Origin of the sequence: Kineobactrum sediminis, assembly GCF_002868715.1 — a bacterium.
Taxonomy (GTDB): Bacteria; Pseudomonadota; Gammaproteobacteria; order Pseudomonadales; family Halieaceae; genus Kineobactrum; species Kineobactrum sediminis.
In genome coordinates this window covers 688,454-745,848 of record NZ_PKLZ01000001.1, presented here as the reverse complement: position 1 = coordinate 745,848, position 57,395 = coordinate 688,454, and the positions used below count along the sequence as shown (strand labels likewise).

General features: G+C 58.9%; 52 protein-coding genes (2 of these 52 running past the window's edge). 30 read left to right on the top strand and 22 right to left on the bottom strand.

Going from position 1 to position 57,395, the window contains the following annotated elements:
• Window positions 1-320, top strand: the end of a protein-coding gene (locus CWI75_RS03335; protein ID WP_101520020.1) for a cytochrome c oxidase subunit 3. Its footprint begins 655 nt before the window's first position; 320 of the gene's 975 nt are visible here — the last part of the coding sequence; its start codon lies beyond the left edge, outside the window; its stop codon occupies window positions 318-320.
• Here the strand turns inward: CWI75_RS03335 and CWI75_RS03330 are convergent.
• Window positions 317-580, bottom strand: coding sequence for a DUF2909 domain-containing protein (locus tag CWI75_RS03330; RefSeq protein ID WP_338152685.1), 264 nt, complete (start codon window positions 578-580; stop codon window positions 317-319). The genes CWI75_RS03335 and CWI75_RS03330 overlap by 4 nt on opposite strands.
• Before the next feature lie 96 nt (window positions 581-676).
• On the opposite strand from CWI75_RS03330, the gene CWI75_RS03325 reads away from it, so the two are divergent.
• From CWI75_RS03325 to polA, 5 genes are read left to right on the top strand one after another with little or no spacing between them, the layout of a single operon-like run.
• Window positions 677-1,426, top strand: coding sequence for an SURF1 family protein (locus tag CWI75_RS03325; RefSeq protein WP_101520018.1), 750 nt, complete (start codon window positions 677-679; stop codon window positions 1,424-1,426).
• The gene (locus CWI75_RS03320; RefSeq protein ID WP_101520017.1) at window positions 1,427-2,086 is read left to right on the top strand and encodes a hypothetical protein; all 660 of its coding nucleotides are present in this window, start codon (window positions 1,427-1,429) and stop codon (window positions 2,084-2,086) included.
• Between the two features lie 8 nt (window positions 2,087-2,094).
• Window positions 2,095-2,991 (top strand): heme o synthase, encoded by an 897-nt coding sequence (gene cyoE / locus CWI75_RS03315; RefSeq protein ID WP_101520016.1) that lies wholly within the window; start codon window positions 2,095-2,097, stop codon window positions 2,989-2,991.
• Between the two features lie 13 nt (window positions 2,992-3,004).
• Window positions 3,005-3,667 carry an SCO family protein gene (locus tag CWI75_RS03310; protein ID WP_101520015.1) on the top strand — a complete coding sequence of 221 codons (663 nt, stop codon included), beginning with the start codon at window positions 3,005-3,007 and terminating at the stop codon, window positions 3,665-3,667.
• A gap of 15 nt (window positions 3,668-3,682) precedes the next feature.
• Window positions 3,683-6,403, top strand: coding sequence for a DNA polymerase I (polA, locus tag CWI75_RS03305; protein ID WP_101520014.1), 2,721 nt, complete (start codon window positions 3,683-3,685; stop codon window positions 6,401-6,403).
• Window positions 6,404-6,616: 213 nt separating this feature from the next.
• Here the strand turns inward: polA and CWI75_RS03300 are convergent, their stop codons facing one another.
• Window positions 6,617-7,987 (bottom strand): sigma-54-dependent transcriptional regulator, encoded by a 1,371-nt coding sequence (locus CWI75_RS03300; protein WP_101520013.1) that lies wholly within the window; start codon window positions 7,985-7,987, stop codon window positions 6,617-6,619.
• On the bottom strand, window positions 7,984-9,471 hold the full coding sequence (locus CWI75_RS03295) for an ATP-binding protein (RefSeq protein WP_162299974.1): 1,488 nt from the start codon (window positions 9,469-9,471) through the stop codon (window positions 7,984-7,986). Before CWI75_RS03295 ends, CWI75_RS03300 begins: the two co-directional genes overlap by 4 nt.
• A gap of 205 nt (window positions 9,472-9,676) precedes the next feature.
• Between CWI75_RS03295 and CWI75_RS18370 the strand changes: the two genes are divergently transcribed.
• Entirely contained in the window at window positions 9,677-10,081 is a 405-nt protein-coding gene (locus CWI75_RS18370; RefSeq protein WP_162299973.1) for a DUF4168 domain-containing protein, read from the top strand.
• 57 nt (window positions 10,082-10,138) lie between these two features.
• Here CWI75_RS18370 and yihA read toward each other — a convergent pair whose 3' ends face one another.
• A complete protein-coding gene (gene yihA / locus CWI75_RS03285) occupies window positions 10,139-10,813 on the bottom strand; it encodes a ribosome biogenesis GTP-binding protein YihA/YsxC (RefSeq protein WP_101520011.1) in 675 nt (224 codons plus the stop codon).
• 120 nt (window positions 10,814-10,933) lie between these two features.
• On the opposite strand from yihA, the gene CWI75_RS03280 reads away from it, so the two are divergent.
• From CWI75_RS03280 to CWI75_RS03265, 4 genes are all read left to right on the top strand, one after another.
• On the top strand, window positions 10,934-11,227 hold the full coding sequence (locus CWI75_RS03280; protein WP_101520010.1) for a c-type cytochrome: 294 nt from the start codon (window positions 10,934-10,936) through the stop codon (window positions 11,225-11,227).
• Window positions 11,228-11,268: 41 nt separating this feature from the next.
• Entirely contained in the window at window positions 11,269-11,904 is a 636-nt protein-coding gene (locus CWI75_RS03275) for a c-type cytochrome (RefSeq protein WP_101520009.1), read from the top strand.
• A 110-nt stretch (window positions 11,905-12,014) separates the two neighbouring features.
• Window positions 12,015-12,656, top strand: coding sequence for a thiol:disulfide interchange protein DsbA/DsbL (locus tag CWI75_RS03270; protein ID WP_101520008.1), 642 nt, complete (start codon window positions 12,015-12,017; stop codon window positions 12,654-12,656).
• 36 nt (window positions 12,657-12,692) lie between these two features.
• The gene (locus tag CWI75_RS03265; protein WP_101520007.1) at window positions 12,693-14,234 is read left to right on the top strand and encodes a sensor domain-containing diguanylate cyclase; all 1,542 of its coding nucleotides are present in this window, start codon (window positions 12,693-12,695) and stop codon (window positions 14,232-14,234) included.
• Window positions 14,235-14,267: 33 nt separating this feature from the next.
• Here CWI75_RS03265 and CWI75_RS03260 read toward each other — a convergent pair whose 3' ends face one another.
• Window positions 14,268-14,888, bottom strand: coding sequence for an NADPH-dependent FMN reductase (locus tag CWI75_RS03260; protein WP_101520006.1), 621 nt, complete (start codon window positions 14,886-14,888; stop codon window positions 14,268-14,270).
• 28 nt (window positions 14,889-14,916) lie between these two features.
• Window positions 14,917-15,924: a cysteine synthase A gene (locus CWI75_RS03255; RefSeq protein ID WP_101520005.1), complete on the bottom strand. Its 1,008-nt coding sequence runs from the start codon at window positions 15,922-15,924 to the stop codon at window positions 14,917-14,919.
• Window positions 15,925-16,097: 173 nt separating this feature from the next.
• Between CWI75_RS03255 and CWI75_RS03250 the strand changes: the two genes are divergently transcribed.
• Window positions 16,098-17,156 (top strand): GGDEF domain-containing protein, encoded by a 1,059-nt coding sequence (locus CWI75_RS03250; RefSeq protein WP_101520004.1) that lies wholly within the window; start codon window positions 16,098-16,100, stop codon window positions 17,154-17,156.
• On the opposite strand, the gene CWI75_RS03245 is transcribed toward CWI75_RS03250, so the two are convergent.
• From CWI75_RS03245 to CWI75_RS03235, 3 genes are all read right to left on the bottom strand, one after another.
• The gene (locus CWI75_RS03245; protein WP_101520003.1) at window positions 17,138-18,343 is read right to left on the bottom strand and encodes a multidrug effflux MFS transporter; all 1,206 of its coding nucleotides are present in this window, start codon (window positions 18,341-18,343) and stop codon (window positions 17,138-17,140) included. The two genes, CWI75_RS03250 and CWI75_RS03245, sit on opposite strands and share 19 nt — an antisense overlap.
• 72 nt (window positions 18,344-18,415) lie before the next feature.
• Window positions 18,416-19,195 (bottom strand): SDR family NAD(P)-dependent oxidoreductase, encoded by a 780-nt coding sequence (locus tag CWI75_RS03240; RefSeq protein WP_101520002.1) that lies wholly within the window; start codon window positions 19,193-19,195, stop codon window positions 18,416-18,418.
• A 118-nt stretch (window positions 19,196-19,313) separates the two neighbouring features.
• On the bottom strand, window positions 19,314-19,802 hold the full coding sequence (locus tag CWI75_RS03235) for an Lrp/AsnC family transcriptional regulator (RefSeq protein ID WP_101520001.1): 489 nt from the start codon (window positions 19,800-19,802) through the stop codon (window positions 19,314-19,316).
• Between the two features lie 303 nt (window positions 19,803-20,105).
• On the opposite strand from CWI75_RS03235, the gene leuA reads away from it, so the two are divergent.
• Window positions 20,106-21,779 (top strand): 2-isopropylmalate synthase, encoded by a 1,674-nt coding sequence (leuA, locus tag CWI75_RS03230; protein ID WP_101520000.1) that lies wholly within the window; start codon window positions 20,106-20,108, stop codon window positions 21,777-21,779.
• Window positions 21,780-21,803: 24 nt separating this feature from the next.
• On the opposite strand, the gene CWI75_RS03225 is transcribed toward leuA, so the two are convergent.
• Window positions 21,804-23,150, bottom strand: a complete 1,347-nt coding sequence (locus CWI75_RS03225; RefSeq protein ID WP_101519999.1) for an alanine/glycine:cation symporter family protein — start codon at window positions 23,148-23,150, stop codon at window positions 21,804-21,806.
• 63 nt (window positions 23,151-23,213) lie between these two features.
• On the opposite strand from CWI75_RS03225, the gene CWI75_RS03220 reads away from it, so the two are divergent.
• The 3 genes from CWI75_RS03220 to CWI75_RS03210 are packed head-to-tail and all read left to right on the top strand — an operon-like array spanning window position 23,214 to window position 25,791.
• Window positions 23,214-23,909, top strand: coding sequence for a Frag1/DRAM/Sfk1 family protein (locus CWI75_RS03220; RefSeq protein ID WP_101519998.1), 696 nt, complete (start codon window positions 23,214-23,216; stop codon window positions 23,907-23,909).
• 32 nt (window positions 23,910-23,941) lie between these two features.
• Complete coding sequence (locus tag CWI75_RS03215; protein ID WP_101519997.1) at window positions 23,942-24,892, top strand: pyridoxal-phosphate dependent enzyme; 951 nt, start codon at window positions 23,942-23,944, stop codon at window positions 24,890-24,892.
• Between the two features lie 5 nt (window positions 24,893-24,897).
• Window positions 24,898-25,791 carry a DUF6279 family lipoprotein gene (locus CWI75_RS03210; RefSeq protein ID WP_101519996.1) on the top strand — a complete coding sequence of 298 codons (894 nt, stop codon included), beginning with the start codon at window positions 24,898-24,900 and terminating at the stop codon, window positions 25,789-25,791.
• Window positions 25,792-25,803: 12 nt separating this feature from the next.
• Here the strand turns inward: CWI75_RS03210 and ilvD are convergent, their stop codons facing one another.
• The 5 genes from ilvD to CWI75_RS03185 form a co-directional block, all read right to left on the bottom strand.
• Window positions 25,804-27,648, bottom strand: coding sequence for a dihydroxy-acid dehydratase (ilvD, locus tag CWI75_RS03205; protein ID WP_101519995.1), 1,845 nt, complete (start codon window positions 27,646-27,648; stop codon window positions 25,804-25,806).
• A 167-nt stretch (window positions 27,649-27,815) separates the two neighbouring features.
• Window positions 27,816-29,120 carry an amino-acid N-acetyltransferase gene (gene argA, locus CWI75_RS03200; RefSeq protein ID WP_101519994.1) on the bottom strand — a complete coding sequence of 435 codons (1,305 nt, stop codon included), beginning with the start codon at window positions 29,118-29,120 and terminating at the stop codon, window positions 27,816-27,818.
• A gap of 92 nt (window positions 29,121-29,212) precedes the next feature.
• Window positions 29,213-30,364, bottom strand: a complete 1,152-nt coding sequence (gene argE, locus CWI75_RS03195; protein ID WP_101519993.1) for an acetylornithine deacetylase — start codon at window positions 30,362-30,364, stop codon at window positions 29,213-29,215.
• Window positions 30,365-30,460: 96 nt separating this feature from the next.
• Window positions 30,461-31,738 (bottom strand): inorganic phosphate transporter, encoded by a 1,278-nt coding sequence (locus CWI75_RS03190; RefSeq protein WP_101519992.1) that lies wholly within the window; start codon window positions 31,736-31,738, stop codon window positions 30,461-30,463.
• Window positions 31,739-31,747: 9 nt separating this feature from the next.
• Window positions 31,748-32,431 carry a TIGR00153 family protein gene (locus CWI75_RS03185; protein WP_101519991.1) on the bottom strand — a complete coding sequence of 228 codons (684 nt, stop codon included), beginning with the start codon at window positions 32,429-32,431 and terminating at the stop codon, window positions 31,748-31,750.
• Window positions 32,432-32,568: 137 nt separating this feature from the next.
• Between CWI75_RS03185 and tfpB the strand changes: the two genes are divergently transcribed.
• The 5 genes from tfpB (at window position 32,569) to CWI75_RS03160 (ending at window position 41,046) form a co-directional block, all read left to right on the top strand.
• Window positions 32,569-34,347: a type IV pilus assembly ATPase TfpB gene (gene tfpB, locus CWI75_RS03180; RefSeq protein ID WP_101519990.1), complete on the top strand. Its 1,779-nt coding sequence runs from the start codon at window positions 32,569-32,571 to the stop codon at window positions 34,345-34,347.
• 59 nt (window positions 34,348-34,406) lie between these two features.
• A complete protein-coding gene (gene glnE, locus CWI75_RS03175; RefSeq protein WP_241521058.1) occupies window positions 34,407-37,244 on the top strand; it encodes a bifunctional [glutamate--ammonia ligase]-adenylyl-L-tyrosine phosphorylase/[glutamate--ammonia-ligase] adenylyltransferase in 2,838 nt (945 codons plus the stop codon).
• A gap of 32 nt (window positions 37,245-37,276) precedes the next feature.
• Window positions 37,277-38,203: a branched-chain amino acid transaminase gene (locus tag CWI75_RS03170; RefSeq protein WP_101520114.1), complete on the top strand. Its 927-nt coding sequence runs from the start codon at window positions 37,277-37,279 to the stop codon at window positions 38,201-38,203.
• 37 nt (window positions 38,204-38,240) lie between these two features.
• Window positions 38,241-39,110, top strand: a complete 870-nt coding sequence (locus CWI75_RS03165) for an alpha/beta hydrolase (RefSeq protein ID WP_241521057.1) — start codon at window positions 38,241-38,243, stop codon at window positions 39,108-39,110.
• 76 nt (window positions 39,111-39,186) lie between these two features.
• Window positions 39,187-41,046 (top strand): cation:proton antiporter, encoded by a 1,860-nt coding sequence (locus CWI75_RS03160; RefSeq protein ID WP_101519987.1) that lies wholly within the window; start codon window positions 39,187-39,189, stop codon window positions 41,044-41,046.
• Window positions 41,047-41,135: 89 nt separating this feature from the next.
• On the opposite strand, the gene CWI75_RS03155 is transcribed toward CWI75_RS03160, so the two are convergent.
• Both CWI75_RS03155 and CWI75_RS03150 read right to left on the bottom strand, forming a co-directional pair.
• Entirely contained in the window at window positions 41,136-43,046 is a 1,911-nt protein-coding gene (locus CWI75_RS03155; protein WP_101519986.1) for a DUF885 domain-containing protein, read from the bottom strand.
• Window positions 43,047-43,144: 98 nt separating this feature from the next.
• On the bottom strand, window positions 43,145-44,305 hold the full coding sequence (locus CWI75_RS03150) for a mechanosensitive ion channel family protein (RefSeq protein ID WP_101519985.1): 1,161 nt from the start codon (window positions 44,303-44,305) through the stop codon (window positions 43,145-43,147).
• A gap of 182 nt (window positions 44,306-44,487) precedes the next feature.
• Between CWI75_RS03150 and rfbD the strand changes: the two genes are divergently transcribed.
• Together rfbD and rfbB are read left to right on the top strand one after the other, a co-directional pair.
• Entirely contained in the window at window positions 44,488-45,369 is an 882-nt protein-coding gene (gene rfbD / locus CWI75_RS03145; RefSeq protein ID WP_241521056.1) for a dTDP-4-dehydrorhamnose reductase, read from the top strand.
• Window positions 45,362-46,429 (top strand): dTDP-glucose 4,6-dehydratase, encoded by a 1,068-nt coding sequence (gene rfbB / locus CWI75_RS03140; RefSeq protein WP_101519984.1) that lies wholly within the window; start codon window positions 45,362-45,364, stop codon window positions 46,427-46,429. The genes rfbD and rfbB overlap by 8 nt, the downstream gene beginning before the upstream one ends.
• A gap of 10 nt (window positions 46,430-46,439) precedes the next feature.
• Here the strand turns inward: rfbB and CWI75_RS03135 are convergent, their stop codons facing one another.
• Window positions 46,440-47,216: an SDR family NAD(P)-dependent oxidoreductase gene (locus tag CWI75_RS03135; RefSeq protein WP_101519983.1), complete on the bottom strand. Its 777-nt coding sequence runs from the start codon at window positions 47,214-47,216 to the stop codon at window positions 46,440-46,442.
• Between the two features lie 141 nt (window positions 47,217-47,357).
• Here CWI75_RS03135 and CWI75_RS03130 point away from each other — a divergent pair, with 141 nt between their 5' ends.
• Window positions 47,358-48,839, top strand: coding sequence for a DNA recombination protein RmuC (locus tag CWI75_RS03130; protein WP_101519982.1), 1,482 nt, complete (start codon window positions 47,358-47,360; stop codon window positions 48,837-48,839).
• A 3-nt stretch (window positions 48,840-48,842) separates the two neighbouring features.
• On the opposite strand, the gene rfbC is transcribed toward CWI75_RS03130, so the two are convergent.
• The gene (rfbC, locus tag CWI75_RS03125; protein WP_101519981.1) at window positions 48,843-49,391 is read right to left on the bottom strand and encodes a dTDP-4-dehydrorhamnose 3,5-epimerase; all 549 of its coding nucleotides are present in this window, start codon (window positions 49,389-49,391) and stop codon (window positions 48,843-48,845) included.
• A complete protein-coding gene (gene rfbA, locus CWI75_RS03120; protein ID WP_101519980.1) occupies window positions 49,381-50,283 on the bottom strand; it encodes a glucose-1-phosphate thymidylyltransferase RfbA in 903 nt (300 codons plus the stop codon). The genes rfbC and rfbA overlap by 11 nt, the downstream gene beginning before the upstream one ends.
• A 306-nt stretch (window positions 50,284-50,589) precedes the next feature.
• On the opposite strand from rfbA, the gene CWI75_RS03115 reads away from it, so the two are divergent.
• From CWI75_RS03115 to CWI75_RS03105, 3 genes are read left to right on the top strand one after another with little or no spacing between them, the layout of a single operon-like run.
• A complete protein-coding gene (locus CWI75_RS03115) occupies window positions 50,590-51,816 on the top strand; it encodes a glycosyltransferase family 4 protein (protein ID WP_241521055.1) in 1,227 nt (408 codons plus the stop codon).
• Window positions 51,803-52,519, top strand: a complete 717-nt coding sequence (locus CWI75_RS03110) for a class I SAM-dependent methyltransferase (protein WP_101519978.1) — start codon at window positions 51,803-51,805, stop codon at window positions 52,517-52,519. The genes CWI75_RS03115 and CWI75_RS03110 overlap by 14 nt, the downstream gene beginning before the upstream one ends.
• A complete protein-coding gene (locus CWI75_RS03105) occupies window positions 52,516-53,589 on the top strand; it encodes a prenyltransferase/squalene oxidase repeat-containing protein (RefSeq protein WP_101519977.1) in 1,074 nt (357 codons plus the stop codon). Before CWI75_RS03110 ends, CWI75_RS03105 begins: the two co-directional genes overlap by 4 nt.
• Window positions 53,590-53,611: 22 nt before the next feature.
• On the opposite strand, the gene CWI75_RS03100 is transcribed toward CWI75_RS03105, so the two are convergent.
• Together CWI75_RS03100 and CWI75_RS03095 are read right to left on the bottom strand one after the other, a co-directional pair.
• The gene (locus CWI75_RS03100) at window positions 53,612-54,229 is read right to left on the bottom strand and encodes a class I SAM-dependent methyltransferase (RefSeq protein ID WP_101519976.1); all 618 of its coding nucleotides are present in this window, start codon (window positions 54,227-54,229) and stop codon (window positions 53,612-53,614) included.
• A gap of 43 nt (window positions 54,230-54,272) precedes the next feature.
• Window positions 54,273-55,703: a TolC family outer membrane protein gene (locus tag CWI75_RS03095; protein ID WP_101519975.1), complete on the bottom strand. Its 1,431-nt coding sequence runs from the start codon at window positions 55,701-55,703 to the stop codon at window positions 54,273-54,275.
• Window positions 55,704-55,852: 149 nt separating this feature from the next.
• Between CWI75_RS03095 and CWI75_RS03090 the strand changes: the two genes are divergently transcribed.
• From CWI75_RS03090 to parE, 3 genes are all read left to right on the top strand, one after another.
• On the top strand, window positions 55,853-56,371 hold the full coding sequence (locus tag CWI75_RS03090; protein ID WP_241521054.1) for a DUF1249 domain-containing protein: 519 nt from the start codon (window positions 55,853-55,855) through the stop codon (window positions 56,369-56,371).
• A gap of 21 nt (window positions 56,372-56,392) precedes the next feature.
• Window positions 56,393-57,232, top strand: a complete 840-nt coding sequence (gene cpdA, locus CWI75_RS03085; protein ID WP_101519974.1) for a 3',5'-cyclic-AMP phosphodiesterase — start codon at window positions 56,393-56,395, stop codon at window positions 57,230-57,232.
• A 74-nt stretch (window positions 57,233-57,306) separates the two neighbouring features.
• Window positions 57,307-57,395 carry the 5' end (the start) of a DNA topoisomerase IV subunit B gene (gene parE, locus CWI75_RS03080; RefSeq protein WP_101519973.1) on the top strand. Its footprint extends 1,804 nt past the window's final position, so the window shows 89 of its 1,893 coding nt (coding positions 1-89); its start codon is at window positions 57,307-57,309; its stop codon lies beyond the right edge, outside the window.

Below are 57,395 nucleotides of genomic sequence, written 5' to 3'. Positions count from 1 at the left end.
TCAACCTCTGGCTCGGCATCTCTGTTGTGCTGGGGATGCTGTTTGTCGGGCTGCAGATCCTTGAGTATTACGAGGCGTATGCGCATTACGGGCTAACCCTCAACTCAGGCATTTACGGCTCAACCTTCTTCATGTTGACGGGGTTTCACGGCTTTCACGTGGTGATGGGGATGACCATGCTGCTGATCCAGTGGTTGCGCTCCGTCAAGGGCGGGCATTTCACTGCGGACGACCATTTCGGCTTTGAAGCTTCCAGCTGGTACTGGCACTTTGTTGATGTGGTGTGGGTGTTCCTGTTCCTGTTTGTTTATATTCTTTAAGGGCCTTCGTCTGCAGGGGCCTCGTCCTGGGATGCCTGTGGCCGCGGGCCGGCATCCCAGGGGTTGCGATGGCCCAGCTGGCCGCTGGCAATACCATAGACGATCAGCCCGGCGAGGGTGATCGCTATGCCAATGCGCACCCCGAGCGAATGGAAGGTCCTGCGCTGGTTTTTATCTCCCTGATCCACCATCAGAAAGTAAAAACCGCTTCCCAGGCTGGCAATCAGGGCCAGCATCATGACTACAATCGCGATTTTCAACAATGTTCTGCTCCTTTTCTCTATTGACACAGTATAAACCAGTCAGGCGCATGGCAGGGCCGCGGCGCAGGACTTTAACTTCAGTGGACTTGAGTAATGGTACGTTTGCAGCTTGATCTCGAATGGCGGATTACTCTGCTGACCTTATTGCTGTTCCCGGCCCTGGTGGCGCTGGGTTTCTGGCAATTGCAGCGTGCCGACGAAAAAGCATCACTGCAGATAAACTGGGAAGAGCGAAAGCAGCAAGCCCCGGTTGCCCTGGATACTCTGCCGGGAACCGCCGAAGACGCCTACCGCCGGGTTGCCCTGCGCGGCCAGTTTCTGCCCGGGCATTATCTGCTGCTGGATAACAGGATTGTCGCGGGTCGTTTTGGCTATGAAGTTGTCGGCCTGTTTGTCTTGCCGGCGAGTAACCAGGCTGTCCTGGTCAATCGTGGCTGGATCGCAGGTGACCCGGGGCGTCAGCAGTTGCCTGAGGTAACGGAGCCTGCCGGTATGCTGGACATTACCGGGCATGTCTACGTACCACCCGGACAACCTTTCCTGCTGGGAGAGCAGCAGCTGTCGCCTCCCTGGCCTCTGCGGGTGCAGGCGCTGGAGATCGACAAACTAGGGCCATTGCTGGCAACCGTTACCGACAGTGCCCTGTTTCCTTATGTTGTGCGAATTGATGAAGGCCAGCCCGGGGCGCTTGCGGTTGACTGGCAGGTAGTTAACGCCAGTCCCGAAAAGCATCAGGGTTATGCTTTCCAGTGGTTTACCATGGCCGCAGTACTGGCATTTTTTTTCCTGCTGCGCAGTTCCAATCTGTGGCAGCTGATTACACGCAAAGAGGATGATAAATAAATGCAGGCGCAGCAACCAAATACCGATGGACGCAGGACCCTGCTGCTGATTGCAGGTATTCCAGTCACCATAATCCTTGCCGCGAGCTGGTTATGGTGGTTTGTGGTGCAGGGGAATCTCGATATCGTTGAGGTATTGGGCACCGCCAACAAGGGCGAACTGGTAACCCCGCCTCGTTCATTGGCCGAAGCGGAAACCGTGCTGCCATCCGGCAACCCGCTGCCCTGGGTAAACAGTGATCGGCAGTGGACGCTGCTGGTAGCCAATGCCGGCGCAAGCTGTGGCGCCCAGTGTGAACATAATCTTTACCTCACCCGGCAGATCCATACCGCGATGGGAAAGTACTTCCCGCGCCTGCGGCGGTTCTACATCGGCGATCATGCGGCGGCCCAGACCGGCCTGGATGTGGCGTCCCTGAGTGACAGCAACCCGGTGCCGGCGAACCTTGAGCGCCTGCTTGAACGTGACCATCCGGGTTTGACTGTCCTGGAGGTGGCGCCAGCGGAGTATCGGGCACTGTTTCCCGAGACCACGAGTGCTGCCGATACGTGGTACCTGGCAGATCCGGCCGGCTGGATAATGATGTCCTACAACGCCGGGGACAATTACAAAGACGTTATCTCGGATCTTAAATTCCTGCTGAAGAATTCCGGGAACTAGAGGGCACTATGGCAGAATCAGTACTACCCGGCAAAGCCACATGGCGTGATTACAAGGAGCTCACCAAGCCCAACGTTGTCCTGCTGATGATCCTGACATCGGTTATCGGCATGTTCATGGCGGTGCCGGGTATGGTGCCACTCGATGTGTTGATCCTTGGCAATCTGGGCATCGCGCTCTGCGCCGGCGCCGCCGCCGTCAACCACCTGGTTGATCAGCGGGTCGACCTGCGCATGGCCCGCACCAGCAAGCGTCCCATCGCCCAGGGCCGGCTTTCCACCCTGCAAGCCGGTGTGTTTGCGTTGATTCTGGGAGGCGCCGGCATGGCAATTCTGCTGCTTTGGGTGAACGCACTGACGGCGTGGCTGACGCTGGCGTCCCTGATAGGCTATGCGTTTATTTATACCCTGTTCCTGAAACGGGCCACGCCACAGAATATTGTCATTGGGGGGTTGGCGGGGGCGGCGCCGCCGCTGCTGGGCTGGACCGCCGTTACTGGCGAGATACACGGCCATGCCCTGTTACTGGTGTTGATCATCTTCGCCTGGACGCCGCCCCATTTCTGGGCGCTGGCCATTCACCGTAAAGAGGAATACGCGGCGGTGGATATTCCGATGCTGCCGGTTACCCACGGTGACATGTTTACCCGGCTGCATATCATGCTTTATACGATTATCATGTTCCTGATAACAATGCTGCCATTTGTAACCCGCATGAGTGGCCCCCTGTATCTGCTCGGCGCGGTGGTTCTGGGGGCAGGGTTTCTGTACTGGGCATTTGAGCTGTTACGGAACAGGGACCCGGCCGCGCCCATGGCCACTTTCCGGTATTCCATCATTTATCTGATGGCGCTGTTCGTTATCATGCTCGTCGATCATTATATGTTTCCCATGACCATGGCTTGAGGGCCGCAATTCAATGACTAACGCTCATACCCCTTCCCAGACCCGCGGTATTCGCCTGACGGTGATCGCGGTGCTGTTATTCATCTCGCTGGTGGTTGCCGGTTTTGTGAACCGGATTGGCCAACCGCGGGTAATGACTGCGGCGGACATGCAGGCCAACGGCGCATTCGTACTGCAAACCCCCAGAGATATCGGCGATTTCAGTTTAACCGATCACCACGGGCAAGTGTTTGATCCTGCCCGCCTGGAGGGTCAGTGGACCCTGGTATTCTTTGGTTTCACCTATTGCCCCGACATATGTCCCACCACCATGGCGTTTCTCAACGAATTCATGCAAAAGCTTGAAGGCACTGAAGCGGCAGATACCCAGGTGGTTATGGTGTCTGTTGATCCTGCACGGGATTCGGTAGAGCAGCTGGCGGGCTACGTGCCGTTCTTTAACCCGGAATTTATCGGTGTGACCGGCGAGTTCCTGGATATTCATCGCTTTGCCACAGCGCTGAACACGCCCTTCCGTAAAGTGCCGGGACAGGGCGAGGACTACCTCATTGATCACAGTGCCAATGTGGTATTGATAAACCCCCGAGGTGACTACCACGCGTTTTTCAAACCGCCACTTGATCTGGCCAAGATGAAAGTGACCTACCGCTCGATTCGGGTCCTCTGGGATCGCTAGCTGACAGGGATACCCATGTCCAAAACCCCCCCGATTGTCCTGGTAGATGGTTCATCCTACCTGTACCGCGCATTCCATGCCCTGCCCCCGCTGAACACGTCTACTGGCGAGCCCACCGGTGCGACCAAGGGCGTCATCAGCATGCTCCGGCGCCTGTGTAAGGACTATCCGGACAGCCCTATTGCGGTGGTCTTCGATGCGAAAGGCAAGACTTTTCGCGATGAACTGTTTGCGGACTACAAAGCCCATCGTCCCAGTATGCCCGAGGAACTGCGGGCCCAGGTGGAGCCCATTCATGCGATTGTGCGCGCCATGGGTCTGCCACTGATCTGCGAGCCCGGCGTAGAGGCAGATGATGTGATCGGCACCCTTGCGCGGCAGGCCAGCAGTGAAGGACGCCCGGTGGTGATCTCCACCGGCGACAAGGATATGGCACAGCTGGTGGATTCCAATACCACGCTGGTCAATACCATGACCGATACCCGGCTTGACGAAGCCGGTGTGCTGGAGCGGTTTGGGATTCCGCCGCAACGGATTATCGATTTTCTGGCCCTCATGGGAGACAAGGTCGACAACATTCCCGGAGTGCCTGGCGTGGGTGAAAAAACCGCCCTGGCCCTGCTCCAGGAACTCGGCGGCCTCGACGAGATCTACGCAAACCTGGAGCGGGTGGCAACACTGGGCATACGGGGTGCAAAAGCGGTCGCGAGCAAGCTTGAGGCTGGCAAAGACAGTGCCTACCTGTCTTATCAGCTGGCCACCATCAAGACCGATGTTCCCCTGCACGAGAGTCCCGACGATTTGCGCAATGGCGAACCGGATATCGCGGCCCTGCGCGACTGGTATACCCAACTGGAATTCCGCGCCTGGCTGGAGGAACTGCTGGCCGGTGAAGACCCTGCCGGCGCGCCCGATATGCCCGCTGACGATCCCGCATACGAGATTATTACCGAACAGGCAGACCTGGAGCGGTGGCTGGCGCGACTGGAAGTTGCGGAGCTGTTCGCCTTTGATACCGAGACGACCAGCCTGAACTACATGGAGGCGCAGATTGTCGGGGTCTCCTTTGCGCTGGTTCCGGGGGAAGCCGCTTATGTACCGTTGGCCCACGATTATCTCGGCGTGCCCGAGCAGCTTGACCGCGACGCGGTCCTGGCGCAGCTAAAGCCGCTGCTGGAAAACGAAACCCGCGCCAAGGTTGGCCAGAACCTGAAATACGATGCGAGCGTGCTGGCCAATCACGACATCATCCTGCGTGGTATTCGTCACGACACCATGCTTGAGTCCTATGTGCTCAATTCAATTGCAACCCGCCACGATATGGACAGCCTGGCGCTGAAATATCTGGGACGCAAGACCACGCACTTTGCTGATATCGCCGGCAAGGGTGCAAAGCAGCTCACCTTTAACCAGATCAAGCTGGAAGATGCCGGCCCCTACGCCGCCGAAGACGCCGATATTACCCTGTGCCTGCACCAGCTATTGTGGCCCCGCTTGCAGGCAATGCCCGGCCCCTCCAGCGTTTACACCGATATTGAGTTGCCACTGGTGCCCGTATTGTCGCGCATTGAGCGCACCGGCGCCCTGCTGTCCATGGACCTGCTGCACAGCCAGAGCCTGGAGCTGGAAAGTCGGCTGAAAACACTCGAGGCCGAAGCCCACGAGCTCGCCGGGCAGCCCTTCAACCTGGGTTCGCCCAAGCAGCTGGGTGAAATCCTGTTTGAGAAGCTGGAGTTGCCAATACTGCGCAAAACGCCCAAGGGCGCGGCATCCACGGCGGAGGAAGTGCTGGCGGAACTGGCGCTGGATTACCCGCTGCCGAAAGTCTTGCAGGAGTATCGCGGCCTCAGTAAGTTGAAGTCCACCTATACAGACAAGCTGCCAGAGATGGTGAATCCGCGTACAGGGCGCATACACACATCATACCACCAGGCGATAACCGCTACCGGCCGCCTTTCCTCCTCGGACCCCAACCTGCAGAATATCCCGATTCGTACCCTGGAAGGGCGCCGTATCCGGCAGGCGTTTATCGCGGCCCCGGGCTATTGCATAGTGGCTGCGGATTACTCCCAGATTGAGCTGCGTATCATGGCCCACCTGTCTTCGGATGAAGGGCTGTTGCGGGCTTTCCGGGACGGACTGGACGTACACCAGGCCACCGCGGCCGAGGTTTTTGGCGTGGGCCTGGAATCGGTGTCCCCGGAGCAGCGGCGGCGGGCGAAGGCGATCAATTTTGGCCTCATTTACGGGATGTCGGCTTTTGGCCTGGCCCGCCAGTTGCAGCTGGGGCGCAAGGAAGCCCAGGAATATATTGAACGGTACTTCGAGCGCTATCCCGGCGTACAAACCTATATGGACAACACCCGGGCCAGTGCTCGCGAGCAGGGCTACGTGGAGACCCTGTTTGGCCGTCGACTGTATCTGCCGGAGATCAACGCCAGTAACAAAATGCGCGCCCAGGCCGCCGAGCGAACCGCCATCAATGCGCCGATGCAGGGCACCGCGGCGGATATCATCAAGAAAGCAATGCTCACGGTTGATCACTGGTTACAGGAATCCGGGGTAGACGCCCGGATGATCATGCAGGTCCACGATGAGCTGGTGCTGGAAGTGGCAGAGGATAGTGTGCCCGAGGTGTGCTCCACGCTCTGCGAGCTGATGTCCGGTGCCGCCGAGCTGGCGGTACCACTGCTGGTGGAGGCCGGTTCCGGAAAAAATTGGGATGAGGCGCACTGAACAGTGAACTTTCCGCATAGGGCCGGGTCTCATTTTACGTAGCACGAGTTGCTACTGTTCTGCCGGCTTATTCTCCATGGGCCGTCGGAATACGTCTCTTCCCCAGAGACCAAGCTGTCCCGGCGGTCTGGCCCCCTACAGGCCGCCGGGTTTTTTTATTTATTCCCCTCTCTCCTCTCCCGACAGCGCCCGGTCTCGTTGGCGTCGCCAGGGTTAGTCTTCTTGTTGCCGGTGATCCAGCCAGCGGTAGAGCGTCCTGCGGGTCACCCCGAGGATCTGCGCAGCGCGTCGCTTGTTGCCTTTGGTGTGGGCCATGACCTGGTCCACATAGCGGCGCTGGTGCGTTTCCAGGCTGTGCCATTCTTTTTCCCGCGGTAACCCCGGGGCCAGTGGCTGCTCGGGGGGCTGTTGATGTCCCTTCACTCTTGCCGGCAGATGCTCGCTGGTAATCAGGCCGCCTTCGCAGAAGGTCACCGCACGTTCCATGATGTTCCCCAGCTCCCGGACATTGCCCGGAAACGGGTATCCGCGCAGGCAGTTGAGTGCATCGTCGCTGAAGCCCCTGATGCGGCCTTTACCCGCTGCTGGTTGCCGGGCGAGGAAAAAATTCGCCAGCTGCAACCAGTCCTCGCCGCGCTCACGCAGGGGCGGTACTCGCAAGGCAAAGGTTTCCAGTCGGTAGTAAAGGTCCTCACGGAAATCCCCGGCAGAGACGGCTTGTTCCAGGTCGTGATGGGTTGCGGCAAGAATGCGTACGTCCACCTCGATCTCCTGATCACTGCCCACCGGACGCAGTCGCCCGTCCTGTAACACCCGCAGTAGCTTTGCCTGCAATGCCAGTGGCATTTCGCCAATTTCATCCAGCAGCAGCGTGCCGCCGTTCGCTTCCTGCAACAGGCCGCCGCGCTGGTTGCGAGCGCCGGTAAACGCACCGGCCTTGTGCCCGAAGAACTCACTTTCCATCAGCTCTGAAGGAATCCCACCGCAGTTCACCGCGAGGAATGGCGCATTGGCGCGCGGGCTTTCCGCGTGAATGGCCCGGGCCACCAGCTCTTTGCCGGTGCCGCTCTCTCCCAGTACCAGCACGGGCCCCCCGGCTGGCGCGATCTGGCGAATCTCCTGCACCAGGCTGCGCATCGGAACACTGCTGCCGAGCATGCCGTGGAATGGCTTGTCGGTGAGCAGTTCCCGATAACTGCTGATTTCGGCCTGCAGACGCTGCTGTTCCAGCAATCGCTGCACAGAAAGCTGCAGATGGTCAAAATCGATGGGTTTGGTAATGAAGTCATCGGCGCCAGCCCGCAATGCCTCTACCGCCTGGCGGACAGTGCCAAAGGCCGTGATAATCAGGACGCCGGGCCGGGGCAGGCTGCTCTGTAGTTGCGGTAGCAGCGTCATACCGTTACCGTCGGGCAGCCGCAGGTCACTGATTACCAGGGCCGGGGGCGCACCCTTGAGCTCCGTTTGTGCCCCGGCAATGCTGGCGACGGCGGTAACGTGGTAGCCATCGGCTTCCAGCTCCTCGACCAGCAGTTCGCGCAGGCCGTCATCGTCTTCGATCAACAGGATGCGCTCCCGACTCATAGCGGTCGTTCCGGGGCCGGGCCCGAGGGCAGCCACAGTGACACCCTGCCCCCGCCCGCAGCGCTATCGCCCAGGTTGATGGTGCCGCCGTGCTCGTCAAGAATACTGGCGGAAATGGCCAGGCCCAGGCCTGTACCCTCTCCGGAAGCACGGGTGGTATAGAACGGCTCCATCAGTTGGTCGCGATTGCCGGGAAACCCCGGGCCGTCGTCACTGATATCAATATTTACACCACCCTGACTGCCGGATGCCGTAACTAAAACCCGGTACCGGGCAACCTGGGCGGCGTTGCGTATGATATTAAGCAGGGCCAGCTGCAGCCGCCGCCGGTCGCCCTGCAGCGGCTGCAGGGTCTGCCCGCATGGCTGGTACTGGGCAACCACCGCTTTACCGCTGAGCTCTTCGGCAACGGTGTTCACCGCATCCCGGATCAGTCTGTCAGTATCAATTGGCTCTACCTGTGGTTCTGCGGGGCGGGAATAATTGAGCAGATCATGTACCGTTTCAGTGAGCTGTCGTACCTGGTGCCGTATTGCCGCCAGATCGCGGTCGTCAGCCCCGAGGTATCTGCCCAGGCGCCGCGCGCGGCCCTCTATGACACTCAGCGGTGCACCCAGTTCGTGGGCAAAGCCCCGGGTAATGCGACCGACCGTGGCCAGGGTCTGGCTGTCGCGCAGTTGCAGCTGCAGGGTTTGCTCTGCCATCCGCCTTTGCTCCAGCTCCTGCTCCCGCCGCTGTATGCCGTCCAGCATGGTATTGAGACCCACCGATATGGACTGCACCTCCCGTGGTCCCCTGATTTCGAAGCGATAACCGGGGCTATCTGCTGCCACCCGGGCCATTCCCTGGCGCAGTAGTTTCAGGTGGCGGCCGATACCGCGGTAATGTCCGGTGAGTACGGTGCCGATAATGACCGCGGCCAGCAGTGCCCAGAGACTCCAGGCGAGCCAGGTGAGCCGACTGAGGGCGCTGGTGAAATCTGTCTGCCGGCGGGTAATCTGGATGAAGCCCTGGGTCCGGTCCGACTCGTCGAACAAGGGCATGAAATGGGAGAAAACCCGGCGCCCCCCCACCTTCCGATACTCTTCGCGCTTTTCGCCGGAATCGGCCAGCTGCAGCGGGATCCTGCTATGGGTGAGGTCTCGCTCGGTGATGCCGGCGGCGGCCATGCGGCGGCCGTCGCTGTCGAACACCGAGGCACCATACACGCGACCTATGGAGAACACGGAGGCCAGGGTCGCTTTCATGTTTTCCCGCTCGCCGTTCAGCAGGGCCTCTGTCACTGGCCCACTGATGGCGCGGGCGATTAACTCAAGATCGCTCTTGAGCAGGGTTTCCTGGAAGGCGTTGGCCTGTTCGAAGGCTACCCGGATAAACAGTGCCGCGACCAGTATCAGGGGCAACGCGACAAAACCCATGAGGGTTTGCTGCAGATTACCCAGTAGCTTGCCCAGGATCGGCCAGCGAGACGTCAGCTGTGTCATGAAGATACACCGCAAAATATACATGTATCGCAATGATACACTCGAGGATCATGTCATGACTAGAGGGGGGCGCTATGGATCTCTTGGAAAGCATGAAAAAGCCTATAATAATCAGAGAGATACGATTTTTCTTTTGCTCCTCCCCTGTTTTGGCACGTTATTTGATACTTGTGAGGTGTACATCCAACGTACCTTAGGAGGAATTATGATGTTCAAAGCACTTACAACCGCAACAATTACCACCGCTGCCATGGTCTTGCTGCTGGCGGGCCAGGTGGCCAGCGCCCAACAGGGACAGGCGCAGAACCAGGGGCAGGCCCAGAACCCGGCGGCCGAGGCGCCGATGAAGTCAGCCGATGTGACCGATTCCAGCCTGCAGCTCTATGTTCAGGTTGCAACAAAAATCACTGAACTGCGCGAGCAGTTTCAGCAGCAAATGTCTAATGTGGATACGCCTGAGGAAGCGCAGGCCCTGCAACAAAGAGCGTCAGGTGAAATGGTCGCCGCAGTAGAGTCCTTTGGCATGACGGTGGAGGAATATAACCAGATCGCCTACGCACTGCAGTCAGATGAAGACCTGCGTAATCGCCTGCAGGAGATGCAGGGCTGATAGTCGTATAGTCCCAATCGTAATGTCACCGGGGGCCTGTGGAACAGGCCCCCGTTTTTATATCTGGTCCTGCGGCGACCCATCTTCCACCGGGTCTCCGGCCTCAGCGTAAACACTCTCATCCATGAGCCAGGCATCAAGCACGGCTATCAGTTCCTTGTGCCCGGTGTGCTTGAGAGCTGAAAACAGCTGCACGCTCACCCGGTCACCGTAGTCCCGTGTCTGCTTGCGAACCTGTAACAGGGTATTGCCGGCGGGGCCGTTCTTGAGCTTGTCGGCTTTGGTCAACAGAATATGAACCGGCATATCGGCCGCTATTGCCCAGCCGAGCATTTGTCGATCGAACTCCTGCAAGGGGTGGCGAACGTCCATTAACAGCACCAGGCCGCGAAGGCTCTCTCGTGTTTGCAGATAGTTCTCCAGCTGTCTGGTCCACTCCCGCTTGACCGCCAGCGGTACTTTGGCGAAACCATAGCCTGGCAGGTCCACCAGTCGCTGGTTCTCGCTGAGCTCAAAGAAGTTGATCAGCTGGGTCCTGCCCGGTGTCTTGGAGGTACGTGCGAGCTTTTTATTTGCAGTTAAACTGTTTATTGCAGATGATTTGCCGGCGTTGGAGCGGCCGGCAAAGGCTACTTCCCAGCCGCTGTCTTCGGGACATTGTGAAACTTTGCCGGCGCTGGTCAGAAACGTTGCAGCGCGGTAGTCGGGTTTGCCGGGGACAGGATGTTGCATACGGAGGACTTGCCTTTTTTGCGCTGGGTAAGTCGTATATAATGCCACAGGTTAAAGAGCTCTGCGGCAAATCCCTGCAGGGCGCAATGAAAGTCCAAGCTATATTAGCAGAGGTACTCGATGAAAAAGCTCCTGGCACTTGGCGCACTGATGTTCGCCACTACTGCTGTTGCAGATGTCGATATGGGCAAATACAACAAAAGCTGCGCTGTATGTCATAATGCCGGCGTTGCCGGTGCCCCCAAAACAGGGGATGCCGATGCATGGGCGCCCAAGCTTGAAAAAGGCATGGATACGCTGGTCCAGTCGGTCAAGAATGGCCTGAACGCAATGCCCCCCAAAGGCATGTGTTTCGACTGTACCGATGAAGACTATAAGGCGCTAATTAATTATATGGCCGCACCGAAGGAGTAGCCTTCCGGCCCTCCCCCTCCCAATTTTGATCTGGAAGAGTCATGAAGAGAGTTCTTGTCCTTTGCGGGGTCCTGCTGGGATTGGCGCAGCCACTATCCGCAGCCACCCCGATACTTAACGGTGATGCCGCGGCCGGTGAGGCCCTCACGGGTATGTGCAGCGCCTGTCATGGTGCAGATGGCAACAGTATTGCCGGCACCTTCCCCAAGCTGGCGGGCCAGGGTCAGCGCTATCTGTATAAGCAACTAATGGATATTCGCGACGGCGCCCGTCCGGTGCCGAGTATGGTCGGTCAACTCGACGATATGACCAATCAGCAGCTCGCTGATATCGCGGCTTTCTACGCAGCACAGCAGTCCACTCGCGGCCAGACCGACCCCGAACTCCTGGCTCTTGGCCAGAGGGTCTATCGGGCGGGAGTTGCCGAGCGCAAGGTTGCAGCCTGTATCGCCTGCCACTCGCCCACTGGTAAAGGGAACGCCCCCGCGGGATACCCGATGCTCGCCGGCCAGCACGCCGAATATATCGCCACCCAGTTGCGTATGTATCGCAAGGGTTACGAAAATCCTGAAGGCCGTACCAATGACGGCGACACAAAGATAATGCGCAGCAACGCCTTCGGTCTCAGTGATATGGAGATTGAAGCAGTGGCAAGCTATGTCGCGGGCCTTAACTAGGCTCGCGTGATTGCCCTCGGTACGGGTCTCTTTGGTATTTTTACCGTGGTTACCGAACCTGGGCGTCTGCGTCAGGTCCTATAAGTGAACCCCCGCTCATGGAGAGATACATGTTCAAGCGACTGATTATTGGCACCTTCCTCTTGCTGGCTCCCCTGGTAGGAGCCGCCCAGGAAAGCTGGGAGGAAGGTACTCACTATGACCTGATTACGCCTGCCATTCGCACGGCTGACCCCGGTCGGGTCGAGGTGGTTGAGTTTTTCTGGTACGGCTGTGGCCATTGCTATACGTTCGAGCCACTGGTTAGTCGCTGGAAGGAGTCACTGCCGGAAGATGTCATTTTTACCGGCTCGCCCGCTATCTGGAACAAGCCCATGGAGCTGCACGCGGCGATGTTCTACGTTGCCGACGTGCTGGGTGTCAGTGACAAGATGCACACGGTCTTGTTTCAGGCGATGAACGTGGATGGCAAGCGACTGGCTTCGGAAGCGGCGATACGCGATGTATTTACCGCCAATGGTGTGGCCGCCGATGATTTTAACAAGGCGCTCAAATCATTCGGTGTCAGCAGCCAGGTGCGCCAGGCCAACAGCCGGGCCCGTGCCGCGCAGATTACCGGCACCCCGGAAATGATGGTTAATGGCAAGTACCGGATTTCCACCCGCAAAGCCGGTAGCCAGGCCAATATGCTGAAAATAGCCGATTACCTGATCGAAAAAGAACGCGCGCTGCTGTCCGCCGACGCCGCCTGATCCAGCGCGCTTTGCGACTATAAACAAACAAGCCCCATGGTGGAGATCTATTTCTCGCCAATGCTTCTGGGGCTCTGCCTCCTGCTCGCGGTTGCCGTTGCGGCTACCGCCTTATGGTACACCGCCCGACCTTACGCTGGCCCCGGTTTCTGGATGGCAGGCAGTTGGGTGCTTATTGCGGGTGTGCTCTGCTTTATCGGCTTTATGGCGACCGGCAACCCCCTGCTCAACGTTTTGGGAAACGCCGGCCAGTTAGGCGGGGAGGCACTGTTCCTGCTTGGCGTCTTCCGTATTATGGACCGTCCGCTGCCCTGGTGGATCGTTATCGTAAGCGTCGGCGTGATGGTGATAGTCAATACTCACTACTGGCTGTATGAAGGCAATTCCGACTTCCTGATGGGTGTTTATTCGACCATTGCGGGTTTGCTGCCGTTGCAGGCAATCTGGATTTTGCTGCGCCGCCCCAACGACCGCGTGACCCGTCCTGCGCATCTGCTGGTAGGTATCAGCCTGCTGGTGTATTCAGGGGTTACCCTGACCCGGGGTTATCTGGGCTACCATGACTGGCTGCTGGAAAAACCCTATATTCCACCGCATGAGTCTTTCAGCTATCTGTTGCCCTACAACTTTGCGATACCGGCCCTGGTAATGGGCTTTGTAGGCGTGGCCCTGATGACGATGCAGCGTATTCTGGAGGCAAGCCAGAACTATGCCGAGCAGGCGAGACACAGTGCCGAACGCTTTGAAAAGCTACTGGGTGCGACCACTTCCGGCATTATGATTGTTCGTGATGGTGCCATCGTCGACGCCAACACAAAGCTGGAGTCGCTCGTTGGCCGGCCGCGCAGTGAATTGATTCAGGCCGACATTGGCACGCTGTTTCCACGCGAAAGCCAGGAATTGCTCCATGCCGCGCTATCCGCGGGGAGCGCCCGGCAGCTTGATGTTCAGGCTCTGCATGCCGCGAACAATAACTGGCCCGCTGAACTGTCGGTGGCTTCACTCGACAATGAACGTATTGTGGAAGTACGCGATGTCAGTCATCGCAAGGCGCTCGAGAGCCGGCTTGAACAACTTGCGACCCGGGACCACCTCACTGGCCTGCTTAATCGCCGCGCCTTTGATGATCTCGCCTCACGCGAGATTGGTCGGAGCCTGCGACACAAACGCCAGCTCTCCCTTGCACTTATCGATCTCGATTTTTTCAAGCGCATCAATGATACCCATGGCCATGCGGTGGGTGACGAGGTGCTGCGCCGGTTTGCCCGGTTCTGTGAATCCCGGATAAGAGAGACGGATCTGGTGGCGCGTTATGGTGGCGAAGAGTTTGTGCTGCTGATGCCTGACACCGACACCCTGGAAGCCTTCAAACTCCTTGACCGGATCAGGGCCTCAATGAGCTTTAATCTGAACCCTGATGAGCAGGCCCCAATCAACCTCACATTCAGCGCCGGCTTGTCAGATTGCGTGCCGGGCACAGACCTTAACAGCCTTCTCAAGCGGGCAGACAGGGCGCTGTACCGGGCGAAAGCAGAAGGCCGCAACCAGGTACAGGTAGCGACTCCTGATGCCGCATAGCTGTAATTCTCGCTTATCCCGGCGGGTGAGTACTTACATACCACTGCTGTACTTGGCGAGCGAAACCTTGCCGCTATTGCGAATCTGGCGAAAAGCCAGGCTGTATTCACGTAGCATTTCCAGGCAATAACTGAGCCGCGCCTCGAAATACGCCTGGGCGTCGGCGTTATTGGTGGCGGGATCTTCATTAAACACGGTGTCAACATAGCGGATGATCAGGTGTTCCGGTAAATAACATATCCGGCTGTTTTTGTAGCTGCTCATGCGCAGTTCCGCGACCGGATAGGAGCCGCCGTCAGCAACGGACACGGTAACGATAAGAGCCGGCTTGTGCGCAAGCTCTTCCCCGCCGGTCCACATCAGCAGGAAGTTTTTGAGACCCGGAGTGGCCATGCCATGCCATTCCGGAGAGATAATTATCAATCCGTCACAGCTATGGAGTTGTTCGCGCAAAGGTTGCAGCAGTTTCTGCCAGGCGGCATCCTCGGCATTCCAAACCCCCTCTTCCCACAGTGGCAGCGGGTTGTCCGCCAGTTCGTATACCCAGGTGGCCTCACACAACTCCTGTTGTTGTAATGTGCGCTCAATGTGCCGCGCAATCTTGGCACTCTGGGAATTGGGTCGGTGGCTGCCGCTGATGATGCCGATCTTCATGAGGTCTCCTGTCCGGTGATCGTAATTGTCAGATATCCAGCCACGTAGGTACTGGCAGTCCCTTGTTGTGCAGGAATACGGGATTGAAAAGCTTGCTCTGGTAGCGGGTGCCATAGTCGCAGAGGATGGTCACTATGGTGTGGCCGGGCCCCAGCTGCTCGGCAAGGCGTATCGCGCCCGCAATATTGACGCCGGCAGAGCCGCCGAGACAAAGGCCCTCGTGTTGCAGCAGGTCAAAGACACAGGGAAGCGCCTCCTCGTCACTTATGGTGAACGCGACGTCTACCCGGGCCTGCGCCACATTGTCGGTAATATGATTGATGCCAATTCCCTCCATGATGGAGGTGCCGGGGCTGGGCTTGATCTCGCCGTCGGTGAAATAATGGTATAGCGATGCACCGGAAGGGTCCGCAATACCGATAACAATGTTCTCGTTGTGGGCTTTGAGGGCTGTAGACACACCAGCGAGGGTGCCGCCGGTACCAACCGAACAGATAAAACCGTCGACCCCGCCCTCGGTCTGGCGCCAGATCTCCTGGCCGGTGGTATCGCGGTGAATGGCGCTATTGGCGAGGTTGTCGAATTGCCTGGCCCAGATGGCGCCCTGTGGCTCAGTGGCGGCGTACTTTTGGGCAAGGCGCTGTGCGGTATGAATATAATGGCCGGGTTCGCTGTAAGACGTCGCGGGAACCAGATGCAGGTCGGCCCCCAACAACTCAAGCGCGTCAATTTTCTCCTTACTCTGGGTCATGGGCATCACCACCGAGCTTTTGTATCCCAGCGCGTTGGCGAGCAAGGTCAGGCCGATACCGGTATTGCCGGCGGTACCTTCGACGATACGCCCTCCCGGCTTGAGTTCATGCGCCGCCTCTGCTGCCCTGATAATACCCAGGGCCGTGCGGTCCTTGACTGACCCGCCGGGGTTCATGAACTCCGCTTTGCCGAATATATGGCAGCCGGTGCGCTCTGATGCCTGGCGCAAATAGAGCAGCGGCGTATTGCCTATCAGCTGGGTAACATCTGCGGCGTTTTGCAAAATTCTATCTCCCTTTTACGTGATGGGCAGTATGCCACAGGCACACCCTGAGGGTCAGATTCCCGGGCTCGACCAGGAGGCTCAAAACTTACATGTTTGCCGTTAAAGAGCCGCTGTGGCATATTCGGGGGCTTGCAAGTCAAGACGGGTAAGCCAATGACGGAACAAAGGTTGTGAAACCCGGCAATCTGTTTCTGGATTCGCCGCCGGCCGCTACCGGTGCTGCTGCCGATAACCAGTCTGGCTATGGCGTTCACACACTCGAACTGTCCGTGATGAACTATATGGGCAGCGTTACCGCTGTCATCGTTGCCGGGTTTTCAATCTACCGTTACCAGACCGGTGACGTTAACGGTGCAGTGATCAACGCGCTGATCGTTTGCATGGCGCTGATAGCCATGCTCCTGGGTCGTGAGCGCCGCTTCGTTCAATACGCGCTGATCCTGTTCGGCCTCGCGATTACCGCCGCGGCGCTCATGAGCGCTCTGTTGGTCAGCAGCAATGGGTTATTGTGGGCCTACCTGGTGATCTGGGTAAATTGCCTGATCCTGCCCCGGATACTCACCCTTATTTTCAATGCCCTGGTAATTCTGCTGCTCGGGTTGACCTTTCGTCTGTTCGAGTCACCGTTGCACCATATCAGCTGGGTTACCGTGGCGATGTTGATGGCGGTATTCGGCCTGATTTTTACTAACCAGCTCAGGCAGCAGCGTCGCTTACTGGCCGCCCAGGCGACGCTTGATCCGCTCACCGGGGTCGGCAACCGGCGCCTGATGCAACAGCACCTGGAAGCCACCGTCGCCGAGCGTCGTCGCAGTAGCGACCGCAGCAGCACCATTATGGTCATTGACCTCGACCTGTTCAAAAAAATCAATGACAACCACGGGCACGATGCCGGCGACCAGGTGCTGGCAGACTTTGCCGCCAGGGTGCGAGATGTATTGCGCACGGAGGACGGCCTCTACCGTATGGGCGGTGAGGAGTTTGTGGTCCTGTTGCGGGGGATGTCCGCCAGCGCCGCGGCAGAGGCACTCCCGGAATTGCACCAACGCCTGAGCGGCTCCGTGGAGGGCCCCGATGGCCCGGTCAGGTTCTCCGCGGGAGCGGCGGTACTCAACCGCGGTGAGGACTGGTCGAGATGGCTTGCCCGTGCCGACGATGCACTTTACGAAGCCAAGGCAGCGGGCAGGGACCGGCTGGTTATTGTGCCCAGCTATGAGTCCGTTGCGTAATTCTGCCTGTTGAGTGTCTTTCCGCCCAAGGCCAGGGCGGCACCCGAGGTCAGCACCAGCGCAATCAGCATGGGTGTGGGCGAGTCCACCAGGAACAGGCCGATCAGTGCGCTCGCTGCCGCTGACACTGCCATTTGAATAAACCCCAGCAGAGCTGACGCGGTACCGGCCATATGCGGATACGGGTGCAGCGCAAGGCTCATGGCGTGCGGCAGGGTAAGCCCCAGGCCCGCGGTGTAGAACATCATCGGCAGCATCAGTGCCAGCACACTTTCGGGCAACAGCATGCCGGCAACAGCCATGCTCAGGCTGGAGGCAGCTGCCAGACCGATGCCCAGTAAGACTACCCGATGTGAGCTGAAGCGACCCGCCAGACGTGCACTGAGTGCACTGCCGCTTATGTAGCCCACGACGGTGGTGAGGAATATGGCGCCAAAGTACTTGAGGGGCACGCCCAGCATTTCCAGGTAAACGAATGCAGAGGATGCGAGGTAAACCATCAGTCCGGCATAGACGAGGGAGCTGGTGACTACCACTGTCATGAAGGGGCCGCTGCGTAATAATACGCTGTAATTGCGCAGGATAACCCTTGGATGCAGGCTCTGCCGGTGTGGAAGCGACTCTCCCAGGTAGCGCGTCAACAGCAGTAATATCAGGCTGGCATAGACAGCCAGGAAAACGAAAATGCTGGGCCAGGGGAATGCCAGCATCAACCAGCCGCCCAGGGTGGGTGCAACCGCAGGCGCCAGCGCCATCAGCATGGCGATCAGCGACAGTGCGCGTGCGGCTCGCCGGGGGCCGAACAGGTCCCGGGCAATAGTTCGGGCCAGAGTGGGGCCGACACAGGCGCCCACGCCTTGCAGGAACCGGAAAACCAGCAACTGCTCCACTGTGACAGACAGGCTGCAGCCGATGCTGGCCATGATAAACAACACTATGCCGCTGGCGATAACCGGTTTGCGACCAAACCGGTCTGCCAGGGGCCCGCACAACAGATGAAATACCGCAAAGCCCACCAGGTAGGCACTCAGGGTGAGCTGAATGGCGCCGACATGGGTGTCGAGGGCGCTGCGCATCGCCGGCATGGCCGGCAGGTACATATCGATAGTAAGCGGGCCGAGTGCCGCCAGGGAAGCCAGCAGCCCCAGCAACCAGGGTGAATCCGGGGTCAGATGGCGGTTTTTCATGGGCCGCGATGCTAACACGGTAGCGACTTCCGGCAAACGACATTGCCCGGAATGCGTTTCGGCTGTGCAGATTCAGCTCTCGAACTTGAGTACTGTTTTCCACCACAGGCGTGGCCAAAGCGCGTGCCATAACATGAGCAGGCGGGCCTCCCCCGGATAAATGATGTCGCGGTCCCTGGCAACACCCTTGTCGATGGCATCGACAATTTTTTCCGGGTTTGCCAGTCGGCCGGACTTCTTGGCCTCAATGATGCTGCCCGGGCTGTCGGTTGCCAGAGTCTGGTCGATCAGTGGGGTATTGACCGCCGGCGGGCACACCAGGTGCACCCTTACGCCCGAATCACGAAGTTCGTTCTGCAGTATCTCGATATAGGTATTAACGGCTGATTTGGTCGCACAGTAGCCACCCATATGCGGTACGGGCGCGTGGCCCGCAATCGAGCCAAAGGCAATAATACGGCCACTGCGCCGTGCCAGCATTCCCTTCAATGCAGTCTGGATTACGTAGGTGGTTCCAAAATAGTTGATCTGGAACAGCCGCTGCATGCTCTCGTGAGTATGGTCAATGAGCTTGTGGCTGGGCATCAGGGCGGCGCCGTGTACCAGGTGATCGATGGGCCCCAGGGTATGCTCGACCTGGTCAACTTTCGCTTCAACATCCTCCAGGTTACCGATATCGCAGTGCCAGCCAGTGATATTGGGATGTTCGGCGGCAGTGGCTTCAAGCCCGCTTTCGTTAACGTCGAATATTGCAACCCGGGCACCGCGCGCTGCGAGGCGCAGCGCAATGATACGGCCCATGCCGCTGGCGCCCCCCGTTACCAGCGCCACCTTACCTGTCATATCGTCCATCCTGGTGCTCCTTTTAGGTTCCCATGGGGATCATGCACTCTAGCGGGTGTTCACAACAAGTTCCCTCGCGGCCACTGATACTGGCCGGAGTGTGCCCCCAACCACCGCAGGCGTCAGTTCAAATCTCGGTATCATTGGTAATATGATCCAGTGGCAGGGCGGTTTTCAGTATTACCTGGCGTAGTTCGAAACTTGAGTGAACCCCCGTAACCCCGGGGATACGGGTTAATTTGCCGAGCAGGAATCGCTCGTAGTACTGCATGTCGGGGATCACTACTTTGAGCAGATAGTCGGCGCTCTGGCCGGTGACAACGGAACATTCCATCACTTCCGGGAACTCGCGAACCTGCGCTTCGAAGGCGTCGAAGCGGTCGGGAGTATGACGATCCATGCTGATGCCGATCCAGGCGGTAAGCTTGAGTCCCAGGCGGGGCTGATCCAGTAGTGCAGCGGTGCCCCGTATGAGCCCGGATTCCTCCAGACGTCGAACACGTCGTGAGCAGGGCGTAGGTGACAGACCGATGCGCTCTGCCAGCTCCAGGTTACTGATGCGGCCGTCGTTCTGCAGGATGTCGAGGATCCGGCGGTCTGTGCGGTCCAGTTTCATTGAGGCTTTCCGTGGCGTAGTTTTCGATTAAAGAAGTTAGTATAGCCAGAATATGAAACCTTTGTAGACTAAAACGCTACAAAATACGCGACTGAACGGAGGATTTGCAATCATTCACTCTATCGCCAGCGTTATACTATGCATCTGGCTGAATGAGCATCTGTTGTCGTCAGTGCGTTCCGATTACCATTGCGGCGCATGCCTGGACGACGCCTCATAAGGGTGGTTGCGCGGGCTAGAATCCGCCTCGCAATAGATGCACAGCCTTCAATTTTCAGTAAGCAGACACAGGATCGGGCCGTCATGAGCCAGTTTGACCATCGCAAATACCAGCCATTTCAACCAGTGCGGATGACCTCGCGGCGCTGGCCGGACCGGCAGATCGAACAAGCACCCTACTGGTGCAGTGTAGACCTGCGCGACGGTAACCAGGCCCTGATTGAGCCGATGACGACCGCACAGAAATCGCGTCTCTGGGATCAGTTGCTGAAAATAGGCTTCAAGGAAATTGAGGTCGGTTTTCCCTCGGCTTCCAGCCACGACTTCAATTTCGTGCGCGAGCTGATCGAGAACGACCGTATTCCGGATGATGTAACTATCCAGGTATTGACCCAGGCGCGCCCGGAACTGATCGAAAAAACCTTTGAATCCCTGCGCGGCGCGCGACGGGCGATCGTTCATGTCTACAATTCAACCTCCACCGTTCAGCGGGAACAGGTGTTTGCCCTGGATCGTACCGGGATTGTCGATATTGCACGGCGCGGCGCCGAGCTGGTCATGGACTGCGCCGCCCGCTACCCGGATACCGAGTGGGTGTTCGAATACTCCCCCGAAAGTTTTACCGGCACCGAGCTGGATTTTGCGGTGGAGGTCTGCAACGCCGTTACCGAGGTATGGCAACCCACCCCCGCCAACCCGGTGATTCTCAATCTGCCGGCCACGGTGGAAATGAGTACACCCAATGTCTATGCGGACCAGATAGAGTGGTTTTGTGACCACGTCGCGCGTCGTGATTCAGTGCTGGTGTCATTGCACACCCACAATGACCGGGGTTGCGGGGTCGCAGCGGCGGAGCTGGGTGTCCTGGCGGGCGCCGACCGGGTGGAGGGTACGCTCATGGGTAACGGCGAACGCACCGGTAATATGGACATCATTACCATGGCCATGAATCTCTACAGCCAGGGTGTCGACCCCCGGCTGCAATTGGGACACATGGATGAAATCATCCAGACGGTGAAAGAGTGTACCCAGTTGCCGGTACATCCGCGTCACCCCTATGCGGGTGAACTGGTATTCACGGCATTTTCCGGTAGCCACCAGGACGCGATCAAGAAGTGCCTGTCGAAGCGGGATCAGCTTGATCCGTGGCAAGTAGCCTACCTGCCGATTGACCCGGCGGATATCGGTCGCTCCTACCAGGAGGTGATCCGCATCAACAGCCAGTCGGGCAAGGGTGGAATCGCCTATGTCCTGGAGCGGGATTACGGCTACGAGCTGCCACGCTGGCTGCAGATTGATTTCAGCAAGGCGGTACAGGCCTTTGCGGAAGAGCAGGAAAGCGAGATAGCCCCCGAAGCCATTTATACGCTGTTCGAACGCACCTACCTCGACTCTGGGGGTCGCTGGCGCCTGGGTGATTACCAGGTGAGCCGTACCGACCAGGTCGACCAGCTCACGGTCGAGCTGCGCGAGGGTGGTGAGCGACACGCATTAACCGGTACCGGCGGTGGTGTGGTGGCTTCGTTCGTCGACGCCATGGAGCACTTCGTCGGCAAGCAGATTGTACTGGTGGAGTACAGTGAGCACGCACTGAGCCAGAGCGCCGACGCTGAGGCGGTATGCTATATCCAGCTCAATATTGATGGCGAGCGCTACTGTGGCGTAGGCCGCAGCGCGGATATTATCCAGGCGTCACTGGAAGGCATCCTTGGCGCCATCAACCAGGCCGTGGCCCCGAGCCACACTGCGGCGGCCTGAGCACACCTGCCCGGCTGTCGTCGATCAGTAAGGGTGGCGGTGAAAGTATTCTTTCGCCGCTGCTTTCACGCGTCCCGCGAGCATCAGTGACGCTATCATTGTGGGGATGGCCATCAGGCCGTAGGAGCCGGAGATCAGGTTGAATACCACGTCGATGCTGACGCTGGCGCCGAAAATCACTGCGCCAATGTAAAACCACTGGTAATAGCGCTGCAGCCTGGCCCCAAACAGGAAACCGAAGCACTTGGCACCGTAATACCACATGGTGAACATAGTGGTGCTGGCCAGTATCAGGGTTATGAACATCAACAGTCCTGCGCCGAGACTGCCCAGGTCCTCCCGAAAAGCGTTGGCGGTCAGGGTAATACCCGACAGCTCCCCCGGGTTTTGCCAGTTACCCGCCAACAGGATAACCAGGGCGGTGCAGGTGCACACTATCAGGGTGTCGGCGACGGGTCCCATCATTGCCACCAGTCCCTCGCGGATGGGTTCATTGGTCCGTGCCGCACCGTGTGCCATGACCTCCGTACCCACTCCCGCTTCATTGGAAAACACACCCCGGCTGATGCCGATCAGCATTATGCCCAGCAAGCCACCACCGGCCGCCCGGGGGCTGAAAGCACTGCCGACAATATCCGCCAACAACCCCGGTACCTGCTCAAAATGCAGAATCAGCAAATATACGGTCATGGCGAGATAGGTGACTACCATTAGCGGCAGCAGGGTCACCGCCACCCTGGCCACACGGCTCAGGCCACCGGAGATCACACTGGCCACCAGGGCTGCGATCACGCAACCAATGAGGAAGCTGGTGAGCTGCGGGTCGCCACCGTCAAACAGGTTGTCGCGAACCAGGGCGGTCAGCTGGTTGGCCTGGAAAATGGGCAGTGTGCCCACCAGCCCCGCCAGCGAGAACATGATTGCCAGTGGATAAAAGCGCCTGGGCAGCGCTTCCCGGATAATGTACATGGGCCCGCCCTGCAGTTTGCCCTCACTGTCCTTGCCGCGGTACATCACCCCGAGGGTGCAGGTAAAGAACTTGGTGGCAATGCCCACCAGCGCCGAGATCCACATCCAGAAAACGGCACCTGGCCCACCCGCGACAATAGCCAGCGCCACCCCCGAAATATTCCCCAGCCCCATGGTGCCCGATAGTGCGGCTGCCAGAGCCTGGGCGTGGGTCAGGTCGCCGGGCTGGTCCGGGGTATCGTGACGGCCGAGCATGATGCCAATCCCGTGGCCGAAGTGCCGATAGGGTAAAAAACGTGAATAAAATGCGAAGAAGAGGCCGCCACCCAATAGCAGGGCAACCAGCGGCGTACCCCATACGGCATTGGCGAAGCTGGCGGAAAGTTGCTGTAACTGCTCCATGGTGATGGCTGTTCCTCTGGCAAAAGCGCGAGAATAACACAGCACAATGCTAAACTTTGGCAGATGAACGTACGCATTATCGCCCTGCTGGCGGCGCTGCTGCCTTTTTTCGCGGTCCACCTGACCTGGCTGGTGGCAGCAAGCTATGGCCTGGTGGAATGGTGTAACCCCTATATCGACAGCTGTACCTCGATCAGTGCCACAGGCCGCCATGCCCCTGCCAGTTACCTGTTCCGGGCTACCATGCTACCCGCGGCAGTGGTGCTGGCAGCCTACTGGTGGTGTAACTACAGCTGGCTGCGTGCGCTGGCGTTGCGCGCCGGTGCCGCCAGTCCCAATCACTCCCCGGGCTGGATGCTGGTGCTGGGCTTGCTGGCCTCCATCGGCCTGATACTTTATGTCACGGTGCTGGGCGAATCCGGCGATACCTGGCGATTCCAGCGACGTGCCGGCACCGTGCTGTTTTTCTCGTTTACCTTCCTCGCGCAGCTGTTATTCGCAGCGGAACTCCAGCGGCTGCAGCAATACTTTCCAGACTCCCGGTTATTGGTGCGGGCGATGTGGTGGGTCTGCTATATCCTGTTGGCACTGGGAGTAATTACCGTGGTGTTCCAGGCCTGGGATGACGTAAGGTATCGCAGCGTTGAAGATGCTTTTGAATGGGTACTCAGCCTGCTACTGCAAACCAACTTCCTGCTGGGCTATTTCGTCTGGCGGCGGGCAAACTGGCAGTTGCAGATATATCAACCGGCTCCATAACAGGGCCATCCATTGATCGACAGGAGTCAATCATGACCAAGCCGAGCCCGGTGCTGGCGGATGTTCAGGCGGCGAGAGAGCGTATTGCGGGCCACATACATGAGACGCCTGTGTACTCCAGTGAGCTACTGGATGCGCATACCGGTGCCCGAGTGGTATTCAAGTGTGAAAACCTGCAGAAAGCGGGGGCATTCAAGGCCCGGGGGGCGAGCAACGCGGTGTTCAGCCTGGACGATGCCCAGGCCGCTCTTGGGGTGGCGACCCACTCGTCTGGTAATCACGGTGCGGCGCTGGCCATGGCGGCGCGCCGTCGGGGTATCACGGCCCACGTTGTCATGCCGAGCAACGCGCCCGCAGTCAAGAAAGCCGCGGTGGTTACCTACGGTGGCCACGTGATTGAGTGCGAGCCTACCCTGCTGGCGCGCGAGGCCGCTCTGGCAGAATTGGTGGCGGCGACGGGTGCCCACGTGGTGCACCCCTATAATGATCCCCGGGTGATTGCCGGCCAGGGCACCGTGGCCCTGGAAATTCTCGAACAGGTGCCTGATCTGGAGGTGATTGTGGTGCCGGTGGGCGGCGGGGGATTATTGTCGGGTGTTGCGGTGGCCATGAAAAGCCTGCGTCCCGAGGTGGAGGTGATAGCCGCGGAGCCGGCCGGTGCCGATGATGCGTTCCGCTCATTCGGGCTGGGCCGCCTGGTCCCCCAAACAGCCCCCGATACCATAGCGGACGGGCTTCTGGCGGGATTGGGAGAGCTTAACTTTGCCCTTATCCAGCGGTATGTGGATACCATCGTTACGGTAACGGACGACAGTATCATGGCCGCCATGCGCCTGCAGTGGACCCGGCTCAAAACCGTGGTGGAGCCCTCCGGGGCTGTCAGTTTTGCCGCTTTGCTGGAACATCCGGAGCGATTTCGTGGCCGTCGCGTGGTCTCCGTTATCAGCGGGGGTAACCTGGATCCCGACCGGCTCCCCTGGTGACTGTGATGCGCGGCCGATTGCTGATCGCCTGCCTTATCCTGGCGTTTCTCGCCGGCTGCAGCAGCACCCGGTTTTTCTACAATCGACTGGATTTCCTGCTGCCCTGGTATCTCGGTGACTATGTTGAGCTGGACCGGCAGCAAGACCGCTACCTGCATCGGGAAGTAGACGCCTTCCTGGCCTGGCACCGGCGTGAGGAGCTGCCCCGTTATCTGACCCTGCTTGATGACTTCGTCACCAGGCTTGATCGAGAGGTGACGACAGAGGATCTGGTCCTGGTCACTGTTGGCGTCGAGCGGGCTTTGTTGCGCCTGCAGGAGCGCGCCCTGGAGTCAATGCTGGCGCTGGGGGACGAGCTTGCTGACCGGCAAATAACGGAGTTCATTGCTACCTTGCGGGAACAGCAGTCCGAGTACGAGGAAAAGTATCTGGAGCGCAGTGATAGCGAATACCGCGATGACGCCTGTGAACGCCTGATTGATAACGCCCGAACCTACATTGGCCGCCTGCAATCTGAGCAGAAGGACGCGCTGCACCAGGCCTGCGATGACCTGCAACGTTCAGATTCAGTCTGGCTGGAGGCCCGCGCCGGGTGGCTCGTGTACCTTGAGCAGATCCTGCAGCGCGAGCCCGGCTGGCAAGAACGTCTGCGACGGGCGCTGGCCGCGCGCAATGAGCGGATGTCGGAGCAATACCGTGCCGTCTACAATCATAATTTCGGCGTGATTCAGCAGGCCGTGGTGACGTTGCTGAATAGTCGCAGTGAGCGGCAGGACGCTCACTTGCGACGCAAGCTCGACAAATTGCGGCGCGATATATCGGCGTTGATCGAACAGGGCCTGGACAGTTCACAGTGGAACAGCGTCGACCAGGCTCCACTTGCCCTGCCCGCATCCTGAGGTGCGCGCCACTCAGTCAAGCAAGGACAAGTCCCGTACCGCGCCTTTGTCGGCACTGGTGACCATGCTGGCATAGACCTTGAGTGCGGCGCTGACCTTGCGTGGCCGCTCTGCCGCCGGGCGCCAGCCGGCCTTGCCCCTGGCCTCCATGGCAGCGCGTCGGGTCGCCAGCTCTTCTGCACCCAGGACGACATTGATGCTACGTGCAGGAATGTTGATCTCGATAATATCCCCCGCCTCAACCAGGGCAATGGCCCCCCCCGCCGCAGCCTCCGGCGACACGTGGCCGATCGACAAGCCGGAGGTGCCGCCGGAAAACCGACCGTCGGTCAGTAGTGCGCAGGCCTTGCCCAGGCCCTTTGATTTCAGGTAGCTGGTGGGATAGAGCATCTCCTGCATGCCGGGTCCGCCACGGGGACCTTCGTAGCGAATAATCACCACATCACCCGGCTTGACCTTGTCCTCCAGAATATCGGCGACCGCGCCTTCCTGGCTTTCGCAGATATAGGCCGGGCCGGAGAATACATGGATACTTTCGTCGACGCCGGAGGTTTTCACCACACAGCCATCCTCGGCGATATTACCGTAGAGCACCGCCAGCCCGCCCTCGAGTGAAAAGGCATGCTCCAGGTTGTGAATGCAGCCGTTTGCGCGGTCCAGATCCAGGCTCGGCCAGCGCGTATCCTGGCTGAAGGCAGTCTGGGTGGGGATGCCGCCGGGACCGGCCTTGAAAAACTGGTGTACCGCGGGATCGGTGCTGCGCACGATATCCCATTGCTCCAGGGCCTCACCCATGCTCGGGCTGTGGATGGTGGGGCAGTCGCGGTGCAGCAGGCCGGCCCGGTCGAGTTCCCCGAGAATGGCCATGACGCCGCCGGCCCGGTGTACATCTTCCATGTGGTATTGCGGCGTATTCGGGGCCACCTTGCACAATTGCGGGACCTTGCGCGAGATTCTGTCGATATCGGCGAGGTCGAAATCCAGTTCCGCCTCCTGGGCCGCTGCCAGCAGGTGCAGAATGGTGTTGGTGGAGCCCCCCATGGCGACATCCAGGCACATGGCGTTTTCAAAGGCGTTGAAGCTGGCGATATTGCGCGGCAATACGCTGGCGTCGTCCTGCTCGTAATAGCGTTTGCAGAGTTCGACCACCAGCCGGCCCGCGCGCAGGAACAGCTGCTCCCGGTCGGCGTGGGTAGCCAGGGTAGAGCCGTTGCCGGGCAGGCTCAGGCCGAGGGCTTCGGTCAGGCAGTTCATCGAATTGGCGGTGAACATGCCCGAGCACGAGCCGCAGGTGGGACAGGCGGAGCGCTCGTATTCGGCCACATCCTCATCGCTGGCGTCGCTGTCGGCGGCGATCACCATGGCATCTACCAGGTCCAGCTTGTTTTCCGACAACTTCGTCTTGCCTGCTTCCATCGGGCCGCCTGACACAAACACGACCGGGATATTCAGCCGCAGTGCGGCATTGAGCATCCCCGGGGTGATCTTGTCGCAGTTGGAAATGCACACCAGCGCATCGGCACAATGGGCATTCGCCATGTATTCAACCGAGTCGGAAATGATATCCCGGCTGGGCAGGCTATAGAGCATGCCATCGTGGCCCATGGCGATACCATCATCCACCGCAATGGTGTTGAATTCCTTGGCAACACCGCCTGCTGCTTCAATTTCCCTTGCCACCAGCTGTCCCAGGTCTTTCAGGTGCACGTGGCCGGGTACAAACTGGGTGAAGGAGTTGACCACCGCAATGATGGGCTTGCCAAAATCGCCGTCCTTCATTCCCGTGGCGCGCCAGAGTGCGCGAGCGCCAGCCATGTTGCGGCCATGGGTGGATGTTTTGGAGCGGTAAGCTGGCATGATGGGTACCTGTTCTTGATCCGCTGGATGCGGCGGGGGATGGCAGTAGGAATCGGTTGCGCAGGATAGCAAAAATTGTCCGGCAGAGTCACAACGACGTGCCCCGGTGAAAGCATGGTCTGAACCTGCTGCAGTGGCCGCCCCGCGGCCGCGGGACAGCCTGCCGATTACACCGTCTTGAAGAAAACCTTGGAGTTGCGTTGCAGGTTATACAACGCCTGCTTTTGCATGGGCAGGGCATCCCGTGAACACTCCTCGAACCCCTGTTCCAGAAACCAGTGTGCGGTTTGGGTGGAGAGCACGAAAACGCGGTTCAGACCCTGGGACCGGGCCTCGCCCTCCAGTTCATGGAGCAGGCGCTGGCCGCGATTGCTGCCCCGGTAATCCGGATGGGAGACGATGCAGGCCAGTTCGCCACAGTCTTCCTCGGGAAACGGATACAATGCGGCGCAGGCAATGATGCGACCGTCGCGCTCGAGAACCCGGAACTGGCGAATTTCATTTTCCAGCAACTCTCTTGAACGCTTGACCAGTATCCCCTCTCGCTCCAGTGGTTCTATCAGTTCCAGAATGCCACCGACATCGTCGATACTGGCATTGCGGGACTGCTCGTAATCGTCTTTTGCCACCAGGGTGCCATTGCCGTCGTGGGTAAACAGCTCTTCCAGTAACGCACAGTCGTCCCGGTAGCTGATGATATGGCAGCGTGGCACACCGGCCACGCAGGCGCGTCGTGCAGTCGCCAGCAGATCCGCCTGTTCCCTGTCGGTCACTTCAAGGTCCGCCAGTTCGGCCACCGCCAGCTGTCGCAGGAGTTTGCCCTCACGGTTGGCAATGCCGGCTGCGGCGCCAAAAAGCAGTAGCTTGTCAGCACCGATACCGGCGGCACACCGCACCGCAATGTCTTCAAGCGCCAGATTGAATATTTCACCGGTTGGCGAGTAACCCAGGGGCGATAACAGCACTATGGAGCCCGCTGCGAGTTGTTGCTGAATGCCGACGCTGTCGATCCGGCGTACGCGGCCCGTATGCTGGAAATCCACCCCATCGACGACACCGATCGGCCGGGCTGTCACAAAATTGCCGGAGCAGACCCGCATACGTGCACCGTGCATGGGCGAGTTTGACTGGCCCATGGACAGTAGCGCCTCAATCTGGGTTCGCAGTGCGGCCGCTGCATCTATCACGTGGTGCAGCGTAGAACTGTCGGTAATGCGCATATCGCCATGAAACCGGCTCTCGATGCCGTCCTGCTGCAGGCGGGTCTCGATTTGCGGGCGATTGCCGTGGACCAGTACCAGGCGCACCCCAAGACTGTTGAGTAGCGCCATGTCGTGCATGATAGTGGCGAAATTCGGGTCCAGCGCAGACTCACCGCCCAGCATCAGCACGAAGGTTCGCGATCGATGGGTGTTGATATAGGGCGCGGTATTCCTGAACCAGCGGATATGGTTGCGGCTCTGGGTGGTCACGTCATGTTTTCCGGGGTCGGCTGCATAAGGAGGCTAAGGTTAACCAAAGCCGCGGCTGAGCACTAATGGCAATTTTACACAGACCCCGACGGTTACAGGCAGTAATGCGCAATGCACTGTTTGAGGAGGGCGACGCAGGGTTCGATTTGCTCAAGCTCAAGGTATTCATCCGGCTGGTGGGCACGGTCGATTGAACCCGGTCCCATGACGATAGTCTCCATCCCCATCTGCTGAAGGAACGGCGCCTCGGTGGCGTAGGCCGCTGCCGTGGCACGGTGGCCGGTAAGCCGCTCTGCCAATTGCACCAGTGCACTGTCTGCGGCCTGCTCGAAAGCCGGCACGGGTTGCACCAGTGAGTGTAATTCAACCCCGGCGCCATGTTGTATCGCCGCGGCGCGCAGCCGTTGGTGTAATTCCTCGCGCACACCGGCGCTGTCGGCATCGGGAGTCAGGCGCAGGTCGAAATGCAGTTCGCTGCTACCGCAGATCCTGTTGGGGCTATCGCCACCGTGAAGGCAGCCGAGGTTAATGGTGGGGAAAGCAACTTCGAACGCCGCATTGCTATAACGACTCGCCAGTTGCCCTCGAAATACTTTCAGTTCCGTTATGACATCATGCATGACATCAAGGGCGTTGATTCCCAGCGCCGGATTTGAGGAGTGCCCCGAGTGTCCGCTGATCCGGATGGCTTCCATCATGATGCCTTTGTGCAACCGCACCGGGACCAGCGAGGTCGGCTCGCCGACAATGGCCGCTCGCGCACGTGGTCTGCCCGCCGCCGCCAGTGCCCTGGCGCCGTTCATAGAGCTCTCTTCATCCGCCGTGGCAAGAATGATCAGTGGCTGTTGTAGCGAAGTGCCCGTAAAGGCGCTTGCCGCAGCGATAGCCAGCGGGAAAAACCCCTTCATGTCGGTGCTGCCAAGGCCGTAAAGGCGGTTGTCACGTTCGGCCAGCTGCAGCGGATCGGACTGCCAGAGCCCCTCATCGAAAGGTACCGTATCGGTGTGTCCCGCCAGCACCAGCCCACCCGGGCCGGTACCCAGAGTAGCAATCAGGTTGGCTTTGCGACCATCGGGCGAGACGTCCATGATCTCAGTGGCAAACCCCAGTGCGGATAACCAGCCCGCCAGCAGCTCAATAACACCCCGATTACCCTGGTCCCAGGAGGGATCCGTGGAACTGATGGAGGGGCTGGCGATCAGCGCCGTCAACTGCTGGATAATCTGTTTCTGGTGCTCGGACATAAGGCTGCCGCCTGGCGCGTAAATGACGAGAGGATACTGTGGTTACGTTAGCCCCGGGCGCCCTGGTAGTCAATTGGCGCCCGGCCAGTAATGGGTTCAGCCAAAAATTCCCTTGAAGATGAAGAAGAAGGTAATCGCCAGCCCGGCGCCTGCGGGCAGGGTGATGATCCAGGACATGAAAATGGTACCGATGGTGCGCAGGTTTAATGCGGCGATACCGCGGGCAAAACCCACACCGAGTACCGCCCCCACCAGGGTGTGGGTGGTGGAGATCGGCAGGCCGGTACCCGAGGCAAGTACAACTGTGGAGGCAGCGCCCAGTTCGGCGGCGAAGCCGCGGCTCGGGGTCAGTTCGGTGATTTTGCGCCCCACGGTCATGATGACCTTCCAGCCATAGGTAGCAAGCCCCACGACAATACCCAGGGCGCCAATCAGCAGGATCCACCAGGGCATTATTGACTGGGCGGTGACCATTCCGCCGGACAGGATAGTGCTTGCTACCGCGGCTAGTGGCCCGACCGCATTGGCGACGTCATTGGAGCCGTGGGCAAAGGCCATGGCGCAGGCGGTAAAGATCATCAGGATCCCAAATACCCGTTCGACGTTGGCGAAGCGGTTATCCTGGTTGGGCAATTCCTTGACCCTGCGCAGCAGCTGAGCGCCAATTATCGCCACCACCAGGCCTATCAGTGCCGACAGCGGCAGTGCATTGGCGAATTTGCTGCCCAGCCCCAGGTCCATGTCGAGACCGACATGTTTCAAACCCTTGAGCAGGGTTACCATGGAGATCATGAAACCCACCATCCACATATACACCGGGATGTATTTCTTGGCGCGATGGAAAGGGTCCTCGGTATCAAGGATGAGGACCTTGACGCTCATGAACAGCGCATAGGAAATGGTGCCTGCGAGCAGCGGCGACACGATCCAGCTGGCGGCAATCGTGCCGACCTTGCCCCAGTGCACGGCCTCCACACCAATGCCAACGGCAGCGAAGCCGACAATGGCCCCGATAATGGAGTGGGTAGTAGACACCGGCCAGCCCTTGAGGCTGGCAATCAGCAGCCAGGTACCCGCCGCCAGGAGCGCCGAGAGCATGCCGTAAACCATAAGCTCCGGCGACGCATCCAGTGCCTCGGCATCAATAATGCCCTTGCGAATGGTGGAGGTTACTTCGCCCCCCGCCAGATAGGCACCGAGGAACTCGAACACCATGGCGACCAGAATGGCCTGCTTGATGGTTAGGGCTCGAGCCCCGACCGAGGTGCCCATGGCATTGGCAACGTCGTTGGCGCCCACGCCCCAGGCCATGAAAAACCCGAACAGGCAGGCCAGGATAAGAAAAATAGTGCCATATTCGGCGATGATTTCCATGAAACTTTCCTATTTGGCCATCAGGATCTGGAGACGGTGCCCGACCCGTTCCGCGGCATCTGCCATTGCGGTCATGAGCCCGATGACCTGGTAGTAAAACATCACGTCTACCGGATACAGTTCGCGCTCCAGCTTGAACAGATGCGCACGCAGCTTCTGGGCTTGCTTGTCGGTGCGACCCTCGAGCTTCTCAAGTTCCCTGATCAAGCCTTCTACCCGGGTTACTTCGCGGCCGCCAGTGAAACCCACTTCCAGTAATTCGTCCAGCTCCTGGATACCGGCTAGCGCCTGCGCACAAGTGGCAGCGCAGGTAGTCGCCAGTTCCAGTAATGGTTGTTGCAGTTGTTCCGGAAACTGCATCTGCCGCCCCAGCATAAGGCCCGTGACATCCTTGGCGGTATTGGCAACATGGTCCTGGATTGTCACCAGCTCCAGCAGGTCATTGCGCGAGACCGGTAAAAACAGGCTGTTGGGCAGGTGGCGGCGGACCGAACGCTTGAGCTTGTCCGCTTCCTGCTCGGCGGCCTTTATCTGGTTGAAAGCCTCGCTGGCCCCGGGCCAGTCGCCGCGACTCGCGGCTTCCAGGAATACGGGCAGGAGCTGTGCCGCATCGTTGGCGACCTGCATATGCTGCTGTATCGGTTTGATCGGCGATCGACCGAACAGATCGCTCAGCGGATTTGACCCTGCCATGGTGTACTCCCTGCTAATTGGGGGTGAGAAGTATAGGGCCTTGAAAGCGCCCTGTCACACGCTGCGCGGCTCATCGGCATAGCCTGTGATAGCATGACGGCTATCGCTTCCAGGGAAATGACAGAGGCTCCAGACCCATGCCAACCAATGCCGTAGCCAAGCCCCCCGAGCGCCCCCTCAGCCTGTACTCCCTGGTTGCCGAGCTGCATGCGGCGGGCAAGTTGACGGATGCGGACCGCTCGCGACTGATCAACGCCAGTATCGGCGGTGTGCATCCGCTGGTGTTTTTGGCGGAACAGAAACTGCAGGATCCCTCCCGCCCTGGCGAACGGCACGAGATGGACACGTTGCTGCGCTGGCTGGGCCAGGCCAGCGGGCAGGCGCTGTACGATATCGATCCACTGAAGATCAATGTGGGCAACGTCGCCGAGGTGATGTCGCGTGCATTTGCCCAGCGCCACCGTATCCTCGCGGTAGAAGTACATCGGGACGAGGTGGTTATCGCCAGTGCAGAGCCGTGGATTCATGCCTGGGAGCGCAATCTGGAACACGTATTGCGCAAGCGTATCCGCCGGGTCCTGGCTGATCCACGAGACATCATCCGTCACACAGCTGAGTTTTATAGTATGGCGGGATCGGTGCGTGGCGCCCGTGGCGTCAACCCGACCGCCGGCGCCGCGCCCGGAGTCGCCAATCTCGAGCAGATGCTGGAGCTTGGCTCAATGCAGGAGCCGGACGCAAACGACCAGCACATTGTCAATATTGTCGACTGGCTGCTGCAATACGCCTTCGAGCAGCGCGCATCGGATATTCATATCGAGCCGCGTCGCGATGTGGGCAAGGTGCGCTTCCGCATCGATGGCGTGCTGCACGGCGTCTACGAGTTGCCACAACATGTCTGCGCCGCGGTGACCAGCCGCATTAAAATCCTCGGGCGTATGGATGTTGCGGAGAAGCGTCGGCCGCAGGACGGCCGTCTCAAGACCCGTTCGCCCCAGGGCAGCGAGGTGGAACTGCGCCTCTCTACCCTGCCGACCGCTTTTGGCGAAAAGCTGGTGATGCGTATTTTTGACCCGGACCTGCTGCAAAAGAGTTTTATCGAGCTGGGCCTGGAGAACGACGACCTGCAGCGCTGGACCGCCATGACCGCTGCCGGTAACGGCATCGTGCTGGTGACCGGGCCGACCGGTTCCGGCAAGACCACCACGCTGTACTCCACCTTGCGCCGGCTGGCGACGGCGGAAGTTAATGTCTGCACTATTGAAGACCCGATCGAAATGGTTGAGGACAGCTTTAACCAGATGCAGGTGAACCAGGGTATAAAGCTGGATTTTTCCGCCGGTGTACGGGCGCTGATGCGACAGGACCCCGACATCATCATGGTGGGGGAGATCCGCGATCTGGAAACGGCCAACATGGCGGTACAGGCGGCACTGACCGGGCACCTGGTGCTCTCCACCCTGCACACCAACGATTCGCCGGGCTCCATTGCCCGACTGCAGGAGCTGGGCATGCCCGCCTACCTGATCAAGGCCACCTTGCGGGGCATCATGTCCCAGCGCCTCGTGCGGATACTGTGCGCTGCCTGCAAGGCCCACGAGCCGGTTGACGAAGGCGCCTGGCGCCAGCTGGTGCAGCCCTTTGACCTGCCGCCGCCCGCGACTGTCGCCCGGCCGGTGGGCTGCAAGCTCTGTCGTGATACGGGCTATATTGGTCGCCAGGGTATTTACGAGGTGTTGGTTAACAGTCCCGAGGTACAGGCCTGTATTACCCCGCAGATGGAGGCTGCGCGGATCCGCGAGGTCGCCATGGCCGAGGGTATGCGAACCCTGCGCTTAAGCGGGGCCGCCCGGGTGGCTGCGGGCCAGACCACCATAGAAGAAGTGATGCGTGTGGCGCCCCTTTTTGACGCCTGACCTCCCGAACAGCCTGTGTGGTGAGTATGATATCAACAAATAATTTACCAGCTGAACTTGTGGCAACGGCCGCCACAGCGTGGCAACACATAGCCGAACATTCCGATACGGCGGCGATCGCCGCCCTTGAGCAAAGTCTTGCGGCGCACCCCGATAGTGCGGCCTCTCTGCCCGGAATGCTGGCCTGCAGCCCCTTTGTGGCCGGTTTGCTGCGGCGTCAGCCGGGCCTGCTAACCGGCCTCCTGGCGGGCGGCCTGCTGCAGCGCAGTCTCGAAGACGGCGAGCTGATGGAAGAACTCGAACAGCTCCTGGCGGCGCCGGGTGCCGAGCTGGGCCCGGTTTTGCGACGCTTTCGCCAGCGCCACATGTTGCGCATTGTCTGGCGCGATTTCAGTCGTATGGCCGATACACTGGAAACCGTGCGCGATACTTCCTGGCTTGCGGAAACCTGTATCGGCTTGACCCAGAGCTATCTTCACAACCAGCTGGAGACGCGGTTCGGTGTGCCCAAAGGGCGTTTCAGCGGCGAACCGCAGCAGTTGATTGTGATTGCGATGGGCAAGCTGGGTGCACGTGAGCTGAATGTTTCCTCGGATATCGACCTGATCTTCGCGTTCCCTGAGTCCGGCGACACCGACAGTACCCGGCGCAGTATCAGCAATACCGAGTTTTTCACCAAGCTCGGCCAGGGCCTGATAACCGCCCTGGACCAGATTACTGCGGAAGGCTTTGTCTTCAGGGTTGATATGCGTTTGCGTCCCTACGGTGAAAGCGGTGCCCTGGCCACGAATTTTGCGGCATTTGAGGAGTACTACCAGGACCAGGGTCGCGATTGGGAGCGCTATGCGATGGTCAAGGCGCGGCCGATAACCGGGGATCCGCAGCGCGGTGCCGAGTTGATGGCTACCCTGCGTCCTTTTGTCTATCGCCGTTACGTGGATTTCGGAGTGATCGAGAGCCTGCGCGGTATGAAGCAGATGATCAACGCCGAAGTGCGTCGCCGGGGCCTGCAGGCAGACGTCAAACTGGGCCATGGCGGTATTCGTGAAATAGAATTCATCGCCCAGTGCTTCCAGCTGATCCGCGGCGGTCGCGACCTCGGGTTGCAACAGCGGGAATTATTGCGGGTGCTCGAGGAATGCTCGAAACTCGGGTGTCTGCCGCCGGAGTCCGTGGCGGAGCTGCGCAGTGCCTATCTGTTCCTGCGCGACAGTGAGCACGCAATCCAGGGTTACCTCGATCAACAGACCCAGGCCTTGCCGGCAGAACCGCTGCAGCAGTCTGCGATGGCGACGGTGATGGGTTATGACACCTGGGACGGTTATCTCGCTGCGCTGGATGAACACCGTAACCGTGTGGCCGGCCATTTTCGCGACCTGATTGCAGAGCCGGAATCCGACCGGGAAGAGCCCGTGGAAGAGCTGCCGCTGTGGGACGAAGACCTCGACGCAGCCACCCTGGCGGGCCTGGGATATGAGCAGCCGGAACAGAGCCTGGAGCAGCTGCAGGTGCTGCAGCACAGCAGCCGGGTGGCAACATTGCAGGTCGAGGGCCGCGAGCGCTTGCAGCAGTTCATGCCGCGGTTGTTGCTGGCCTGCGCCGAGGCGGAGCAACCGGATCGTGCGCTGCAACGCATTCTGCCATTGGTGACCGCTGTGCTGCGGCGCAGTGCCTACCTGGCACTGCTACTCGAAAATCCACCCGCCCTGGGCGACCTGGTGCTGTTGTGCGAGGCCAGCCCCTGGATCGCCCAACAGCTGGAGCGCCAGCCGGTATTGCTCGATGAGCTGCTCGACCGGGGCAGTCTCTATACGGCGGCTGACCGGGCCCTGCTGGCCGCCGAGTTGCAACAACAAGTGGCGCGCCTGCAGCCGGGTGATCTCGAGGCGCAGATGGACGCCCTGCGCTATTTCAAGGCCTCTCATGTGTTGCGGGTTGCGGCCAGTGAGCTGGTGGGACGCCTGCCGCTGATGCAGGTCAGTGACAAGCTGACCTGGATTGCCGAGGTCATTCTGGAGCACGTGATTGCGGTGGCCTGGGCAGACCTCACCGCTCGCTTCGGCCAACCCCAACGGGACAGTGACGGCTATGGATTTGCCATTTTCGGCTACGGCAAGCTGGGCGGTATCGAGCTCAGTTATAGCTCCGACCTGGACCTGGTATTCATTTTCGACGCCGACGCGCAGGGCGTGACCGATGGCGAGCGCAGTATCGATAATGTCAAATTCTATACCCGCCTCGGGCAGCGCATCATCCATATTCTGGAAACACGAATGACCATGGGCCAGCTCTACCAGGTTGATATGCGTCTGCGGCCTTCGGGTAACTCAGGTATGCTGGTCAGCAGTCTGCGCGGATTCCGCAGTTACCAGCAGGACACCGCCTGGACCTGGGAGCATCAGGCGCTGGTGCGTGCGCGACTGGTGGCGGGGGACCCGATAGTGGGCCAGGGTGTGGATGATGTGCGCCGCGAGATTCTGTGCCAGCCGCGCGATGCAACCGCATTGGCCGAGGAAGTTGTATCCATGCGCGAGCGCATGCGCAGCAAGTTGTCGCCGGCTGCACACACTGTGGAATTTGACCTCAAACAGAGTGTGGGTGGTATCGTTGATATCGAATTTATGGTGCAATATGCGGTCTTGGCGTGGTCCAGCCGCGTGCCGGACCTGGCGCGGTGGTCAGATAACATCCGCATTCTCGAAACCCTGGCCCGGGAAGGTTTGTTCGAGCAGCGCGAGAGTGAAGCGCTGATCGATGCCTACCTGGCATTCCGGTCCGCCGCTCATCAACTTGCCCTGCAGCAGCAGCCGGGAGTAGTGCCTGGCGAACGCTACCGTGAGTTGCGGGAAAATGTAGAAGCCATATGGAAGCGCCTGTTCCGGGCGCAGGTTGAATAATCAGAACGGCAGGACTGGAGATGAGTGCAGCGATGAATTTTGCGGATCGAGACGGCGTAATCTGGATGGATGGAGAACTGGTACCCTGGCGCGATGCCAAGGTGCATGTCCTGACCCACACCCTGCACTATGGCCTCGGTGTTTTTGAGGGCGTGCGTGCCTATCATACCAAGGACCGTGGCACCTGCATTTTCCGTCTCAAAGAACACACAGATCGGCTGTTTCGCTCCGCGCATATCCTTGGCATGGATATGCCCTTTGACAAGGCTACCCTGAATGAAGCCCAGCGCACCGTAGTGCGGGAGAATGGTCTTGAGGAAGGTTATCTGCGGCCGATGTGCTTCCTCGGTTCCGAGGGCATGGGCCTGCGCGCGGACAGCCTGCGCACCCACGTCATGGTGGCGGCCTGGGAATGGCCCTCTTACATGGATCCCGAGGCCCGCGACCGCGGTATCAAGGTACGCACTTCCTCATTCACCCGGCATCACGTGAATATCACCATGTGCAAGGCCAAGGCCAACGGCAACTATATCAACTCAATGCTGGCCCTGCGCGAGGCGCTTGACAGCGGTGCCGAAGAAGCACTGATGCTGGATAACGAGGGTTATGTTGCCGAGGGCAGCGGCGAGAACGTGTTTATCGTGCGCGAAAACCGGATTTTCACCCCGGACCTGACCTCCTGCCTGGACGGGATCACTCGCAACACGGTGTTCGCCCTGGCGTCCGAACTGGGCTACGAGATACACGAAAAGCGGATTACCCGGGATGAAGTCTATATCGCCGATGAAGCCTTTTTCACCGGCACGGCCGCCGAAGTCGTGCCTATCCGCATGCTGGATGGTCGCAAGATCGGTACCGGTTCTCGCGGGCCCCTGACCCAAAAGCTGCAGGCCATGTACTTTGATTCGGTACGCGGCAACCGTTCGCAACACGCCGAGTGGCTGACGCCGGTCGCCTGAGGGCTACCCGCGCAGCTCTCAGATGAAGGCGCCAGCCGTGAGCGATAGTGACAAGCCAGTCGTCAGCGATAGCGACAAGAACGTGCCGCAGGCACGGGAAGCCACCTTGCCCAATGGTGTGTTCTATCGTCACTGGCCGGCTGTCGGAGAGCCACGGGCGGTATTGTTGCTTGCCCACGGCCTGGGGGAGCATAGTGGCCGCTACCAGGCGTTTGCAGAATACGTTTGCGCCCGCGGTTATGCACTGGTGGCCCCCGACCATGTCGGCCACGGTCGCTCGCCGGGGCACCGCGCCCATATTGCCGGGTTCAGCGATTTTCTGGGGCCTCTGCTGCAACTGCGTGCCACGATTGCCGGCTGGTATCCGGGCCGACCCTGTTTTCTGGTCGGCCACAGCCTGGGCGGATTGATTGCGGCACGCCTGCTGCTGCAGGTCCAGGGCCAGTTTGCGGGCGCGGTGTTGTCCGCCGCGGCATTGCAGGTGCCCGAGCCCCCCGCGCCGGCGTTGCTGTGGCTGAACCGGTTGCTGTCGCGGCTGTGGCCTACCCTGGGACTGTTGCAGCTGGATGCCAGCCAGGTCAGCCGTGACCGGAGTGTGGTGTCGGCCTATGAAGCCGACCCTCTTGTGCATCACGGCAAGGTCAGTGCCCGACTGGTGGCGGAAATGTTTGCGGCGATGGCGCAGGTTAACCAGCGCTGTGGTGAACTGACACTGCCGCTGCTGTTGATGCATGGCGAGAGCGATGTGATGACCGCCCCTGCTGGTTCATCCGCCCTGTGTGCGGAGGTGGCCTCAACAGACAAGACCCTGCATCTTTATCCCGGCCTGTACCATGAGATTTTCAATGAACCCGAGCGCGAGCAGGTGCTTGGGGACCTGTGCACCTGGTTGCAGGCGCGCTGCTAAGAGTGCCGGGGTCAGGTCTCGCATTGTAGCATTTTGCAAACTGCTACAATGCGAGACCTGACCCCGAGGATGCTTCATGTTGTTATCAATGAGTCTCAGCATCGCCCTGATAGGCCTGGTTTCTTTTGGCTGCCAATGGTTGGCCTGGCGTGTAAAGTTGCCGGCGATTTTGTTTTTGCTCGCCGCCGGCATTGTGCTTGGACCGCTCACTTCGATACTCGACCCCGACCAGCTGTTCGGTGATCTGCTGTTTCCACTGATCAGCCTGTCAGTGGCGATCATACTTTTCGAGGGCAGCCTCACTCTTGATGTAAGCGAAATACGGTCACAGAAGGCTGTGGTACAGCGTCTCATTACCCTGGGAGCGGCGGTGACCTGGCTGGTCGTTGCGACCGCGACGCATTACCTGGTTGGCGTGGGATGGGAGTTGAGTGTCCTGTTCGGTGCACTGGCGATAGTAACCGGTCCCACCGTTATCGTACCGATGCTGCGTACCGTAAGACCAAACCGCAATATCTCCAACATCCTGCGCTGGGAGGGCATCCTGATCGACCCGATCGGTGCTTTGCTGGTGGTCGTGGTGTATGAGTTTGTGGTCGCACAGACCCAGAGCGCGGGGGTACTTCATGGCCTGCTTGCCTTTCTCGAGATTATTGCCGTAGGCAGTGTCCTGGGTATTGCCGGCGGCTGGTTTCTCGGTTTCGTATTCAAGCGTGGTTGGGTACCGCACTACCTGCAGAATCTGGCCACGCTCTCGGTAGTATTTGCTGCCTTCAGTGTTTCTGATCACCTCGCCCATGAGTCAGGCTTGCTGGCCGTGACGCTAATGGGTATGTGGTTGGCGAACAAGAAAGATTTGCATATCAACGAGATCCTCAACTTCAAGGAAAACCTCAGTGTTGTGCTGATCTCCGGTTTATTTATTCTGCTGGCGGCACGATTGACCGTTGATAACATCCTTGCGTTGGGCTGGACACCTCTGCTGTTGCTGCTGGTCATGCAGCTGGTCGCACGACCGGCATCAATCTGGTTGTCGTCAATCGGTTCGAGCCTCACCTGGCAGGAAAAGTCATTATTGTCCTGGATAGCGCCCCGGGGCATCGTTGCCGCAGCGGTGTCGGCATTATTTGCCATCCGTCTGGAAGAAGCCGGGCATGTTGAAGCCGCAATCCTGGTGCCGCTGACATTCTCGATCATCATTGGCACGGTGGTGCTACAAAGTGCCACCTCTCGTGGCCTCGCCCGACTGTTGCGGGTTGCCGAGCCTGCTGCCAGCGGTTTTCTGGTGGTGGGCGCGAATCCCGTGGCGCGGGCGATCGGCGTAGCGCTACAAAAAAGCGGTGTGCGCGTTCTGCTTACCGATACCCAGTGGGAATACATTCGTGCTGCACGCATGGAGGGGCTGGAAACGTTTTATGGCAACGCCGTTTCCGCCTATGCCGACCAGCATCTCGACCTGGTGGGCATAGGCCGACTGCTGGCGCTGTCGCCGAGTCTCGGGATCAACGTGGTGGCTAGCATGCGCTACAGCAGCGAGTTTGGCACCAACAAGGTCTATACCTTGCTGGCGACGACTGAAACCGACATAGCGGAAAAGCACAAACTGGGCACGGAGCATCGCGGTTACATTCTGTTCGACAAAGATATGAGCTACGTCAAATTCGCCAGCTTGCTCAGCCACGGCTGGGAGATCCGTAGCACCAAATTGACCGAGGAGTTCGATTTCACCAGCCTTCTGCAATTACATGAAGGCAGGGTCATACCGCTATTCGCCATTTCACCCAAAGACCGGCTGGAAGTCTTTGTCGATGAAGGCATGCTGGAGCCGGGGCCGGGCTGGCAAGTGCTGAGTCTTACCCCACCAAAGACCGAGGAAGCCCGGCTCATGACCGAGAAAAAACTCGACAACAAACAAGAGGACAAGAAAATACCGTGATCATATAGCTGGGGTCATGTAACGGGGGTCAGGTTTCGCATTGTAGCATTTGGCAAAATGCTACAATGCGAGACCTGACCCCGACGCCCTTATTCTTTACTGGCTATCCACATATCGATTTTTTCATTAAGCACTGTCATTGGCACAGCGCCACCCAATAGCACCACGTCGTGGAACTCCCTGATATCGAAGTCCTCGCCTAACGCTGCTTTTGCTTTGTTACGCTGGTTCACGATATTAAGCATACCGAGCTTATAGCCCAGGGCCTGCCCCGGCCAGGCCATGTAGCGCTCGATTTCTGCAACCACATCCGATTGTGCCGTACCGGTTGTTTCAGCCATATAGGCAATCGCCTGTTCGCGGGTCCACTTCTTATGATGCAGGCCGGTATCAACCACCAGGCGAACTGCCCGGAATAGCTCTGCTTTCAAGCGTCCCAGATCTCCATAAGGGTCATTTTCATACATGCCCATTTCCCAGGCGACCAGTTCTGAATATAAAGCCCAGCCCTCAACATAGGCGTTGTAGGGCGCAATGCGGCGCAGCATGGGCAGGCTTTCCTGGGCCAGGTTCAAGGCAATTTGCCAATGGTGACCAGGGTTGGCTTCATGATAGGTCAGTGTTTTCAGGCCAAACCTGGGGTTTGCTTTCATATCGCGCAGGTTGATCCAGTAAATGCCCGGCTCGGAGCCATCCAGTGGTGGAGCTGTGTACTGGCCACCTGGCGCGCCTTCCTGGCGTTCAACAGGGATGCGGCGAATTTCAACATCGTAAGGTGGAATGGTCGCGAATCGGGTTGGCATCACCTCGTTGATTTCCGCCAACATGTCATTCAGGTCATTCAGTAATGCCTGCCGACCTTCATCTGAATCTTCGTAAATGAACCGGTCTTCCTCATTCAGGGCTGCCATACGCTTGCCGACTGAGCCTTCGTCATGGCCTTCGGATTTGAGGATGACATCCATTTCCGCCGTAATACGCTCTACTTCATCGAGACCGATCTGGTGTACTTGCTCCGGTGTTAAGTCCGTATCACCCAGTTCGCTGACCGCGTAGCGATAAAATTCCTCGCCCCCCGGTTGTGCCCAGATGCCTGATTCTTGAGGTGCCTTTTGCTCCAGTTCCCGCATCACCTTTGCCAGGTTTTCATAGGCAGGATAAACGGTATTTTTGACGAGGTTTACCGCCTCAACCATCATTGCGTTTTTCTTATCCTCGGCAAGATCCAGCGCGTCCAGCCTGGTTTGTAGCCTGTCAACCAACACATGTTGCTCTGGTTCGGCGGCAATAAAGCCGGTGAGGAAAGACACGGCGCCCTTGATGATAACCTTGGGTGGAACCCAGCCTTTTTCGGCGTCGGCCCGTACTTTGCTGATCACGCTTTCAATCATGTCATCAAACAGTGCCAGTCTCGCGATATAGTCCCTGGCATTCTGTTCGCTCTTAACCGGGTGGTTATTCTGCAGGACATTGGGCACATCAATAGCGGGGCCATTGATCTGGCTGACGATGAACGGGGAGTGCCCCATCCAGCTATCAATAAAGCCGATATCAAATTCCCGACTACCTGAATAATAATCGGCCAGGTCAATCACGACCCTGCGATTCTCCTCGTCCTGGATCGCATCCGGCGAGATCATTGCCAGCTGCTCAGCATATTGTCGCAAGCTCTCGCGAAAGGCTTTTTCAGCCGCGGGAGAAAAATCCGGCAGCTTGTCCTGATAGTAGCCGCCAGCCGTCTCCTCGCTGACACCATACTTGGTGGCGTGCATCGGGCGAGCTGAAAACAGGCTTGCAGTTATTTTTTCGAACAGGATTTCCGGCTGTGCGTTACGGTGTTGCTCAACGGCGGCATTAGTGGCCGCCTGCTCTTGCTGAGTAGCCTGTTGAGTGAGTTGTTCCTGTTGCGTTTCCTCCGGCTGACAGCCCGTGCTCAATAACGCAGCGCCGAGCAAAAAGCCGGTAATGGTCTTACGGTGTGACTCTTTCTTTAAGGACATAAATCTGGCCTATGTATGATGATAGTGTGACAGCGGGGTCAGGTCTCGCATTATAGCATTTGGCGAAATGCTACAATGCGAGACCTGACCCCGTGGTTTTAATCGGCCGTCGCGGGGCCCGGTTGTTGGGCCGGTGACAACGGGAAAACCTCCGGCGCATCGGGCAGGCTTTCCAGATAGAGCGAACGGCTGGGGAAGGCGAAACCTGCACCCGCGTCCTCGACAATTTCCTTTATCTTGTAGGCAAGCCGCTCCTTGATTTCCAGCCAGTCACCCCAGACGGTCGTGTTCGTAAAACAGTACAGCATGATGTCGATGGAGCTGTTGTTGAATGAGTCGATGCGTACAAAAGTCGGTACCTCAGTGGGCTGGGCGAATTCGTCATTATCGAGAATGTAGTTCTCTATGCCATCGCGGATCTGCTTCAGCTGTTCCAGGGTAGTGCGGTATTCAACACCCAGCATCCAGCTGATACGACGGTGGCTCATGCGGGAAAAGTTGATGACCGCGTTGTCTGCCAAACGAGAATTGGGCACATAAACGGGGGCGCGATCGAAGCGGCGCACGGTGGTGGTGCGAAATCCTATCTCCATCGCAATACCTTCAACCACGCCATCGACGCTTACCCAGTCGCCAACCTGAAAGCGGCGTTCGCCGATAACAAAGAGACCCGCGATGAGGTTCTTGAACAAATCCTGGGCGCCCAGGGCAACGGCCACGCCGAACAGCCCGAGACCGGCGATGATGGGCCCGACCGCAATGCCCCAGAGTTCCAGTATCGTCGCCGCGCCCACCAGGATGAGCAGTATCCGGCCAATCTTGACCATCCAGTCAACCATGGGCTGGGTGAGGAATCCGCGGGAGCGCTGTAGTAACGCGCCGACTGGCCCGGTCAGCTGGTGAAATGTCCAGAACAGCGTAAATACGACCAGTGATCGGTTGATGTTGTAGAGGAAGTCTGCGACCTGTTCGTCTACCTTGAGTACGCTGGTGGCGAAGAAAATGCCCAGCAGTACCGGCAGGAAACGCAGTGGCCCGCGTACGGCATCAAGCAGGGCGTTATCCAGTTCCGTATGGGTCCTGTTCGCCGCGCGCTGCAGCGCGCCCATCGCATAACGGGTGAACATGTTTCGAAATAGCAGGGCCACCAGGATAATGAACAGCGCGGCCAATACGTGCACAATATCAGCGCCGTAGACGCCGTGCTCCCATACATCGGTCACCAGTTCCCAGAAATCCCTGAATGATGCGATATCCATAAGTTCTACCCGTTATTCAACGCAAGGCATGATGAATGCACAAGGCGCTGCTGGCAATACTCCTTTATTGCCGAGCATACTCGTAATGCCCCTGCATCACCGCAATGCCGGGCTAGGCGGTGGCCGTCCCAGCCTTTATCATGTCACGCCCCTGGATCAAATCCTCGAATCGGAGTCATTGCTTGCCAAAAACCATTGTTGTTACCGGTGCCCGCGGCCAGCTGGGTCGCGAACTGCAGCGCTCAGCGCCCGCGACCGTAAACCTGGTCAGCCTGGACCGAGCGCAGCTGGATATCAGCGATGCTGCCGCGGTCGAGTCTTGCCTGGAAAACCATCGGCCGGACTGGGTGCTTAATGCGGCCGCGTACACCGCAGTGGATCGTGCGGAAAGCGATGAAGACCAGGCCACTGCAATTAACGCGACCGGGGCTGTGAACCTGGCCGCTGCCTGCGCCAGGATCGGGTGCCGAATGGTTCACGTATCCACGGATTTCGTGTTTTCCGGTGAGGCCGCGCATCCTTATACACCGTCATCGCCCACCCATCCGCTCGGCGCCTACGGCCGCAGTAAGCTGGCCGGGGAGCGTGCTGTACAGGCGGCATTGCCGGGCGCGTTTATTATGCGTACGGGCTGGGTGTACTCGCGATCCGACGCCAATTTTGTCAACACCATGCTGCGCCTGATGCGCGAACGGGACAGCCTGGCTGTAGTGTGTGACCAGGTGGGAACCCCAACCTGGGCCCGGGGCCTCGCGGAGGCGATCTGGGCGGCGGTTGAACGCCCACAGCTACAGGGGATTTACCACTGGAGTGATGCCGGGGTATGCAGCTGGTATGATTTTGCGGTCGCCATCGCCGAGGAAGGTCTGGCGGCAGGCCTGCTTTCCCGGCCCGTTGCCGTGCTACCTATTCCTGCGAGTGACTACCCAACGCCGGCACAGCGGCCTGCCTTCAGCGTGTTGGACAAGCAGCAAAGCTGGCATGACCTGGGTTTGTCCCCGGTGCATTGGCGGGTACAATTGCGCGCCATGTTACAAGACCTCAAGGACCACGGACATGACTAGATCCCTGCTGGTAACCGGCGCCGCCGGCTTTATCGGCGCCAATTTTGTGCACTACTGGCGAGCCCGGCACCCGGAAGACACGGTGGTGGCTTACGACGCACTGACCTACGCAGGTAACCGCGCTAATCTGGCCGCGCTGGAAGGTCGCCCCGGGTTTCACTTCATACACGCCGATATTTGCGATTATGCCCGGGTGCTGTCGACTCTCCGCGAACACGCCGTCGACTGTATCGTGCACTTTGCCGCAGAGAGCCATGTCGACCGCTCCATTACCGGCCCGGACGCATTTATCGATACCAATATTGTGGGTACGCACACCCTGCTCAAGGCCGCACGCGAAGTCTGGCTGGGCGGCCCCACTGTAATGCCCCACCGCTTCCATCACGTTTCGACCGACGAGGTATATGGCTCCCTGGCAGCCGATGCGCCGGGTTTCCATGAGGCACAGCAATACCAGCCCAACTCCCCCTACTCTGCCAGCAAGGCCGCATCCGACCATCTGGTGCGTGCCTATCACCATACGTATGGTCTGCAGGTGACTACCAGCAACTGCTCCAATAACTATGGTCCCTGGCATTTCCCCGAGAAGCTGATCCCCCTGTGCCTCACCAATATCCTGCGGGGTAAAGACCTGCCAGTGTATGGCAATGGCAGCAATATTCGCGATTGGCTGTATGTGGAAGACCACTGTCGCGGGATTGAGTGTGTGCTGGAGGCCGGCGTTATCGGCGAGAGCTACAATATCGGCGGCAATAACGAATGGAACAACCTGGCCATTGTCGAGCTGCTCTGTGATGAGATGGACGCCCGTTTTCGCCGGGACCCCGCGCTGGCGGAATCCTTTCCTGATGCAGCGGGTACCTCACGCGGCAGTGCCCGTGAGTTGATCCGTTTTGTAGAGGACCGTGCCGGCCACGACTGGCGGTACGCGATCGACGCCGGCCGGGTCAGCCGTGAACTGGGTTATGCCCCCCGGGAGACCTTTGAAACCGGGATTCGCCGCACCATCGACTGGTACCTGGCCAATGAAAACTGGTGGCGGCCGCTGCTGGTGGTCTGAGCTGGTCCGGTCAGATGGGGCTCTCCACCATGCCGCCGTCCACTGTCACTGTTGTCCCTGTCATGTAACCACCGGCAGTATTGCTGGCCAGCATCAGTAGCGGCACTGTCAGGTCTTCAAGTTCGCCCATGCGCCTGGCGGGAATGGTCTTGATGTAACGCTCACCGCTCTCGCTGTGGAAATACTCGCTGTTGATATCGGTGAGAAACCATCCGGGGCACAGGGCGTTAACACGAATCCGGTTACGGCACAGCTCTATGGCCATGGCTTTCGTCAGCTGGACCACACCGGTCTTGGAGACATTGTAGGCGGCCTTGAGCGCACCGGTATGCAGGCCATAGATAGATCCGATATTGACGATGCTGCCCGTCACTCCTGCTTCAGCCATTTGCCGGGCACCCGCTCGCGCCACTCTCCAGGCGCCATTGAGGTTGGTCTCAATTATCCGGTTCCAGTCCTCTTCACCGGTATCGAGAAATTTGATGGGGTCACTGGCAACTCCGGCATTGTTGATCAGGATATCGATGGCGCCATGCCGGGCCGCGATATCCGCAAATGCCTGCTGAACACTGTCCGGGCTGGTGACATCCATGGCTACCGAATCCGCTTTCCCCCCTGCTGCCTTGATGGCGGCCACTTCCTGTGCCAGTTTTTCTACCCGTCGTGCGGCGAGAATCACCGTGGCACCCTCATTCGCGAGTACATTGGCAAAGTGCACGCCCAACCCACTGGAGGCTCCCGTTACCAGCGCGATTTTTTTATTCAATTGAAAATAATTCGGAACCACAGCTCGCTCCTTTAACAATGATCTGGGTATCCGCGATATGTTAACTGCAAAATACCCGGATGGACATTCGCGAGAGAGGCGGGCGGCGATTTGCAGTATTCTGTTATTCTGCAGTTTTCAGATATTGCCCGGGGAAAAATAATGCAAGACCTGTTCGTTACGCCGGAGATGGCACTGGTTGCCCTGATCGCGGCCATCCTCGGTTTTCTTGTGACCTATGTGTTCCTGGGCAAAAAGAACGCCGCCCTGTTGCAGCAGCTGAATGTGGCCGTCACTGAGCGGCACAATGCAGAAAAAGCACGACATTCAGTTGCAGCAGAGTTGAACGTAAATATCAGGCACCAGAGCGAACTGCAGGCACGGCTGACGGAGGTATCGCGGGAGCAAAAAGCTGAATATGGCAAATGGCAGCAGGAATACCGCCTCCTGCAGGAGAAATACGCGGAGCTCGCTGCAACCTGCACGCAACTGAAAACGTCCCTGGATGAACGGGAAAAGGGCCATGCACAGCAGGTCACGCAATTCGAAGAGCAGAAAAAAGCATTGTCCGAACAGTTCAAGGTGCTGGCCAATGACATCCTTGATGCAAAAAGCAAAGTCCTGCAGGAGCACAGCAGAACCAGCCTGGCGTCGGTGATGAATCCCTTCCAGCAGTCGATGGATGGTTTCAAGAAGGAAGTTCAGGAAATTCACCACCGCGAAACCACCCAGCAGGGCGAGCTGCGCAAAGAGCTGGAAACCCTGAAAGAACTGAACCAGAAAATCACTACCGAAGCCCACGAACTGTCGACCGCACTGCGCGGGCAAAAAAAGCTTCAGGGCAATTGGGGCGAACTGGTGCTGGAAAATGTGCTTGAACGCTCGGGCCTGCAGCTGGGGCTGGACTACAAGCGCGAGGTTTCCATTACCACCGAAGAGGGTCGCCGCCGCCCGGACGTCATTGTCTACTTACCGCAGGATAAACACCTGGTAATTGATGCCAAGGTTTCACTCAATGCCTATACCCGTTACGTAAATGGCGAGGACGAGCTGTTGCGCAAACAGGCCCTGAAAGAGCATGTAAACGCTATTAGCCAGCGGATTGGTGAGCTGGCGGAAAAGGATTATTACAAGCTCCCGGGGCTTAACTCCCCGGAAATGGTGTTCATGTTCATCCCGATTGAATCGGCTTTTGTGGAGGCCCTCAAGGCCGATGAAACCCTGTTTCAGAAAGCCATTGGGAATAACGTACTGGTGGCAACCCCTACAACCCTGTTAACCAGTCTCAATATTGTTCGCCAACTGTGGCGCTATGAAGACCAGAATAAACACACTGCGGCGCTGGCCCAAAAGGCGGATGCCGTATTCAGGAAACTGAATGGCTTCCTGGAGAGTTTTGAAGGGGTAAAAAAGGGGCTCGACAAAGCCCAGGAGGCCTACGCCAGGGCCGATGGCCAGTTGGTCAGTGGCAAGGGCAACCTGGTGAAGCAGGTAGGCGAATTCAAGCAACTGGCACCCTCGATCAAAGCCGAGTTGCCCGCCTCTTTTGCCGACAGGGCGAACCTGGAAATTGATTATATCCCGGTTGCCGAGCAACTGGATGATGACCCGACGCCGTCATCGCCGGCACAGGGAGTCGTTTAACAACTACTCAAACAGTGGTATTTCTGCCCAGGCCAGCCCTTCACTGTCCTTGCTCGAAAGTCGTGGCTTTTCGGCATCAACCAGCGGCCACGCGATACCGACTGCCGGATCGTCCCAGGCCAGGCACACCTCACTGTCCGGGTGATAATAATCGGTGCACTTGTACTGGAAGTCCGCGTAATCAGACAGCACATAGAAACCGTGGGCAAAGCCCGGTGGCACCCACAGCATCCGGTGATTGGTGGCGCTGAGTTCGGTGCCCCACCACTGTCCCAGGGTGGGCGAGGATCGCCGCAAATCCACGGCAACATCAAATACCGCACCGCTGGTCACCCGTACCAGCTTGCCCTGAGGTTGCCGGGTCTGGTAGTGCAGGCCCCGGAGAATGCCCCGGGCGGAGCGGCTATGATTATCCTGCACAAAGCCGAGTTCAAAGCCGGCGCTGCGAAAGGTCTCGGCATTCCAGCTCTCGAGAAAAAAGCCGCGCTCATCGCCAAAGACGCGCGGCTCTATCAGGGTCAGGTCGGCCAGTGGCGTCGGTTCAAAGTTCATTGCTCATTATCTCCCGGCGGCTTAGTAGCTGTTGCAGGTAGAGTCCGTAACCGCTTTTTTCAAGGGGCGCGGCCAGCGCCAGCAGTTGTTCTGCATCAATATAGCCCATGCGGTAAGCCACTTCCTCGGGGCAGGCAATTTTCAGGCCCTGGCGTTCTTCTACTACCCGAATGAAGTTGGCCGCGTCCAGCAGCGAGTTATGGGTGCCGGTATCGAGCCATGCGGTGCCGCGACTCATGACTTCAACCTGTAGATCACCGCGCGCCAGGTAGGCTTTGTTGACATCGGTAATCTCCAGCTCTCCCCGGGGTGAGGGACGAATACTCCGGGCGATATCCACAACATCATTGTCATAGAAATACAGGCCGGTCACGGCATAGTGCGATTTGGGGTTGGCCGGTTTTTCTTCGATATCCAGCGCGATACCGTCGTCATTAAAGTTGACCACCCCATAACGTTCCGGGTCCTGAACGTAGTAGGCGAACACGGAAGCGCCACGGTCGCGCCGGGCGGCCTTGCGCAGGCCGGGAGTGAAGCCCCCGCCATAGAAAATGTTGTCACCCAGAACCAGGGCTACCGGATCGTTGCCGATAAATGTCTCGCCCAGCAAAAACGCCTGCGCCAGGCCGTCCGGACTGGGTTGCACCGTATAACTGATGTTAAGGCCCCAGCGTGTACCGTCGCCCAGCAGGTCGGCAAAAGCCTCCCGGTCCCGCGGGGTAGTGATCACAAGGATGTCGCGGATGCCCGCGAGCATGAGTGTGGCCAGGGGATAATAAATCATCGGCTTGTCATAAACCGGCATCAGTTGTTTACTCACGGTGCTGGTCAATGGGTGCAGGCGTGTTCCGGACCCTCCCGCAAGAATGATTCCTTTATAAGTGATCGCCATACCGTCCCCAATTCGCCTAAAAGCGGCGATTATACGCTCAATATCCTTTAATTGACGATGAAATGCCTCGATGATCGCGCTGCCGCCGGGCTGGTCTTTATGGCACGTTGACTGCTAGAATCATGCCCTGGTATGCGCGCGGTTTCTGCCTGTAACACTGGGTGCCCGGGCCCTGATTCCCGCCTTGACACTGAAAGGAACGCCGTCATCAGGCATTTTGATATAGTACCGGGTGAGCCGCCGGCCAGCGCGCTTGCCGAGGGTTCTCCATTTATTCCGGTAGTGCAGCCAGAGACATTGCCGTCTTTGCGTATTGCCCTGCTCGGCTATCGCAGTAAACCGCATGCAGGCGGCCAGGGAGTCTACCTCAGGTACCTGAGCAAGGCCCTGGTGGATGCGGGACATACCGTGGACGTGATTTCCGGGCCACCCTACCCCCATCTTGACCCACGGGTGCGCCTCGTCCAGCTGCCCAGCCTTGACCTGTTCGAGAATGGCCTGCAATCACTACGTCCTCATCATTTGCGCTCCCTGAGTAATATTATCGAGTGGACCAGTAAATTGACCGGCGGCTTTTCCGAACCCTATACCTTCGGGCGTCGTGTGGTGAAGTATTTGCGCCGGCATGGCGATAGCTATGATCTCATTCACGATAACCAGAGCCTGAGTTACGGTATGCTGGAACTGCAGAACATGGGTCTGCCGCTGGTAACGACGGTGCATCACCCTATTACCAGCGACCTGCGCATCGCCCTCAGTGCGGCCAGTAACTGGCACCAGAAGTTACTGATCCGCCGCTGGCATTCGTTTCTGCGAATGCAACAGAGGGTCATAAAACGCCTGCACCATGTGGTTACCGTCTCGGACTGTTCTCGCCAGGATATCGCCCGGGACTTTGGCCTGCAGCCGGCGGGTATTGCCCTGGTCCACAACGGCATCGATACCGAGGAGTTTCGCCCACTGCCGGAGGTCACCCGGAATCCGCGACGGCTGATGGCGACTGCATCTGCGGACGCACCGCTCAAGGGGTTACGCTATTTACTGCAGGCTTACGCCAAACTGCTGCAACGCTACCCGGATCTGGAATTGTTGCTGGTCAGCCTGCCCGAGCCCGGCGGCAAGACCGAGCGCCTGATAGCGCGCCTTGGTATTGCGGATCGTATCCGCTTTGTCAGTGGTATCAGCACGGCGGATATGGTCCGCTATTATGCCGAATCCAGCATTGCTGTAGTGCCCTCCGTTTATGAGGGCTTTGGTTTGCCTGCGGGCGAAGCCATGGCCTGCGGTGTGCCGGTGGTTTCGAGCGATGGTGGTGCCCTGCCCGAAGTCGTCGGTGATGCCGGTGTGCTGGTGCCCGCCCGCAACGCGGATGCGCTGGCGGAGGCTATTGCAGCGCTGCTGGAAGATCCCCTGCGACGAGCCACTCTGGGGCTGGCGGGTCGACAACGTATTCTGGAGCGGTTTAGCTGGCAAGTCTGTGCCCGGGACATGGACGCTTATTATCGGAAGGTTATCGCCGATGCAAACCGTTGATTTTCGCTACTTCGCCCTGCACCCCGGTGAGCGCCTGCTGGACCTCGGCTGCGGCGAGGGTCGGCATGCCATTGCCGCCTACATCCTGGGGGATGTGCATGCGGTAGGGGTCGATCTTTCCCATGGGGACCTGGTCACTGCCCGCAGTCGTTATCAGGAATTCGCGGAGCCGGATAACACATGCAAGCGACTGGACCTCACCGCCGCGTCGGCGCTGGCGCTGCCCTTTGCCGACGCTACCTTCGATAAAGTAATCTGCTCGGAAGTACTGGAGCATATTCCCGATTATCGGGCCGCCCTGATGGAAATCCGCCGGGTGCTGAAGCCGCAGGGCATGCTCTGCGTGAGCGTACCGCGACGCTGGCCAGAGCGCCTCTGCTGGGCACTGCGCAAACAGTACCACCTGGTGCCCGGTGGCCACCTGAGAATTTTTCGCCGCGGTATGCTGCGCTCGGAAATTGAACACCGTGGCTTTGTGGGCTATCACAGCCACGGTGCCCATGCGCTGCACGCGCCCTACTGGTGGCTGCGCTGCCTGTTCTGGAAAACCGTTGAGACGAACTGGCTGGTGCGGCAATACCACCGCCTGCTGGTCTGGGACATGTTGCAGCAGCCCTTGTTTACCCGAACGCTGGAAAAGTGGCTGAACCCGGTGATGGGTAAAAGCGTGGTCATGTATTTCCGCAAGGAGGCTGCTGCATGAGCGGGCTTTATCTGAGCCGCGGCTTGTTTCCCCTGGAATTTTTCCGGCCCACGGTTAACTTCCTGCTGGCGACCCAGCAGCCCAGCGGTGAAATCCCCTGGTTTGAAGGCGGGTATACTGACCCCTGGGATCACGTGGAAGCGGCCATGGGACTGTCGATCGGTGGCGAGTATGAGGCGGCTGTGCGCGCCTATCGATGGCTGGCCGGACTGCAATTACCTGATGGCAGCTGGTGGGCTTCCTATCGCGGTAACGTGGTAGACAACAACCATCGTCGTGAAAGTAATTTTGTCGGCTATGTGGCGACCGGTGTGTGGCATCACTTCCTGGTAACCGGTGATACGGATTTTCTGCGCGAAATGTGGCCAATGGTTGAGGCGGCGACAGAGTTCGTGCTCCGTCTGCAACGGCCAGAGGGCGACATAGACTGGGCGGTGGATACCCGCGATCAGCCCAAAGCCGATGCCCTTGTCACCGGCTGCAGTTCAATTTACAAGAGCCTGGAGTGCGCCGGTAACATTGCAGTGACGCTGGCGGAATCACGGCCTGCGTGGCTGCAGGCCCGAACCCGTCTCGGCCAGGCGCTGCGGGTGAAGCCCGAGCGTTTTGACCGCACCTGGGAGAGCAAGGCCCGCTATTCCATGGACTGGTTTTATCCGGTGTTGACGGGTGTGTTCAGTGGAGCCGAAGCACGCTCGCGACTCGCTGTGCGTTGGGACGAATTTGTTCACGACGGCCTCGGCTGCCGCTGCGTTGCCGATGAGCCCTGGGTCACGGTAGCCGAATCCTGTGAGCTGGTAATGGCGCTGCTGGCCGCGGGCGATCACGCCCGGGCGGTGGAGGTATACAGCTGGCTGCACCAGTGGCGGGATAACGATGGCGCCTACTGGACCGGCTACCAGTTCGTCGAGGATCTGCTGTGGCCGGAGGAAAAGCCTACCTGGACCGCCGGCGCCATTTTGCTGGCGGCGGACGCGCTCACCGGTTACACCGGTGCTTCGGCCTTGTTTACCAGCGTGCAACTACTGGATCCGGTTGCACTCCAGGCACGTCGCCGACAGGACCAGTAAGCCCCACCGCTGGCTGTTGGCATTACAGGCGGCGCAGTATCGCCAGGCTCTCGACTTGCTCCACTCGTTCAAACAAACCCGACTGTAGTGCCAGTCGGTAGATGGCGCGAGGCGCCTGGCCGCCCTTGGCCGGATCCGGATAGACATCGTGGATCGCAAGAATGCCCTCGCGTTGCAGGTGTCCGGCCCAACAGCGGTAGTCATTGAGGGCGGCCTCGAGGCTGTGGCCGCCATCTATGAACAGCATTGCCAGAGGCGTCTGCCAGTGCCGCGCCGCCGCGCTCGAGCTGGCAACAACCGGGACTACCACCTCGTTGAGGCCTGCGCCGGCGATATTGCGGCGAAATTCCCGGAAAGTATCTACCGCCGCTACACCACTGTCGTACAGCTCGGGATCGTGAAACATTTCCCCGGGCTGGTGTTCCTCCGATCCGCGATGATGGTCCAGGGCAAAAACCGTACTGTGTTGGCGGCGAGCGGCCAGGCCCAGGTAGATAGTGGATTTGCCACAGTAGCTGCCAATCTCCAGAATCGGGCCCCGGGCGCTTACAGCAAGTGCCTGCCGGTACAGTGCCAGCGTCTCGGCGTCGTGAAGGAAACCCTTGATCTGGTCAATATTCGCGGGCAGGTCGGCAATCATCGGTTTTCCAGCGCCCGGACAGGGGCGCATTTTTTACGTAACTTCAGGGGGTGCTGTTGGCGGTAGGTGCCTTCGGCTCGCGCAGTGCCGCATCCAGGGTGTAGACATCTTCCGGGCTCAGCAGCCCGGCCTGTTCCTTGAGTCGCAGCATGTTGATGATATAGTCATAACGACTGTTGGCGTAGTCACGCTGTGCCGCAAACAGTGTGTTTTGTGCATTGAGCACGTCTACCACGTTGCGGGTTCCCACTTCGTAACCCGCCTGGGTGGCGTCGAGCGCGCTTTGTGAGGACACAATGGCCTGGGCTCTGGCGGCTACTCGGGATACATCACTGATCACGGTCATATGCAATGAGCGGGCATTGGTGACCGTATTGCGGCTCAGGTTGATACGGCTTTCCCTGGCGGCATTGAATTCCTGCGCTGCCCTGCGACGATTGGCGCTGATTGCGCCGCCGGAATACAGGGGCACGTCGAGGCGCAGTTGCCACACGCTCTGGTCAGTCTGGCTGTTGGGCGAGGTGTCGAACCCTGTTGATGGCTGTCTGGTCAGGCTGCCGTTAACATCGTAGTCCGAGTAACGGTAGTTGCCGCTCAGCCGCGGCGCGTGTTCAAAGCGGTTGGCGGCGGCGTTCTGCCGGGAGGCCTCCTCGGCGTAGCGAGCGGCCTGCAAATTGAAGTTATTCTCCAGGGCGAAGTCTACCCAGGCTTTACGGTCGACCGGATCCGGCAGTTTTGCGCTGAAGTCTTCTTCCAGCACCTGCAGATTACTATGCTCGCGACCGGTAAGTACTGTCAGGCGCTCCAGGGCGACCGAGACATTGTTTTCGTCAACAATGCGATTGACCTGCGCCAGATCTCGTGCGGCCTGGGCTTCGTACACATCAGTGATGGCGATCAGGCCCACTTCAAAGCGCTGTTGTGACTGTTCGAGCTGGCGTTCGAAAGCCCGCTCCTGGGCCCGGGACGCGGCCAGGTTATCCTGGGCGCGCAGTACCTGCAGGTAGGTGTCGGTCACGCGGATAATCAGGTTCTGCTGATTGGCGGCAAAGGTCGCTTCCGCCTGCTTGCTGAATTCCTTGCCGGACTGGAAGGTGAACCAGGCGGGGAGGTCAAACAGCGCCTGGTTCAGGGTTACCTCATAGCCTTCCCGGCTGGTGTCGAGCTCGGTGCGGGTCTGGACCACGGTGACACCGCCGCCGATGCCGCCGTTGTCGCCATCTACGGTAAAACTCTCGCCGGTAGAATTCTGGTCGCTGTCCGAGTAGTCGTAGTTGGCGTTTACCTGGGGCAAAAGACTGGACAGGCCAAGTTTTTCGGTTTCGAGGTCTGCACGGTATTGCGCCCTTTCGGCTTTAAGCTGGGCATCGTTGGCCAGCGCCATTTCATAGATGTCCCGCAGTGAATCCGCTCCGGCGCCAATTGAGCCCAGTGCGAGGGTCAACGCCAGTAGCGCGAGTCCGGTTCTTTTCATCGGTTTATCCTTATGCTGATGCCCGTTAGCGCCAACCAGTGTAGCAGCCTTGGCCTCGCTTGGCATGCATTCGATCGCGGCTAAAACGTGCAAATTCCTCGCGGATTTTGAGCTTGGCAAGTGCTACACTCGCGCTTCCCGGAACAGTAATGCCGCTAGATTATCAGCTGCGCTCCGGGGCGTTTCAATCATTCACCCGGGAAGAGAGCATGGCGGTACAGCGGGCCCGTAAGCGGCCTTTCAAGACAGACCTGGTGCGTTTACATGCATTGTGTGAAGCAAATTACATTCGCCTGCTGCGCCTGTTTCCAGAGTATGAACAGGGCAATCTGCGCGAGTTTGCCGTTGGCCCTGCCCGAGTACGTATCGAGGTGCTTGAGCGCAGTCGCTATACCACGTTTTTCAGGTTACACCAGAGCCATGCCGAGGAGCGTTGGCTGGGCCACCTGGTAGTGGATGTGCGTGCCTACCACGATGCAGGGATGCTGGAGGTGGGTGCTTTCCAGTCTCATCGACGGGTTCAGGCCCGCTATAATTACCCCAACGCCCAGATGTTCCAGCAGGATGAAAAGGCCCAGCAAAACCAGTTTCTGGCAGACTGGCTGGAGCACTGCCTGGCCAATGGCCGCGCGTCCCTGCCCGCTTCACCCAGCCAGCGTTGCCGCTGAGTCGGCACCGGCAAAATTCCGATGAACAGTTACCGTCACCTGCGTCATTATCTTGCGGTACCAACAGCGACCATTCACCTGGTGCAATTGACCGATACCCATCTTTGCCGCGAGCCCGGCGGCACTCTGCTGGGTATGGATACCGATCACTCCGTGCAGGCGGTAATCAGCCAGGTGCGCCGGGAACAGCCGAGGATTGACGCCATCCTGGGTACCGGTGACCTGTCCGATAACGGTGCACTGGAAGCCTACCAGAGATTGCACGCGTATTTCGCGGGCCTGTGTCCGAGGCAGTTCTGGCTGCCGGGCAACCACGACAATCGCGCCCTGATGAACACGCTTGACACGTCCGGTGAGTTGCTTAGCAACGATATCCGTATCGGCGGCTGGCAGGTGCTGATGCTGGACTCCCAGATAGAGGGCGAGGTGGGCGGCGAACTCGGTGCCGGCCAGCTGGCGCTATTGCGCGAGGCGCTGGAAGAGGCGGCGGTCGCAGGCTTGTTCAGTCTCGTGTGCCTGCATCATCAGCCGGTTGCGATTGGTTGTCAGTGGTTGGATGCACAGAAGGTGGCCGATGCGGAGGCGTTTTTTGCGGTGCTCGAACAGTATCCGGGCGTGCGCGGGATTTTGTGGGGGCATATTCACCAGCAGGTAGATCGGGTGTGGCAGGGCCGGCGTCTGATGGCGTCCCCGTCCTGTTGTGTGCAGTTTGCTCCCGGTAGTGATGTCTTCAAGGCCGATGACGCGGCGCCCGGATACCGCTGGCTGCAACTGCAACCCGATGGTCATATTGATACCGGCGTATCACGGGTTGAAGGTGTACACTTCACCGTCGATCTGGACTCCGGCGGTTATTCCTAGCCTCGCCGCGAGCAGTCTCAGTTGGGTACAATGCCATTTTTCAGCCACGCAATATCGGGAAGCCATACACAGGAATGAGTCAATATACCGCGGAAGACATTGAAGTCCTGACCGGGCTGGAACCGGTGCGAAAGCGTCCGGGCATGTACACGGATACCAGTCG

Excerpts from the sequence above, each read along its gene's own strand:
- CWI75_RS03235 (WP_101520001.1), bottom strand. The coding sequence starts at position 19,802 with ATGAAACTGGACCGCACAGACCGCCGGATCCTCGACATCCTGCAGAAC.
- CWI75_RS03095 (WP_101519975.1), bottom strand. The coding sequence starts at position 55,703 with ATGAAAAGAACCGGACTCGCGCTACTGGCGTTGACCCTCGCACTGGGC.
- CWI75_RS18370 (WP_162299973.1), top strand. The coding sequence starts at position 9,677 with ATGATGTTCAAAGCACTTACAACCGCAACAATTACCACCGCTGCCATG.
- CWI75_RS03090 (WP_241521054.1), top strand. The coding sequence starts at position 55,853 with ATGCCGCTAGATTATCAGCTGCGCTCCGGGGCGTTTCAATCATTCACC.
- CWI75_RS03210 (WP_101519996.1), top strand. The coding sequence starts at position 24,898 with ATGCGCGGCCGATTGCTGATCGCCTGCCTTATCCTGGCGTTTCTCGCC.
- CWI75_RS03240 (WP_101520002.1), bottom strand. The coding sequence starts at position 19,195 with ATGGACGATATGACAGGTAAGGTGGCGCTGGTAACGGGGGGCGCCAGC.
- CWI75_RS03270 (WP_101520008.1), top strand. The coding sequence starts at position 12,015 with ATGTTCAAGCGACTGATTATTGGCACCTTCCTCTTGCTGGCTCCCCTG.
- CWI75_RS03300 (WP_101520013.1), bottom strand. The coding sequence starts at position 7,987 with ATGAGTCGGGAGCGCATCCTGTTGATCGAAGACGATGACGGCCTGCGC.
- CWI75_RS03265 (WP_101520007.1), top strand. The coding sequence starts at position 12,693 with ATGGTGGAGATCTATTTCTCGCCAATGCTTCTGGGGCTCTGCCTCCTG.
- CWI75_RS03150 (WP_101519985.1), bottom strand. The coding sequence starts at position 44,305 with ATGGATATCGCATCATTCAGGGATTTCTGGGAACTGGTGACCGATGTA.
- leuA (WP_101520000.1), top strand. The coding sequence starts at position 20,106 with ATGAGCCAGTTTGACCATCGCAAATACCAGCCATTTCAACCAGTGCGG.
- CWI75_RS03310 (WP_101520015.1), top strand. The coding sequence starts at position 3,005 with ATGACTAACGCTCATACCCCTTCCCAGACCCGCGGTATTCGCCTGACG.
- CWI75_RS03260 (WP_101520006.1), bottom strand. The coding sequence starts at position 14,888 with ATGAAGATCGGCATCATCAGCGGCAGCCACCGACCCAATTCCCAGAGT.
- CWI75_RS03170 (WP_101520114.1), top strand. The coding sequence starts at position 37,277 with ATGAATTTTGCGGATCGAGACGGCGTAATCTGGATGGATGGAGAACTG.
- CWI75_RS03105 (WP_101519977.1), top strand. The coding sequence starts at position 52,516 with ATGAGCGGGCTTTATCTGAGCCGCGGCTTGTTTCCCCTGGAATTTTTC.
- ilvD (WP_101519995.1), bottom strand. The coding sequence starts at position 27,648 with ATGCCAGCTTACCGCTCCAAAACATCCACCCATGGCCGCAACATGGCT.
- CWI75_RS03130 (WP_101519982.1), top strand. The coding sequence starts at position 47,358 with ATGCAAGACCTGTTCGTTACGCCGGAGATGGCACTGGTTGCCCTGATC.
- CWI75_RS03110 (WP_101519978.1), top strand. The coding sequence starts at position 51,803 with ATGCAAACCGTTGATTTTCGCTACTTCGCCCTGCACCCCGGTGAGCGC.
- CWI75_RS03245 (WP_101520003.1), bottom strand. The coding sequence starts at position 18,343 with ATGAAAAACCGCCATCTGACCCCGGATTCACCCTGGTTGCTGGGGCTG.
- CWI75_RS03225 (WP_101519999.1), bottom strand. The coding sequence starts at position 23,150 with ATGGAGCAGTTACAGCAACTTTCCGCCAGCTTCGCCAATGCCGTATGG.
- cyoE (WP_101520016.1), top strand. The coding sequence starts at position 2,095 with ATGGCAGAATCAGTACTACCCGGCAAAGCCACATGGCGTGATTACAAG.
- rfbB (WP_101519984.1), top strand. The coding sequence starts at position 45,362 with ATGACTAGATCCCTGCTGGTAACCGGCGCCGCCGGCTTTATCGGCGCC.
- cpdA (WP_101519974.1), top strand. The coding sequence starts at position 56,393 with ATGAACAGTTACCGTCACCTGCGTCATTATCTTGCGGTACCAACAGCG.
- CWI75_RS03100 (WP_101519976.1), bottom strand. The coding sequence starts at position 54,229 with ATGATTGCCGACCTGCCCGCGAATATTGACCAGATCAAGGGTTTCCTT.
- CWI75_RS03155 (WP_101519986.1), bottom strand. The coding sequence starts at position 43,046 with ATGTCCTTAAAGAAAGAGTCACACCGTAAGACCATTACCGGCTTTTTG.
- CWI75_RS03275 (WP_101520009.1), top strand. The coding sequence starts at position 11,269 with ATGAAGAGAGTTCTTGTCCTTTGCGGGGTCCTGCTGGGATTGGCGCAG.
- CWI75_RS03320 (WP_101520017.1), top strand. The coding sequence starts at position 1,427 with ATGCAGGCGCAGCAACCAAATACCGATGGACGCAGGACCCTGCTGCTG.
- CWI75_RS03295 (WP_162299974.1), bottom strand. The coding sequence starts at position 9,471 with ATGACACAGCTGACGTCTCGCTGGCCGATCCTGGGCAAGCTACTGGGT.
- tfpB (WP_101519990.1), top strand. The coding sequence starts at position 32,569 with ATGCCAACCAATGCCGTAGCCAAGCCCCCCGAGCGCCCCCTCAGCCTG.
- CWI75_RS03190 (WP_101519992.1), bottom strand. The coding sequence starts at position 31,738 with ATGGAAATCATCGCCGAATATGGCACTATTTTTCTTATCCTGGCCTGC.
- rfbA (WP_101519980.1), bottom strand. The coding sequence starts at position 50,283 with ATGGCGATCACTTATAAAGGAATCATTCTTGCGGGAGGGTCCGGAACA.
- CWI75_RS03185 (WP_101519991.1), bottom strand. The coding sequence starts at position 32,431 with ATGGCAGGGTCAAATCCGCTGAGCGATCTGTTCGGTCGATCGCCGATC.
- CWI75_RS03215 (WP_101519997.1), top strand. The coding sequence starts at position 23,942 with ATGACCAAGCCGAGCCCGGTGCTGGCGGATGTTCAGGCGGCGAGAGAG.
- rfbC (WP_101519981.1), bottom strand. The coding sequence starts at position 49,391 with ATGAACTTTGAACCGACGCCACTGGCCGACCTGACCCTGATAGAGCCG.
- CWI75_RS03280 (WP_101520010.1), top strand. The coding sequence starts at position 10,934 with ATGAAAAAGCTCCTGGCACTTGGCGCACTGATGTTCGCCACTACTGCT.
- polA (WP_101520014.1), top strand. The coding sequence starts at position 3,683 with ATGTCCAAAACCCCCCCGATTGTCCTGGTAGATGGTTCATCCTACCTG.
- CWI75_RS03160 (WP_101519987.1), top strand. The coding sequence starts at position 39,187 with ATGTTGTTATCAATGAGTCTCAGCATCGCCCTGATAGGCCTGGTTTCT.
- CWI75_RS03325 (WP_101520018.1), top strand. The coding sequence starts at position 677 with ATGGTACGTTTGCAGCTTGATCTCGAATGGCGGATTACTCTGCTGACC.
- argE (WP_101519993.1), bottom strand. The coding sequence starts at position 30,364 with ATGTCCGAGCACCAGAAACAGATTATCCAGCAGTTGACGGCGCTGATC.
- CWI75_RS03220 (WP_101519998.1), top strand. The coding sequence starts at position 23,214 with ATGAACGTACGCATTATCGCCCTGCTGGCGGCGCTGCTGCCTTTTTTC.
- yihA (WP_101520011.1), bottom strand. The coding sequence starts at position 10,813 with ATGCAACATCCTGTCCCCGGCAAACCCGACTACCGCGCTGCAACGTTT.